At 60.7% G+C, this 57671-nt stretch carries 39 protein-coding genes (2 of these 39 running past the window's edge); 15 read left to right on the top strand and 24 right to left on the bottom strand.

The genetic code is table 11. From position 1 onward, the window contains the following. From LF252_RS03620 to lysA, 9 genes are all read left to right on the top strand, one after another. Positions 1 to 1844 carry the 3' portion of a 7TM diverse intracellular signaling domain-containing protein gene (locus LF252_RS03620; protein ID WP_226267656.1) on the top strand. 25 nt of this gene lie to the left of the window's left edge, so the window shows 1844 of its 1869 coding nt (coding positions 26–1869); its start codon lies off the left edge, out of view; the stop codon is at positions 1842 to 1844. 372 nt (positions 1845 to 2216) lie between these two features. Beyond that, positions 2217 to 3956, top strand: a complete 1740-nt coding sequence (locus LF252_RS03615; RefSeq protein WP_226267655.1) for a hypothetical protein — start codon at positions 2217 to 2219, stop codon at positions 3954 to 3956. A 221-nt stretch (positions 3957 to 4177) separates the two neighbouring features. After that, positions 4178 to 5788 carry a tail fiber domain-containing protein gene (locus tag LF252_RS03610; RefSeq protein ID WP_226267654.1) on the top strand — a complete coding sequence of 537 codons (1611 nt, stop codon included), beginning with the start codon at positions 4178 to 4180 and terminating at the stop codon, positions 5786 to 5788. Between the two features lie 51 nt (positions 5789 to 5839). After that, entirely contained in the window at positions 5840 to 7264 is a 1425-nt protein-coding gene (locus tag LF252_RS03605; protein WP_226267652.1) for a T9SS type A sorting domain-containing protein, read from the top strand. Between the two features lie 411 nt (positions 7265 to 7675). Next, the gene (locus tag LF252_RS03600; protein WP_226267650.1) at positions 7676 to 8443 is read left to right on the top strand and encodes a slipin family protein; all 768 of its coding nucleotides are present in this window, start codon (positions 7676 to 7678) and stop codon (positions 8441 to 8443) included. 140 nt (positions 8444 to 8583) lie between these two features. Then, complete coding sequence (locus LF252_RS03595) at positions 8584 to 9093, top strand: hypothetical protein (RefSeq protein ID WP_226267648.1); 510 nt, start codon at positions 8584 to 8586, stop codon at positions 9091 to 9093. A gap of 154 nt (positions 9094 to 9247) precedes the next feature. Further along, the gene (locus LF252_RS03590) at positions 9248 to 9400 is read left to right on the top strand and encodes a hypothetical protein (RefSeq protein WP_226267646.1); all 153 of its coding nucleotides are present in this window, start codon (positions 9248 to 9250) and stop codon (positions 9398 to 9400) included. Positions 9401 to 9548: 148 nt separating this feature from the next. Further along, the gene (locus LF252_RS03585; protein WP_226267644.1) at positions 9549 to 10886 is read left to right on the top strand and encodes an aspartate kinase; all 1338 of its coding nucleotides are present in this window, start codon (positions 9549 to 9551) and stop codon (positions 10884 to 10886) included. A 54-nt stretch (positions 10887 to 10940) separates the two neighbouring features. Continuing rightward, positions 10941 to 12083 (top strand): diaminopimelate decarboxylase, encoded by a 1143-nt coding sequence (gene lysA / locus LF252_RS03580; protein ID WP_226267642.1) that lies wholly within the window; start codon positions 10941 to 10943, stop codon positions 12081 to 12083. Positions 12084 to 12356: 273 nt separating this feature from the next. Here lysA and LF252_RS03575 read toward each other — a convergent pair whose 3' ends face one another. Next, on the bottom strand, positions 12357 to 14009 hold the full coding sequence (locus LF252_RS03575) for an ArnT family glycosyltransferase (protein ID WP_226267640.1): 1653 nt from the start codon (positions 14007 to 14009) through the stop codon (positions 12357 to 12359). Between the two features lie 103 nt (positions 14010 to 14112). Then, entirely contained in the window at positions 14113 to 14664 is a 552-nt protein-coding gene (locus tag LF252_RS03570) for a hypothetical protein (RefSeq protein WP_226267638.1), read from the bottom strand. Positions 14665 to 14742: 78 nt separating this feature from the next. On the opposite strand from LF252_RS03570, the gene LF252_RS03565 reads away from it, so the two are divergent. From LF252_RS03565 to LF252_RS03550, 4 genes are all read left to right on the top strand, one after another. After that, positions 14743 to 15345, top strand: coding sequence for a sce7726 family protein (locus LF252_RS03565; protein ID WP_226267636.1), 603 nt, complete (start codon positions 14743 to 14745; stop codon positions 15343 to 15345). 157 nt (positions 15346 to 15502) lie between these two features. Then, positions 15503 to 17581 (top strand): T9SS type B sorting domain-containing protein, encoded by a 2079-nt coding sequence (locus LF252_RS03560; RefSeq protein ID WP_226267634.1) that lies wholly within the window; start codon positions 15503 to 15505, stop codon positions 17579 to 17581. A gap of 92 nt (positions 17582 to 17673) precedes the next feature. After that, complete coding sequence (locus LF252_RS03555) at positions 17674 to 19188, top strand: SDR family oxidoreductase (protein ID WP_226267632.1); 1515 nt, start codon at positions 17674 to 17676, stop codon at positions 19186 to 19188. 341 nt (positions 19189 to 19529) lie between these two features. Beyond that, positions 19530 to 21380, top strand: coding sequence for a prolipoprotein diacylglyceryl transferase family protein (locus LF252_RS03550; RefSeq protein ID WP_226267630.1), 1851 nt, complete (start codon positions 19530 to 19532; stop codon positions 21378 to 21380). Between the two features lie 94 nt (positions 21381 to 21474). Here LF252_RS03550 and LF252_RS03545 read toward each other — a convergent pair whose 3' ends face one another. From LF252_RS03545 to LF252_RS03485, 13 genes are all read right to left on the bottom strand, one after another. After that, positions 21475 to 23016, bottom strand: coding sequence for an aldehyde dehydrogenase family protein (locus LF252_RS03545; protein WP_226267628.1), 1542 nt, complete (start codon positions 23014 to 23016; stop codon positions 21475 to 21477). A 121-nt stretch (positions 23017 to 23137) separates the two neighbouring features. After that, positions 23138 to 24148, bottom strand: a complete 1011-nt coding sequence (gene fbp, locus LF252_RS03540; protein WP_226267626.1) for a class 1 fructose-bisphosphatase — start codon at positions 24146 to 24148, stop codon at positions 23138 to 23140. 118 nt (positions 24149 to 24266) lie between these two features. After that, positions 24267 to 24743 carry a nuclear transport factor 2 family protein gene (locus tag LF252_RS03535; protein ID WP_226267615.1) on the bottom strand — a complete coding sequence of 159 codons (477 nt, stop codon included), beginning with the start codon at positions 24741 to 24743 and terminating at the stop codon, positions 24267 to 24269. Positions 24744 to 24772: 29 nt separating this feature from the next. Continuing rightward, positions 24773 to 26137, bottom strand: coding sequence for an MFS transporter (locus LF252_RS03530; RefSeq protein ID WP_226267613.1), 1365 nt, complete (start codon positions 26135 to 26137; stop codon positions 24773 to 24775). A gap of 84 nt (positions 26138 to 26221) precedes the next feature. Next, entirely contained in the window at positions 26222 to 26872 is a 651-nt protein-coding gene (locus LF252_RS03525; protein WP_226267611.1) for a beta/alpha barrel domain-containing protein, read from the bottom strand. Positions 26873 to 26972: 100 nt separating this feature from the next. After that, entirely contained in the window at positions 26973 to 27983 is a 1011-nt protein-coding gene (locus tag LF252_RS03520) for a sugar kinase (RefSeq protein WP_226267609.1), read from the bottom strand. A gap of 133 nt (positions 27984 to 28116) precedes the next feature. Then, positions 28117 to 29553, bottom strand: a complete 1437-nt coding sequence (gene uxaC / locus LF252_RS03515) for a glucuronate isomerase (RefSeq protein ID WP_226267607.1) — start codon at positions 29551 to 29553, stop codon at positions 28117 to 28119. Between the two features lie 230 nt (positions 29554 to 29783). Further along, positions 29784 to 31439 (bottom strand): UxaA family hydrolase, encoded by a 1656-nt coding sequence (locus tag LF252_RS03510; RefSeq protein ID WP_226267604.1) that lies wholly within the window; start codon positions 31437 to 31439, stop codon positions 29784 to 29786. A gap of 63 nt (positions 31440 to 31502) precedes the next feature. Further along, complete coding sequence (locus tag LF252_RS03505; RefSeq protein ID WP_226267602.1) at positions 31503 to 33029, bottom strand: tagaturonate reductase; 1527 nt, start codon at positions 33027 to 33029, stop codon at positions 31503 to 31505. 11 nt (positions 33030 to 33040) lie between these two features. Then, complete coding sequence (gene pelA / locus LF252_RS03500) at positions 33041 to 35218, bottom strand: pectate lyase (RefSeq protein ID WP_226267599.1); 2178 nt, start codon at positions 35216 to 35218, stop codon at positions 33041 to 33043. A gap of 24 nt (positions 35219 to 35242) precedes the next feature. Then, on the bottom strand, positions 35243 to 35551 hold the full coding sequence (locus tag LF252_RS03495; protein ID WP_226267588.1) for a cupin domain-containing protein: 309 nt from the start codon (positions 35549 to 35551) through the stop codon (positions 35243 to 35245). A gap of 198 nt (positions 35552 to 35749) precedes the next feature. Continuing rightward, positions 35750 to 37594, bottom strand: coding sequence for a RagB/SusD family nutrient uptake outer membrane protein (locus LF252_RS03490; RefSeq protein WP_226267587.1), 1845 nt, complete (start codon positions 37592 to 37594; stop codon positions 35750 to 35752). Positions 37595 to 37612: 18 nt separating this feature from the next. Next, entirely contained in the window at positions 37613 to 40864 is a 3252-nt protein-coding gene (locus LF252_RS03485) for a SusC/RagA family TonB-linked outer membrane protein (RefSeq protein ID WP_226267586.1), read from the bottom strand. A 431-nt stretch (positions 40865 to 41295) separates the two neighbouring features. Between LF252_RS03485 and LF252_RS03480 the strand changes: the two genes are divergently transcribed. Then, complete coding sequence (locus LF252_RS03480; protein ID WP_226267585.1) at positions 41296 to 42324, top strand: LacI family DNA-binding transcriptional regulator; 1029 nt, start codon at positions 41296 to 41298, stop codon at positions 42322 to 42324. A gap of 93 nt (positions 42325 to 42417) precedes the next feature. Here the strand turns inward: LF252_RS03480 and LF252_RS03475 are convergent, their stop codons facing one another. The 7 genes from LF252_RS03475 to LF252_RS03445 form a co-directional block, all read right to left on the bottom strand. Next, positions 42418 to 44346: a glycoside hydrolase family 88 protein gene (locus tag LF252_RS03475; protein WP_226267584.1), complete on the bottom strand. Its 1929-nt coding sequence runs from the start codon at positions 44344 to 44346 to the stop codon at positions 42418 to 42420. Between the two features lie 160 nt (positions 44347 to 44506). Next, a complete protein-coding gene (locus LF252_RS03470) occupies positions 44507 to 46846 on the bottom strand; it encodes a glycosyl hydrolase family 28 protein (protein WP_226267583.1) in 2340 nt (779 codons plus the stop codon). 393 nt (positions 46847 to 47239) lie between these two features. Continuing rightward, on the bottom strand, positions 47240 to 48328 hold the full coding sequence (locus LF252_RS03465) for an acyltransferase family protein (RefSeq protein WP_226267582.1): 1089 nt from the start codon (positions 48326 to 48328) through the stop codon (positions 47240 to 47242). A gap of 70 nt (positions 48329 to 48398) precedes the next feature. After that, positions 48399 to 48641, bottom strand: coding sequence for a DUF2905 domain-containing protein (locus LF252_RS03460; RefSeq protein WP_226267581.1), 243 nt, complete (start codon positions 48639 to 48641; stop codon positions 48399 to 48401). Next, the gene (locus tag LF252_RS03455; protein ID WP_226267580.1) at positions 48638 to 49531 is read right to left on the bottom strand and encodes a hypothetical protein; all 894 of its coding nucleotides are present in this window, start codon (positions 49529 to 49531) and stop codon (positions 48638 to 48640) included. Before LF252_RS03455 ends, LF252_RS03460 begins: the two co-directional genes overlap by 4 nt. A gap of 55 nt (positions 49532 to 49586) precedes the next feature. Next, on the bottom strand, positions 49587 to 52133 hold the full coding sequence (locus tag LF252_RS03450) for a type IA DNA topoisomerase (protein WP_226267579.1): 2547 nt from the start codon (positions 52131 to 52133) through the stop codon (positions 49587 to 49589). Between the two features lie 127 nt (positions 52134 to 52260). Beyond that, a complete protein-coding gene (locus LF252_RS03445) occupies positions 52261 to 53610 on the bottom strand; it encodes a M20/M25/M40 family metallo-hydrolase (RefSeq protein ID WP_226267558.1) in 1350 nt (449 codons plus the stop codon). Positions 53611 to 53709: 99 nt separating this feature from the next. On the opposite strand from LF252_RS03445, the gene LF252_RS03440 reads away from it, so the two are divergent. Further along, the gene (locus LF252_RS03440; protein ID WP_226267557.1) at positions 53710 to 54153 is read left to right on the top strand and encodes an META domain-containing protein; all 444 of its coding nucleotides are present in this window, start codon (positions 53710 to 53712) and stop codon (positions 54151 to 54153) included. An 84-nt stretch (positions 54154 to 54237) separates the two neighbouring features. On the opposite strand, the gene LF252_RS03435 is transcribed toward LF252_RS03440, so the two are convergent. Together LF252_RS03435 and LF252_RS03430 are read right to left on the bottom strand one after the other, a co-directional pair. Beyond that, a complete protein-coding gene (locus tag LF252_RS03435; RefSeq protein ID WP_226267556.1) occupies positions 54238 to 54981 on the bottom strand; it encodes a hypothetical protein in 744 nt (247 codons plus the stop codon). Between the two features lie 54 nt (positions 54982 to 55035). Continuing rightward, positions 55036 to 57671, bottom strand: partial view of a pyruvate carboxylase gene (locus LF252_RS03430; protein ID WP_226267554.1) — the 3' portion only. Its footprint extends 814 nt past the window's final position; only the last 2636 of its 3450 coding nucleotides appear in the window; its start codon lies beyond the right edge, outside the window — the gene reads right to left on this strand; its stop codon occupies positions 55036 to 55038.

The raw sequence follows: 57671 nt of genomic DNA, 5'->3' as shown, positions 1-57671 counted from the left end.
TACTACTGCTCGCTACTGGCCCGTTGCGCGCCAGGGCGCAATCCGGACCCGATAAGACAGCAGGCCAAGCCGTTACGGTGGCGGCCGTAGAAGCACTGCCCGCCCAGGGACACGCCTGGTCCCAGATTCGCACCGACCGAACCCTGCCATTCCGCACTATCGATTCTCTGCCGCTGGCCCGAGCCCGCCGCTATTGGCTGCGGGTGCAGCTGCGCAACCCCAGCAGCTACGCCCAGGCCGGCCGCCTCATTGTGCTGCCCAATCTGGATAACACCCTGCATTACGTCGATGAGGATACCCGGCGCTGGCGCACCCACCGGGCAGGCGTAGCCGTGGCCACCGACAGGCAGCCGGTAAAGGGGCCGCTGCCGCTACGGGTGCCGGGCCGGACCATCACCACCGTGTACGTGCTGTTGCGGCTGAGTCCTACGGCCCTGCTGCCGACCGCCGCGCACCTTCAGGTAAGCTGGCAGCCGGAAGCCGTAGTCCAGGCCGATGCCCTGTTCTATACTACAGCCTGGGCCGTGGCAGTGGCGGTACTGTTGCTGCTGCTTACGAACCTGCCCGCTTACCTGCGCTACCGCGACCGGACGGTGCTCTTCTACGTGTGTACCCAGATGGGAGCCTTGCTCTACGTAACGGGTTACCGGAATTACTTCCGGGTGTGGTTTCCGCGGCCCCTGTTCAATCAATTTCTGCTGCCTGATGGCCTGGGCTACGGATATACCCTCAATAATGTCATTGTACACCTAAGTGTGGTTCTGATGCTGGCGGGATTTGTGCAGCTCACCCGCGCTTACCTGAGCACTCGTGCCCATCTGCCCCGCTTGGATACGGCCCTGCGGTTCGCCCTGCGCAGCTACTGCCTATTTACGCTGGTGGTAGGCACGGTGAATCTGCTGGGCTTTCCGCTCAACCGCTATACCCTGCGCCTGGATAACCTGCTGGTGCTGCTGCTGGTGGGGCTGCTGCTGGGTATGGCCGTTGTTGCCTACCGGCGCAAGGTTCCCCTGGCTTCCGCCTACTTGCTGGCCAATGCACTGCCGATGCTTTGTGTGGGCGCAACGGCCGCATTTCACGCGTACGAGGGCATTGATAACACAGGCCGCCTGCTGCTGCCGGATTTGGCCATCCTGTCCTATGCACTTTGCTTCTCGGTGGCCCTCAACGTGCGGCTGCAGCTGCTGCAGCGCACGTTGAGGGCCAAGGAGCGGGAGGCCGACTACTTAGCTCTCGATATTCAGCGCCAAGAACTGCGGCACCGCGAAATTGTGCTAAAGAACAGCCACATCCAGGCGGCCTTGCTGGAGCTGAGGCGGCGCCAGCAAACCCACGACGAGCACGCCCGACAGCTTAGCCAAGAACACCAGCAACAGCAAGCCACCAACCTGGAGCTGCAGCAGCAGCTGGAAGCCAACCAGCGCGAGCTGGCTTCCGCTACGCTCTATATGCAGCAGAAAAACGCCCTGCTCTCGGAGCTGAAGCAGCAGATTCAGGACCTGCACCGGCAGAGCCCCGCTGACAAGCGGCCGGAGCTGGCGGGCATCCAGTTGGTACTGCAATCCAGCCAGCACCTGGATGAAGACTGGAGCCGGTTTAAACTGCACTTTGAGCAGGTGCATCCGCGCTTTTTTGAGGAGCTGCAGGCTCGCTACCCTACCCTTACGGCCCACGAGCTGCGCCTGAGCAGCTACTTCCACATCCAGCTTTCCACCAAGGAAATTGCCGTGCTGCTCAACATTGACCCCGCCAGTGTGCGCCGGGCCAAAACGCGCCTCTACAAAAAAATGGCTGCCGCCGACCACGCCGCGGGCCGCTCCACCGGGCCGCGGCCGACTGAGTAAGTGCTCTGCGCAAGCTGCGGCAACTCACTGACAGTAACGCCATAACACTGGCCAGAAGGCCTTCTTCATTTAATACCGCACTCCGGCCACGAATACGCAATTCAAAGAATTAGCTACTATCTATCAGTCAGTTACCACCTGTGTCTACACTTTGTCTACGCTGGATATTAGGAAAGGCAATGGCTACGGGACCAGCTTTGCTCCCAGTTGGGTGGTAGGCCACTGCCCGGCTCCCCGACCTGCTCGGTAACAGCCCGGCCCCGGCCGATGCTGGCGGCTCGCCCCGCCTGAGGTCAGCCCTCGGCTGGGGCGGGCGGCATGGGCGCGGCCCGGGGTTAGCACTTTGTCCGCTGTTCCTTTTCCCGCACCTGTATGCTGCCTCGTTTTCTACTCTCCTTCCTGTTGCTGGCCATTGCGCCCCTAGCCATGCTGGGCCAAACCGGCTCGGTGGGTATTGGCACTACCACTCCCGATGCCTCGGCCGCCCTCGATATCGTGAGTAGCGGCAAGGGCCTGCTGCTACCCCGCGTGGCCGCCACCGACATTGCCAGTCCGGTCCCTGGCCTGCTGGTGTACCAGACCGGCGCGCCGGCCGGCTTCTACTACAACGCTGGCACTGCCGCTCCCGGCTGGCAGCAACTGGCCACCACTGGCAGCAGCGGCAACAACCTAGGCAACCACACCGCCACCCAGAACATCAACCTGAACGGCCAGAAGCTGGTGGGCACTACGGCCCGGGCCGGACGGGGTGGCCTGGCTATCAGTGGCAACGGCCTGGCTACCTTGGGCGCCGCTCGCTCCGGCCCCGACTCCACTACCACCTACGGAGTGCGGCTGCTAGACCTCGACCAGGAGTTTGTGCTGACCTCCAAGGCCCTTAGAGGGAACCGCACAACCACCAGTGTGTCGGGCATCGGCGACCGGGTGATGTGGATATCGTACTACAGTGCTTTCCGGGCGGGTGGCATATCGGGCACCGGCACCATCAACGGGCAAGTAAGGAGAAGCCAGTGGGACTACCCCGACGTGGGCCGGTACTCGGTGGCCTTTGGCCTCGACAACCAGGCCGGCAGCGACTTCTCGACCGCCTTTGGCTCGAACCACTGGATAGTGGCCGGCGACTATACCTTCGTGACGGGCTACAACAACAAGGGGTACCTGGGCCGCTACGAATTCATAACGGGCTACGAAAACGCCTTCCGGGGCTACCTTGGGTTTATGGGCGGCTACCAGAGCAAAACACAAACCAACACCTTCGACAGCATGGTGCCGTCGTTCGCCTTTGGCTACAGTGCCCAGGCCCGCAGCAACCGGGGCAATTGCTACGCTCTGAGCTACTACACCCGCACCGGCGGGCAGAGCGGTAGCTTCGCGCTGGCCGACATGTCGCCGCTTTATAACAGAGACGAGGAGATACCCGCCGAGCGGCAGCAGGACTCGCTAAGATCCACGGCCTTCAACCAGTCCTCGGCCCGCTTTGCCGGGGGCTACCGCCTCTTCACCACCCGCGCCACCGCCGCCAACCAGGGCAACCCCGTGGGCGTGCAGTTCACTCCCGGTGGCAACGCCTGGCGGTTCATTTCCGATTCTACTAAAAAGGAGCGCGCAGTGCTGGCCGACGGTAACCAGTTTCTGGCCCGCATCAACCGCCTGCGCCTGGGCTTCTGGAACTACATCGGCCAGAGTGCCAACTCCATGCGCCACTACGGCCCCATGGCCCAGGGCTTCTTCGCCGCTTTCGGCCACGACGCAGTGGGCCGAATCGGACACAAGACCAGTATCAACCAAATCGATTTTGATGGAGTAAATCTGATTGCCATTCAGGCCCTGTACCGCCGGGTACTGCTGCTGGAAGCCGAAAACGCTCGCCAGCAGCAGCTCATCCGCCAGTTGCAGGTAACGAGCGCCCCGGCCGCTCCCGCGCCAGTCCGGCCACCGGTGGCGGAACCGGAGGAGCTGCGCCGCCAGAACGCCGCGCTACAAGCCCGCGCCGCCGCCGCCGAAACAACGGTGGCACGGGCCACGGCTACGTTGGACGCCTTCGAGGCCCGGTTGCGGCGACTGGAAGCGGCTACCGGCACACCTCTAGCCGCCACGCAAGCCGGCAAGTAGCCCCTACGGGGATGCCTGCGAGGCCGCAGGGGATGAATTCCTGGCAGACTGCCAATAAGCAAAAGATTAGCAGGAATTTATCCCTCATCGAGGGAAGTGCAGGCTTACCTTTACACCCGTACCCGGCGCGGCCCGCACCGGATACCGAGTTTCTTTTCTCAGCCCAGTCCGGTCGCGCTGACCGACTGCTTGCACTGGGTATTTTCTTTTTTTTCTTTCCTATGCACCAATTGTTTACCCCAGCCGCCCGTACCACCCACCGACTGCGCGGGGCGCTGGCCGCCGCCCTGCTACTGTTGGGTGGCTACCAAGCCCAGGCTCAAACCGGTTCGGTGGGCATCGGTACCACCAGTCCTGCTGCTTCGGCGGCGCTGGAAGTGCGCAGCACCACCCAAGGCCTGCTGCTGCCCCGTCTTACTCTTGCCCAGCGCGACGCTCTGACAGCCAGCACCACGGCCCCACCGGTACCGGGTTTGCTCATCTACCTCACCGACAGCGCCCCCGGCCTGTATGCCTACGATGGCACCACCTGGGTGCGCCTGGGGGCCGATAACCTGGGCAACCACTCCGCCACTCAGACGCTGAACCTGAATGCGCAACGCCTGTTGGGCAGCGTGGGCTCCTCCCTGGGCGACTCTACCGCCCAAGTCGAGCTGAACGCCAGTGTGGGCACGCAGAGCGCCGCGCTCATCACCCGTAGCAACTTCGGGGCGAAGTACTCGCGCGCCATCCTCTCGGGCTACGGCAAGCTACCCGAGGGCACCTCTACCTCCAACGACTATGGCATCTGGGCCACGGCCTACCGCGGCGGCGGCTGGGCGGGCTTCTTCTCGGCGGGCAGCACCACCACGCCCTTGCGCTGGGTGGGCATCTGCCAGAACCCGGGCTATAATGGCACCGGCTCGGCCATCCGCATCGTGGATGGCACGCAGGGCGCGGGCAAAGTGCTGACCTCGGATGCCAGCGGTTATGGCAAATGGCAGCCTCTCACGTCGGCCGGAGGTGACTTCAACCTGGGCCCTTACTCCTTGGTGGGCAATGGCGGCACCACGGGCATTGACATTACCAGCGCGGGCCGGGTCGGCATCAATACCGCCACGCCCTATTCGCAGCTGGCCAACACCGCCACCAACATCATTGGCAGTGAAGGCACCGGCGGTAACCCCGGCTCCCTGGCCTGGGCCGCCAATCAGGCCGGTTACGCCGGCATGTTTTACAACGCCAACACGGCCACCAACGCTACCGGCTTGGCTGTCAAGATAGCCGCCACGGGTACCACCGCCGCCTTCGACGTGAGCCAGGGCACCACCCAGGACGCGGCGGGCACTACCCTGCTGCGGGTGCAGGGCAACGGTAACGTGGGCATCGGGGTAGCCACGGCCAACTACAAGCTGGACGTGAATGGTCAGGTACGGGCCAACAACGTGGCCGTTACCTCTGACCAACGTTTCAAGACAAATGTACAGCCACTCCGTAGCGCATTGGCCTCGGTGCTGGCCCTGCGCGGGGTGCGCTACGAGTGGAACGCACTGGGCGTACGCCACGGCGGTATGGCCGGAGCCAAGCAAGTAGGCCTGCTGGCCCAGGAGGTAGAGAAAATTTACCCCGAGCTGGTGAGCACCGATGCCGAAGGCTATAAAGCAGTGAACTACGCTCAGCTTACGCCTGTGCTTATCGAGGCTCTCAAAGAGCAGCAAGCCCAGATTACATCCCTGCAAGCCCGCGCTGCCACGGCGGAGGCCGCCGCCGCCCAAGCCACGGCCACACTCGAAACCTTCGAAGCCCGGTTGCGACGGCTGGAAGCGACTACCGGCGGTCAGGCCCAACGCTAGGCCGCTTACCTTCGCCTCACTTTACATTCCCAGCGCCTATCTCCTCCCTATATGAAGTTACCTCTACCCGCTGTGCTGCTGCTGGCATTGCCTACTGTGCCGGCACTGGCCCAGGACCTGACTAACACCGGCACTACGCTTACCCTCACCGGCGGAGCAGTGCTGTCCGTGAATGGCTCGCTCACCAACGCGGCCGGCACCTTGGATATGAGCAGCGGCAGCAACCAGCTGTACGTGGGCGGCAACCTCGTAAACGCCGCCGGGGCCACCCTCACGCCCGGCACCACCAGCACCGTTATGCTCAACGGGACGGCCCCGCAGCAGCTCCATCTGCAGGGTGGACAGCTGGCCAACCTTACTATTAATAATACCAACGGCGGCGTGAACGTGCCCGCCAATAGTACCACCGAGGTAACAGGCAATCTGACCCTGACCAGCGGTATGCTAACTGTCAATCCCGCTTCTGCATTGCGCTTGCTGAACGGGGCAACTCTTACTGGTGAGCAAGCCGGGCGCTACGTGCGGGGCCCGTTGGTAGCCGTGCGCAGCTCTGTGCCCGCTGGAGCGGCCACGGCCTTCGCCAACGGCTTGACCCTGACGCCGACTGTGACACTGAGCAACCTGAGTGTGACGCGCCGAGCGGGCCTTAATTCTGCCCAGGTTAGCTACGGCACCAACGCCAGCGGCACTAATCGGGGCATCGACCGGATCTGGAACACCTCAGTGTCCGTGGCTGGTAACGTGCAACTGAGTTGGCTGCCCGATAATGACAATGGCCTGACTGATTTCAGTCAGGCTCAGGTGTGGGCCCGCACCACAGCCCCAGTGGCCGGCGCCGACTGGTTGCGCATCAGCTCCAGCCAGAATGCCGCCGGTTCACGCACGGCAACGGGCACCGTGCCCGATATAGCACCGGCCAGCTACTTCACCGTCAGCACCACCAGTTCTCCGCTGCCCGTTACGCTGGTACGCTTCACGGCCGAGCGCCAGGGCGGCGGGGCGCTGTTGCGCTGGGCAACGGCCTTGGAGATTAACAACAACCGGTTTGAAGTGGAAGCCAGCACCGACGGCCGCACATTTCGCCGCATTGGGCAGGTGGCCGGCCAAGGCACCAGCTACCAACCGCACGAGTACCAGTTGCTGGACCCTTCCCTGACTCGCTACGGAGCAACTGTGGTGTATTACCGCCTGCGTCAGGTAGACCAGGATGGAACGACCAGTTACTCGCAAGTACAAACGGTGGCCGTTGGGCTGCTCACTCTAGCCCTGTTTCCAAACCCAACCACCGGGGCTACTACCCTCACGGGCGCACAGGCTGGAGAAGCAGTAACGATGCTGGATGCCGTGGGCCGCGTGGTGCTGATAACTCAAACGAATGCCGCCGGCACAGCGGTACTGCAGTTGCCGGCCAGCCGCGCTACCGGCGTGTACGTGGTGCGCGTGGGAGCCAAAGCACTACGCCTGAAAGTAGAATAAACACAGTTTAGCCTTCCACCTCTATACCTGACATTGCTGATTATCTGAGTATCTGCCGCGGGCTTTTCCTGCAAAAGCAGTTGGCCAAATAGCCTGAAGTAGTTCCTACACCGCGCGTGCAACGGCTGTATCAGCGGTATCTGCCAGGTGAGCTGACATGGGAGGAAGTATGCGCTCCTCGCGACGCCCCGCAACTCCTGCCGTATGTACCATTTCGAAATAACATGCTTACCCTACCGAAATGGTAGGGTACAGGATGGGCGTACACGTACCTTGTTTTTCCAGTACAGCTGAAAACAGCCTCTACAGGTAATTCTTGTCCGGAATATAAAGCAATTATGTCAGTTGGCATGGCCTGTGTAACGGTAGCGGCAACTGTTTCACTTGTTGCGGCCGGAGGCCACTGTTATCATGACGACGCTGTATGTTTTGCTGGGGCTTGGATTGATTTTGCTCTTTATGGGCCTGTGCGTGGCGCAGGAGTATGAGCGGGCCCTTGTGTTTCGGCTGGGGCGCTACGCCGGGCGGCGCGGGCCGGGGCTGTACTGGATTATCCCGTTCATTGAGCGCCGCACAACCGTGGACATCCGCACCAAGACCGTGGATCTGGAGCAGCAGGAAACCATTACCAAGGACTCGGTAACCATTAAGGTAAACGCCGTGCTCTGGTTTCGGGTGGTAAATCCCGAGGACGCCATCATCAAAGTGGCCAACTTCAACCAGGCCGTGTACCAGCTCTCCGTCACGGCCCTGCGCAACATCATCGGTCAGCACCAGCTGGATGAGGTGCTGAAGGAGCGCCAGCAAATCAACGCCACCCTGCAGCAACTGGTAGATGCCGCTACCGAAACCTGGGGGGTGAAGATTGAGATGGTGGAAATCAAGGACGTGGAAATTCCGGAATCCATGCAGCGCGCCATGGCCCGGGAGGCCGAGGCTATCCGCGAGAAACGGGCCCGCATCATCAAGGCCGAAGCCGAGCTGGAAGCCTCCAAAAAGCTCACCCAGGGGGCCCGCCAGATGGAGGAAAGCCCCATGGCCCTGGAGCTGCGCCGCATGCAGATGCTCTCCGAAATCGGTATCGACAACAACACGACTACCGTGGTGCTCATCCCCTCGGAATTCACCAATCTGGCCCGCGGCTTCGCCCAAGGGCAGTCGGCCACTACGGTATCGTAAGCGGCGGCGAGTTCTGCTGAGCAGCCCGGGGCAACCATAGCGTTGTCCCGGGCTTTTTTGTGCACGCCTTGGCTAACAACGAGCTACTTTTTTCGATAGGTTTAGCAAAGCCTTCATACTACTCTATCCCGTTGACTTTCATGAAAAAACTTCTTCTATTCATTGTCCTACTCCTCCTCGCAACAGCCTCCGTTACCCAGGCCCAAACCAGCTACCAGCCACCTACCAACTACACCTTCCAAACGCCCGACGACTACGCCGAGTATGAGCCCCAGGTTATTGCCACGGTGAACTGGTTGGAGAAAACCCCATTTGGTCAGCAACCCGAAGTCCGCAAGCAAGCCGACCAGTTTTTGTTTCAGTGGATCAGCGGCAGCTCCTCGGTATCGGTGCAACTGCAGAAGTACGTGGCCGACCTGGCGGGCCGGGAATCGGAGCTACTGATTCTGTTTATGGGCGGCTGGGCCCGCTACCAGCTGCAGCACCCCGAGGTAAAAGATGCAACCGCCCTGAACACGGAGGGCGTCCGCACAATGCTGCGTGCCTATCAAGCGGGTGGCTTCAAAAAGAACAAACAGCTGGATGAACTGCTGAAAATGGATGCGGCTGGTACGTTGCCCGCCTGGGTGAAAAAGCAACTGGCGGGCTAACTTGCCGGGCATAAAGTCCACCTCTACTGAATAACTCCAAGCACGAAAATTGGACTTACCAAAGTAGCTGCGCTTGGAATATTGTTTTCTGCATCCGTACTTGCGGCCGCAAAACGGCGGAATATTTTCTTTTCCGCCATTGCTCTCATCTGCTATGCTCGTTTCGGCTGTTTCGTATGCTTCTTCTGCTTCACTGGCTTGGGCCGGTGCGGAGATGGTGTGCCACATGCCGAAGGGTGGCAAACGGGCTGGCCTGACCCTGGGCCTGCTGATGAGCAAGAAATCGAAGAAACGCAACCCGACCTGACCGTCGCAACCGTTCGTCGTACCTCTACCACTGAACTTCCAAGCGCCGGTCCTGCCAAGGGTCGGCGCTTCTTTTTTGACCTGATGTTTCACGTTGCCCGCAACCTAGCGGGCGCATTTCCCGACTCTCCGATTCGGTTTCCAGCACTATGAAAGTTCTCAAGTTTGGCGGTACGTCCGTCGGGTCGGCGCAACGGATGCGCGAAGTAGCCGAGCTTATTCACGCCCCCCACCTGCAGCGGCGCATCGTGGTGCTGTCGGCCATGAGCGGCACTACCAATGCGCTGGTGGAAATCAGCCAGCTGCTGTACGCCGACGACGCGGCCACCGCCACGGCCCGCATCGAGGCCCTGCGCCAACGCTACCACGAAGTAGCCCGCGAGCTACTGCCCGAGCCAGCCGTAGCCGAGCAGGCTATCCAGGACCTCAACCAGAACTTTGACACCCTGCAGGGCCTAACGGCGGCCCCCCTGTCCGGCGACGGAGAACGAGTGATTCTGGCCCAGGGCGAGCTGCTGAGCACCCTGCTGGTGCACCGCTACGTAACCCAGGTGCTGGGCCGCCCGGCCGTGCTGCTACCCGCCCTCGATTTTATGCGCCTCGACGTGGACGAAGAACCCGACGCGGACTACATTCAGGAGCACCTGGCCGCCACGCTGGCCCCACACGCCGCCCAACAGCTATTCATCACCCAGGGTTACATCTGCCGGAGCGCCCAGGGCTCTATTGACAACCTCAAGCGCGGGGGTTCCGATTACTCCGCCTCGCTGATTGGAGCCGCCGTGCGGGCTGAGGAAATTCAGATCTGGACCGATATTGACGGGCTGCACAACAACGACCCGCGGGTGGTAAAGGGTACTTACCCTATCCGGGAATTATCGTTCGATGAGGCGGCGGAGCTGGCCTATTTCGGGGCGAAGATTCTGCACCCCAGCTCTATTCTGCCGGCGGCCAAGCACGGCATTCCGGTGCGCCTGCTCAACACCATGCAGCCCGAAGCACCCGGCACCATCATTTCCAGCCGCACCGGAGCCGAGGCCATCAAGGCCGTGGCCGCCAAGGATGGTATTACGGCCATCAACGTGAAATCCAGCCGCATGCTGCTGGCCCACGGCTTCCTGCGCAGCCTGTTTGAGATTTTCGAGCGGTACCGCACCTCCATCGACATGATTACCACCTCCGAGGTAGCCGTGTCCCTGACCATCGACGACGCCACCCGCCTCCCGCAGATTCTGGCGGAGCTAGGCCGCTTCGGCTCAGTAGCCGTGGATGAAAACCAGAGCATTATCTGCTTGGTGGGTAACCTGGAGCAGGATTCGCACGGGGCCGCCAACCGCGCCTTTGCCGCTCTCAAGGACATTCCGGTGCGCATGATCAGCTACGGCGGCTCGCCCAACAACATCAGCATTCTGGTGAGCACCGACGACAAAACCCGCGCCCTCCAGGCCCTGAACGAAGGCCTGTTTACTTCAGCTAATAACCAATAGCTGTTGGCTATTAACTTTCGTTCAACCCATTAGCAGCCAACCGCTTTCCAATTCATGTCTTTTCAACTTCCGGCCGAGCTTGCCCAGCAGCCGACACCTTTTTACTACTACGACCTGCAGCTGCTGGACCAGACGCTGGCGGCCCTGACGGCAGCGGCCCGGCCCGGCAACTTTCAGGTGCATTACGCCCTCAAGGCCAACTCCAATCTGCCCATTTTGCAGCGCATTCAGGCCGCCGGGCTGGGGGCCGACTGCGTGAGCGGGGGCGAAGTACAACGAGCCCTCGAAGCCGGGTTTGCCGCCGACCACGTGGTGTTTGCCGGCGTGGGCAAGTCGGATGCGGAGATTAACCGGGCCCTGGCCGCCGATATTTTCTGCTTCAATGCTGAATCAGTACCAGAGCTGCGGGTGCTGAACGAGCTGGCTGGGGCCCAGGGCCGCACGGCCCGGGTGGCGTTGCGCATCAACCCCAACGTGGATGCCCATACCCACGCCTACATCACCACCGGCCTGGAAGCCAATAAGTTCGGTATCAGCCTGCAGGATCTGGGTGGCGTTATCGACAGCCTCGACAGCCTGCCGCACGTGGAGCTGATTGGATTGCACGCCCATATCGGCTCCCAGATCACCAACCTGACGGTGTTTGCCGACCTCAGCCGCAAACTCAACGAGCTGCAAACCTGGCTGGAAGGCCGGGGCCACCACCTGCCCCACCTCAACGTGGGCGGCGGCCTGGGCATCAACTACCAGGACCCCGACGGGCACTTGGTGCCGGATTTTGCAACCTACTTCGGCATGTTTGAGCAGCACCTGCAGCGGCGGCCGGGGCAGCAAGTACACGTGGAGCTGGGCCGGGCCGTGGTGGCGCAGTGCGGTACCCTGGTGAGCCGGGTGCTGTATGTGAAGGAAAGCCAGCAGGTGCGCTTCGCCATTCTGGATGCGGGCATGACGGAGCTAATCCGACCCGCGCTGTACGGCAGCCACCACCACATCCAGAACCTGAGCAGCCAGGGCGAGTTCCGGCCCTACGACGTGGTAGGCCCCATCTGCGAGTCGTCGGACACCTTTGCCAAGGGCGTGCTGCTACCCGAAACCCAGCGCGGCGACCTGGTGGCTATCCGCTCGGCGGGGGCGTACGGGGAGGTAATGGCTTCGGGCTACAACCTGCGCGAGAAGGCGGCGGCCGTGTACCGGTAAGCAGCACGTATCCTTCACCGGTTGAAAAGCCGCATTGGCTTGGCAGAAGTACCCGTTGGGCAAAACTTCCGGCACGGCAGCAGGCGGCTCCCCTATCTTTGTTTCAATATCATACGGCGCTGGAAAGATGAATTGGAAAGGAACATCTTTCGCAGTGAAGCGTTGCGGTTGACGCAGGAGTAGGGTGGATATTATAAAGATTGCGCACCGCAACCCCGTTGAGAAAAAGCCGCTGCCTCTGGCAGCGGCTTTTCTGTTTTCAGTCCCGGCTGGTTACCACCAAATGGTCCACTTACCCAGCTGCCGCTGCTGCCGGAAATACCGCAGCATCCAGCGCCGCTCGGGCTTTAGCTCGCCTTTGGCCAGCAGCACCGGGTGTTGCAGCAACAGTGCCCCCAGCGTGGACTCCTGCGTGGAGTCCTGCAGGTAAATAAGCTGCCGCCGCCAGGCATCGTTGGGTTGAAACTGCGTTTCCCGGTTCAGGCTGGCATTACCATCATTCAGAGAAACCGGCAGCTGGCCCAGTTCAAAGGCCAATGAGGGCAGCAACTCATTGTACACCAGCACTGGCCGGCCCGTGAGGTGCTGACTCCGGATGAACTCGGCCAGCGGGCGGCTGCCGTTGAAGGCCAGCTCATTCTGCTGCATGATGGGCTTGGCCGAGAGCAGCAGAAACGCCGTAAACAACGCGGTAGCCACCAGCAGCCGCGGCGCAATGCGCACCTGGTTCCAGAGCGTGAGCGTGAGCACCAGCGTAATTACCCCGGCCGCCGGCCAAATGGCCGTGAGCGGCTTCACCTCAATACCCAACGGCAGCACCGTGGCGAAAATGGGCAGCAGGCACAATGCGCCCAGCAACAGCCCATAAAATGCCACCATGCCCACGTACCAACGGTGCAGCACGGCCTCGGTGCAGCGGCCCAGGTAGTACACTGAGAGCAGCACTACGCCCGGGAAAATGGGCAGCACGTACAGCAGCAGCTTGGATTTGGACAGGGAGAAGAACAGCAGCGGCACCAGCACCCAGAAAACAAGCACGTTGCGCCACTCCCGCGGCACCGAGTTCCAGGGCGTGCGCACGGCCCGCACCACCAACGCCACGGCCCAGGGCAGACTGGTAGCCGGGGCCAGCACCAGGTAAAACCACCACGGCTTGCTGCGGTTGAAGGTAGCCGCGTTGGCAAACCGCTCTACGGTGTGCTCCACCAGGAAATACCGCACGAAGGCGGGGTTTTCGGCCATCAGGTACAGGTACCAGCTCAGGCCTACCAGCACAAACAGCCCAAAGCCCAGCCAATGATGCACCGTGAACGGCCGGCGCGGCTGGCCCTGCCGGAAGTAGTGGCCGATAACCGCCATCAGCGGCAAAATGAACCCCACCGGCCCCTTCGTCAGGAAGGCCAGCCCCAGCCCCACCCAGAACAGGTACAGCCACCGCGCCCCGCCCTGGTGATAATAGCGCAGAATGCCGTAGGTAGCCGCCAGTTCCAGGGTGGCCAGGTACGCATCGGTCGTAACATTCAGGGCCGAAATGAGTATCACCGGCAGCGTGCCGTAGATGACCGCCGCCGCCAGGGCCCGGGCCTGATCCTGCCGGAACAGCAGCAGCCCCAGCCCATACACCAGCACCACCTGCAGCAGCACCGCCAGTACCGGCAGCACCCGCACGCCCAGCGTATTCTCGCCGAAAAGACCCAGCCCGGCCGCTGTGAGCCAGTATGTGAGGGGCGGCTTGTGGAAGTGGTAGATGCCCAGCAGCTGCGGATGCAGCCAGTCCTGGCCGGTGAGCATTTCCCGCCCGATTTCGGAGTAGCGGGCCTCGCTGCTTTCCAACGGGCCCCAACTGCCCAGCTGCGTTAGGAAGGCGGCGCCCAGCACCAGTACAAATATCCAGAGCCAGCGGCGCGAGGTCATGGGAAACGGCATAGCAGCAAAATTCAGCGGCAACGAGGTAAGCTGCCGCGAAGGTAGCCACAAAGCCCAGCTAGTCCGTCTCGGCGGGACTGGCGGGTTGTATACATGCTATGCCTTACTTCAACGCAACGCTTTCTATGACATCCCAACCCAAAAACCCTCGTTTCACCTTCAATACAGTAAATTTCTTTTTCGCAACTTCATCTAAACTATAATCATATACTAATAAATTCTTTTTGCAACCACGGTTATTTATCAAAACAGCTGGTAATGACTTCGTTTTAGCCACTGTTATCATATACACCTTGTGTATTTTAAAGACTTTCATGTGATGCGTATTATCTACTAGCAAATAATTCATCAGTAGCAACACACCCAACACAATGAAATAGAACGGAATACCTATAAAACCTAAAATCAGTCTATTTTCAGCTAAATGACAGACATAATTTACACACAAACCCAATATAAATACCACCAATGGATTAATTGCATAAAGCATTAAACCACTCCCAAACAACCAATCTAAAATATCATAATCAAAATCAAGCAAAGTTCTTTTCTCAATTGAATTTACGCCAAGCACCAGCACGCATACCAACATGTATAATGCATATTGCACCAGCTTACGATTATTTGCATAATACGAATCAATCCAGTTTTCCATAACCCAAAGTAGCGCATAAATATGTGTTGTTTTTAGAGTTCCTGAACTTTACACCAGCATTTTTGGCTATCTGAGTGCATGAACGACCCCGAAATTCGAACCTTACTGTACCCGCTGCTGCAGGGCGGCGTGTACGTGGATGAGCTGCCCACTGGCACCACCCGCGCCGATGTGGTGCACATTACGGAGCAGTTCATGCACGGCTACGAGCTGAAAGGCGACGCAGACACCCTGCAGCGCGTGGCCCGGCAGCTGCCCTGCTACAGCCAGGCCTATGATTTCGTCACGTTCGTCGTCACTGAAAAGCACTTGCCCAAGCTGCTTATCCAAGTGCCCGAGTGGGTAGGCGTGCTGGTAGCCTCGCCGGGAAACCTGCATCTGCACCGCCCAGCCCTCTACAACGCCACTGTGGAGCGGCCCGCCGTGGCGGCCCTGCTGCGGGTGGAAGAAATAAAGCAATACCTGCTGGCCCGGGGCCTGCCCGGCGTGAGCACCCTACGCCGCCGCGACATCCTGAGCTTTCTGCGTACTACCCGCCTGGTACCCCTCTCCGATCTGGCCCACTTTGTACGCCGCCAATTGATGGGCCGCATGGACGAGCGGCTCCTCATGCGGGCCGAGCGCAAAGCCGAGCGGGAACGGCGGGCCCGGGTGCGCCGAAAAAAACGCCCCCGCAAGTAATCAACAGATGGCTACAGCGCTAGCTCGCCACGGTGCATGTGTGCTTATTTACGTCCCGGAATTTGTATCACTACTCAATACTCCGGGCCCGACTTTTGCACGAAGCGCGCCCGGCGAAGTCTCGCCCTGCCCTTCCTGTATTTAGCTAGCTGTATTTGTGAGAAAACTACTATCCGCCGTTGCGGCCGGCCTATTGGTCAGCGTGCTTTTATTGGGCATAACGACTAGGGTATCGGCCCAGCCAGAAGCTTACAACTGGAAATTCGGGGAGCAGTCGGGCCTTCAGTTTCCGGCGGGTGCGGCCCCGGTTATGTCGCCGGGGGCAATGGTCACCTACGAGGGTTGTGCCAGCATCTCCGACGCCGAGGGAGTGCTGCAATGCTACGCCAACACGGAAACCGTGTGGGACCGAAACGGAGCCGTTATGCCCAACGGCCGCCTCACGGGTAGCCATTCCTCCACTACCCAAGGCGTACTACTAGTGCGGGGCCCGGGGCAGGCCAGGTGGTACTACCTGTTTACGGTGGACGCGCTGGAAAACAACCTAAGCGGCGGGCTACGCTATTCCGTTGTGGATATGAGCCTGCGCGGAGGCTTGGGCGACGTACAAGCCACCAATTCCCGACCGTTGCCGGTGCCGGGCAACGGGCTGGTTGCCGAGAAGCTCACCGCCATCCGCCACGCCAACAACCGTGACTACTGGATTGTGGTGCATGGCTGGAATAATAATTTCTTTTACGCCTATTTACTTAACGGCCAAGGCATTTCTACTACCCCGGTTGTCTCGGCTATTGGCTCGGTACACAGCCTGGTGGGTGGGCCGCTTAGCGCCCTGGGCTACCTGCGGGCCTCACCCAACAGCCGGCGGCTGGCCTCGGCCCAGATGCGGCCGGGCGGTGTTGAGCTGTTTGATTTTAACCCAGCTACTGGACAGGTAGTGGCTACGCGCAACCTACCGCCTGTGGGAGTAAGTCCCTATGGCTTGGAATTTTCGGCGGATAATAGCAAACTATACATTGGGGACGACCGTCTGATTCATCAGGTAGACATTACCAACAATCTGTTCATCAGCACCCTGCCTATACCAAGCAATCGGGTTTACGCCCTGCAGCGGGGCCCCGACGGCCGCATCTACGTGGCATTGGCTGGCACGCCACTGCTGGGGGTTATTCAGCAGCCCAACACGGCCGGCCCGGCCTGCACGCTGGATGCCCAGGGGTTTACGCTCAGCACGGGACGTGTTACGGGTGGTTTACCCAACTTTCCCAATGCGTTTGCCCCGGCTTTGCTTATCAATCCGGTTACGGCGGGTTGCCCCGGCAGCGTGGTCGAATTTAGTACCTCTGCTGTGCCTCCAGCCGGGGGCGTTTTTACCTGGATATTCGATGATCCAGCCTCGGGGGCGGCCAACAACGCCACCGGGCCCACGGCTACGCACCGCTATACCAAAGGCGGCACCTACACCATTACGCTGACGCTCACAGCCCCGGGACCGATATTTGAATCAACCCAACGCACCATTACAGTGCCGGATGCGCCTGGTTTTAGTCTGGGCCCACGCCAGCAGTTGCTGTGCCAGGGCCAGGCCCTGACACTGAGTGCGGGCACGGTACCGGCAGGCACTATCTTTCGCTGGCAGGATGGTAGCGCCTCGCCCACTTATGTAGTGCACACTCCGGGCCGGTATAGCCTGCAGCTTACTTTGCCCCAAGGGTGCTCCACCCGCGACTCGGTAGAGGTACTGGCAGCCGATGTTCCGGTGGTCCGGCTCGGCCGCGACACCACGCTCTGCGGTGGCTGGCAGTCAGTAGGGCTGCGTGCCAACCCTCAACCCAGTGGCAGCACCTATCAGTGGCAGGATGGGGCTACTACTGCTGAGTATACTGCCCGACAGCCGGGTGTGTACTGGTTGGAAGTACGCAACCAAGCCGGCTGCACCACCCGCGACACGGTAATTATCAGCAGCGCTGCCACCGGAAACTGCCCTACGGTCACTATTCCCAACGTCATCACTCCTAACAACGACCAGCGCAACGATTTTTTTGTACTGCAGGGGCTTACGGCCTCGGAGTGGGACATCACCATTTACTCCCGATGGGGGCAGCCCGTTTATCAGCAAACGAGTTACACCAACTCTTGGGCAGCACTTGGGCAGCCGGCCGGAACATATTTCTATTTGCTACGCAACCCTGTCACCCACCAACAGCTACGGGGCTGGATTGAAGTAATTCGGTAAAATTAGCAGCCTCTCACCGTAACCTAAGGCAGCCAGTACAACCTCCTTGCTACCTGAGCAGTTAGACAAAAGTACACTGTCTGGAAGCTGCCATGAAGATTCTGCTCACCGGGGCCAATGGCTACATTGGCCAGCGCCTGCTACCGCTGCTGGTGGAGGCCGGCCACCACGTTACCTGCCTCGTGCGCGACGCCCGCCGCTTCGAGCTACCCGAAAGCCTGCGCAGCCGCATCACGGTGGCTGAGGGCGACCTGCTCAAGCCCGATTCACTGGTTGATTTGCCCTTGGATATTGACGCCGCGTATTACTTGGTGCATTCCATGAGCGGGCACAATAAGGATTTCTTCCGACTGGAGCAGCAGTCAGCCCGCAATTTCACGGCCTACATCAACCGCACTGGCTGCCGGCAGATTATTTACCTCTCGGGTATTGCCAACGACCGGGCCCTGAGTGTACACCTTCGCTCCCGTAAAGCCGTGGAAAAAGCGCTACGCAAAGCCACCTCTGCCCAGCTCACGGTACTGCGGGCCAGCATTATCATTGGGTCGGGCTCGGCCTCGTTTGAGATTATCCGAGACCTAGTGGAGAAGCTGCCCGTGATGATTACGCCGCGCTGGCTGAACTCCCGGTGCCAGCCCATTGGCATTCGCGACGTGATGCACTACCTCACCCACGTGCTCGATAACCCAGCCTGCCTGGGCCAGTCGTTTGATATTGGCGGGCCCGATGTATTGACCTACCGTGAAATGCTGCTGAAGCTGGCCGCCGCGCGTGGGCTCAAGCGGTACATCATCACGGTACCGGTGCTCACGCCCCGGCTGTCGTCATGGTGGCTGTATCTGGTTACCAGCACCACGTTTTCCCTGGCCCAGAGTCTGGTGGAAAGCCTACGCAACGATACTGTGGCTGACCCGCGCCGCAGCATTGCCGAGGCTGTGCCGCACGCCTGCATGCCCTACCGCGCCGCCGTGGAGCTGGCTTTCCAGCGCATTGAGCAAAACGAGGTGGTTAGCAGTTGGAGCGACGCACTGAGCAGCGGCGTGATGCCGCGCAACTACATGGACCACATCCAGATTCCACAGCACGGCTTGCTTACCGACCGCCAGACGTTGCGCTTTACCCGACCGCCCCGGGAGGTGCTGCAGAACATCTGGAGCATTGGCGGGGACCGGGGCTGGTATAAGGTGGATTGGCTCTGGCGGATTCGGGGGCTACTGGACAAGTTGGTGGGCGGCGTGGGTTTGCGCCGGGGCCGCCGCTCCCCCACCGACCTGCGCACCGGCGACCCGCTGGATTTCTGGCGGGTGCTGGTAGCGGACCGCGCCAGCCGCCGTCTGTTGCTCTACGCCGAAATGAAATTACCCGGTGAGGCCTGGCTGCAGTTCCGCATCTTACCCAATGAAGATGGTACCCATACCCTGGAACAGCTGGCCGCCTTCCGGCCTCATGGCCTCGCGGGGCGGCTGTATTGGTACTCGTTGGTTCCCTTTCACTTTATCATCTTCAAAGGCATGATTGAGAATATTGTGCAGTATGGCACTGCGGCGAATCCGCAGCCCGCTACCAGTACGCCCGCAACGCACGTACGGGGTACTGCTGCACCATAGTAGGCTACTTACAGTGCAGATTATCATCAAAATCACACAATTTCAAAATCATATTTTACTTATATCAACGCTATGATTTTCAACAGCATATATATGTATTTTTCTCTCTGCAAAGTCTGAAGTAGCTGTAAGTTCGTTGTCGTTTGGCAGTGGGTGAAAACTACCTTTCAACCAGTTATTCACCCTCTCTATTGCTGTGCCGGGTCACACCGCCCTCCTTTAGCCGACTGGTTGTTACCTCTGTATCCAGCCGCTCCTGCATACCTGCTTATGGTAGATGGGAGCGGCTTTTTTACTGACATTTCCAGTCCAGAAGCGGCCTTTCATTTACCAACTACGCAATGAATTTTCTATCCGCTTATCCCGCCTTGCAATGGGCTGTGCCGGCCTCCGCTCACGCCCATTATTACACCACGTTTTATGTGCTGGCCTTTGGCCTGAACCTTCTACTGTTGCTGCGGGAAGGCTGGCGGCGCGGATATGCCATGCGCTCCTGGCTGGTAGTGCTGGCCTCCTCCACCCTAGCCTTCATTCTCGGAACCAAGCTGCTCGCCTTTTCCGGGGCTGAGTGGCAACAGCTACTGACTACTGGACAATGGCCCGCGGCGGGGGCCCGCACCGTGCTGGGTGGGGCCATCAGTGGCACGCTCGTGCTGCTGGCGTTGCGCAAGCCGTTTGGATTTAGCTGGCACATGTTCGATGCGTTTGCCCTGCCCATGTGCGTGGCCCTGACTATTCAGTGCGTGGGCTGTGTGCTGACGGGGTGCTGCTTTGGGGAACTGACCGATGGCAGCTGGGGCCTGACCTACGGGCCAGGCACCTGGCCGTACGTGGCGCAGGCCATGCGCGGCGCTATTCCACTGGACGCTACTCATTCGTTACCGGTGCACCCTACCCAGCTGTACACCTTGCTATTGTGTGCTGGCGTAGGCATTTTGTTGGTGTTCACGCGCCATAAGCTCTGGCCGGGCGGCAGCCGCAACCTGCTGCACCTGGGGCTGCTGCTGGCTGGGCGCTGGCTTATTGAGTTTTGGCGCGACCCGGCCAGCGAGCCGGTGGGCGGAGCCCTGCACGAGCACGCCGGCCTGGTAATGAACCAGCTGCAATGGGTGCTGTTGATGGTAACGCCGCTGGTGTTGGGTTTCTGGCTGTGGCGGGTCCGGCAGCGGCCAACTACTGGCAACCAGTACGAGAATCTGCCCTCCACGAAGCCCACGCTCAACCTGTTGTTGGTGGCCTTGCTGCTGCTGATTACGGCATGGCTTGGCGGCACTGCGCTGGCCCGCCCCGAAGTACTGGTAATGAAAGCCCTGCTGCTAGCGTTGTTGACGCTGGAAGCCGGAGCCGCTCTGCAGGGCTCAGCCCGGCAGCTGCAACCTGGCCGTGTGGCTTTGCCGCTGGTGCTGGCCAGCGGCGTGTTTCTGCTCACCAGCCAGGTGCCGCTTGATTCTACTACCACCACGCTGGAAATTACGGCCGGAGCCGGTAACGGCACCTATTTTGAGGACGTGGAAGAAGGCGGCGGCGGATGCTCCGGCCCCGTCACCCGCACTACCTACGACCACCGATACGTCGTGCGGGGCGGCACCGTGGAACTGCACAAGGATAACGCCCATCATACCACTTTCGGGGTGGGCGTGTGGCGAGGCCAGGACAAAATTCACTACCAGGCTATTGACCCCATTACGGGCACATTGCTGAGTGAGACGGACAGCACCCACCGGCTGTTCAGCATCAACCCATATGCTGAGTGGAGCACCGAAGTGCACCCTGGGAAGTTTGGCCTCGGCTACCGGGCGGGGCTGCATGTGGGGCGCTTGCGCCATCAGGGCCAGCAGAGTGACATCAAAAACACTGATTTTCGGAACGTGACTCTCGACTTAGGTGCATGGATTGGGGTTCGGGAAAAGCTCTACCTGCAGGCTGACGTGAACCGGGGCGGCCTGGGCGTAGGCAACCCAACCGCCCGACTGGGCTTAGGCTCGGGCCTGGGCAGGCTGGATGGCCGTCATGTGCTGATGGGAATGGCCTTTGCTAAAAATCAGCCTGACGCTGGTATGGGCTTCGTCAGCGCCGACTTACGGCTGGGCCGGACCGGATTCACGCTCTACCCCTACGCCGCCACCAACTTTGCCCGTCTGCACCAACTGAACCTACGCGTGGGCTACCGGATTCCGCTGAAGAAAAAGTAAGGTTTATTCCGCCCGAAACAACAGTATAAAACCACAGCTCCCCGCTAAACCATGTTTAGCGGAGAGCTGTGGATATTTAACAAAAGAAGTCCGCTTAGATTTTCTCAGGCAGCAGGGTAGCCTCGGGGAAGTTGCCCAGCACCGGTTTGTCGCCCTCGGTTACGGCTTCTACCAACAGGTTGCCACCCACGAAGGCCCCTTTCCACGATTCACCCAGGCCCCCAAATACCTCTTCCCGGTCGCCGCGGGAGCGGAGCTTGTTGATGCCCATTTTGAAGGCGCGCACTTCTTTGGCGGTGCGAGCCGCCCACTTCTCATCATCCGACGCTAGGGCCCCTACCAGAGCCCCGTTGCTGATGTTCATTTCGCCCACCAGTTCCTCCACTCGGTCCACCAGCACAATGCTGTCGATGGGGCCGAAGGGCTCTTTGAAGTACAGCTCACTTTGGCGCGGCAGGTTCACCAAGGCCCGGGGGGCGCGGTAGGCCGAGCGGTCCTGACCGGGCAGGAACAGGCTATCATCCAGCTTGCCTTCGTAGATGGGCGTGGCACCGGTTTTCAGCGCGTCGGCGTAGAGGCGGTCCAGGTCTTCGGCCTGGGCTTTGTTGATAACGGGGCCAAACGCCAGGTCGGGCAGCTTATCATCAGCGGAATCAACCAGCGTGGGGTTACCAATTTTGAGGCCTTTGATGGTGTTCCAGTAGGTTTCCACAAACTGCGGGAACAAGCGCCGCTCCACCACGAAGCGCACGTAGGCAGTGCAACGCTGCTTGCCGTAGTCGTAGCCCTTTTTAAGTTGGTCAGAGAGGCCGTCCCAGTCACTGAAGTTCCAGATGCCGTAGGTGTTCACGCCTTCCATTTCCAGCATGTAGCGTTTGTGCTCCTGCGAGAGGGCATCGGCAATGTTGCGGCCGTTGTAGCGGCCGCCCACGAATGAGAGGCAATCCACGGCCTCATTTTTCACCAGCACGTCGCTCAGCTCCCCACCCGAGCCGCTCACCAGCGTAACGGGCAGGCCGCAACGGCGGGCAATGGCGAAGGTCAGGCTGAGGGAAATAAACCCGCCATCGGTGGGCGTTTTGGCAATAACGGCGTTGCCGCACAGCACCTGCACCAGCACCGCGTGCAGCAGCACCGACATGGGGTAGTTCCAGGAGGCAATGTTGCTCACCAAGCCCAGGGGCTTGCGCTGGCCCAGCATGCCTTCAATGTTGTCCACGTACCACTGTACGCCCTCAATGGCGCGGTCAATGTCGGTGAAGCCCAGCTTGTAGGTCTTGCCGATTTCCCACATTAGCAGCTTGCCAATCAGCTCCACGTTGTCGCGCAGCTGGTTGAGGCAGTCCTGCACCCGGCGCTTACGCTCATCCAGGTCCACGCGGGCCCAGTCGGCGGCTTCCTTTTTGGCGGCCTGCACGGCGCGCAGGGCCACTTCGCGGCTAAGCATGGGCAGGCTGCCGATTTCGGAGCCATCAATGGGTGAGGTGAACGGGCGGGGCGTGCCGGGCTCCTGCCAGCGGCCTTCTAGCAAATTCAGGTAGCCGTTGCCGTCGGCCGTGAAGATTTCGGGCGTGACGTTTTTGGTTTGTTGCAGCAGGAAGCCAAACTCAACCTGCGGAGAAACAATTTTTGCCATGAGGGAAGAGGTGTTGGGTTGCACAGGCTCCGGCCATAACCGGAGCATTGCGCGTCAAGGTACACGGTTCGGGCAATCTGCCTAAACCACATGCTTAAACTAGCTGGAATTTCTACGGGTTTTAGGCTGCTGGTTCCGCAGCAGCCAACAGCTTGGCTACCAGTTCCGGAGAACCCACAAATAATGGACTGCGTTGGTGAAAGTCAGTTGGCTCAATATCCAGCACCGGCCCGGTGCCGGTTTCGGCCCGGCCCCCGGCCTGCTCAATCAGGTAGGCCAGCGGGAAGGCTTCGTAGAGGATGCGCAGCTTGCCCTGGGGGTTCTTGCCGGTGGGCGGATACAGGTAAATGCCACCCGTGAGCAGGTTGCGGTGGTAATCGGCCACCAGGGAACCCACGTAGCGCCCGCTCTGGCCCTGGCGCTTGCACTCCGTGAGGTAATGGCGCACGTATTCGGGGTAATCAAACCAGTAGCCTTCGTTGCAGCTGAACACGTTGCCGCTGGCCGGGATGGTGATGCTGGGGTGCGAGAGGAAAAACTCCCCCAACGACTGCTCGTAGGTGAAGCCCGCCACGCCGTGGCCGGTGGTGTACACCAGCATAGTGCTGGAGCCGTACAGAATATAGCCCGCGGCCACCTGCCGCCGCCCACCCTGCAGAAAATCGGCGGCAGTGGCGGGCTCCCCCACCGGCGTTACGCGGCGGTAAATGCTGAAAATGGTGCCGATGCTGATGTTGACGTCGATGTTGCTGGAGCCGTCGAGCGGGTCGATGGCCACCACGTACTTGCCCTGGCAGTTGCCGGTGTGGATGATGTCGTCCTCCTCCTCGCTGAGCACGGCGCAGGCCTCGCCCCCATTGGTAAGAGCCCGGATGAAGCGGATATTGGCTTCCACATCCAGCTTCTGCTGGGCCTCGCCCTGCACGTTCTGTTGGCCCATGGCCCCGATGATGCTGGTGAGGCCCGCCCGGTTCACTTCCCGGTTCACGATTTTGCCGGCCAACGCAATGTCACGCAGCAACTGGCTCAACTCGCCGGTGGCAAACGGAAACTCGGCCTGTTTGCGCATGATATAGCGCTCCAGGGTAGTGCCCACCGGCTGGGCAATGCGGTTTTCAACAGACAAATTCATAGCACGAATAGGGACAGAGGAGCCCGCAGAATGCGCGCGGGTGCATTCCGGGTGGAGGGTAATTGAATGAGTGAGTTGCTTGCGCCGGACTGCGGCCCCAAACGCTACGGGTACGTTTTTAGCTTTTGGCGTCGGGCTGTTTTTGGCTTTGCCAGAGCACCACCTGCCAGCCTTTTTTGGCGTCTTTCACCTGTACCACCACGTACTTGAGGTGGGCTAGGTTGGGAGTGCCATCGGGTTTGTTGGGGAGGGTGATGGTGATGGTGCCGTTGACCACGGCCGTGCGGCCGTCGTTGTAGGCGCGCACATTCAGGGCTTCCACCTCAATCTTGTCGTACTGGCTTTTACCGTCCCGGATGCTCTGGATGTACTCCTGCTTGTTGTTCTGCTTGCCGTTGGAGTGGGTGTACACCAGGTCGTCGGCAAACACCCGTTCCAGCACGGCGTAGTCCTTTTTCACCTGGGCCTCGAAGCGCTGGCGCTCCAGCAGTTCCACCTCTTTGGCGGCGGTTTGGTCTTTCTTGGAAGCCTGCGCAACGGCACGCAGCGGCCCGGCCAGCCCCAGCAGGACCAGCAGTATCAGCAAGTTTTTCATGGTTGAGAGTCTGCTTACAGCCGCCTCGTTTACTTGGCGGCGGGTTCGTCGAAGCGAATCATTTGCATGCGGGGGGCAAACACCTGCATCAGCACCCAGGCCAACAGGTAGGCGCCCCCGCAAATCAGGAACATGATGAAGTAGGCCTTGTTCAGCTGCCCGATGCTTTCGTAGTACACAAACATGCGCTTCTGCACCAGGGCCGTGAGCAGAATACCACCCAGGCCGCCGGCCATGCCGCCCAGGCCAGTTACGGAGGCCACGGCCCGCTTCGGGAACATATCGGAGGCGGTGGAGAAGATGTTGGCGCTCCAGGCCTGGTGAGCAGCAGCGGCAACGCCAATTACCAGCACGGCCAGCCACATATTCAGCTGCCCCAGGTACTGGGCAAACACGATGGGCAGCACGCACAGGGCAATAATCAGCATCGAAATCTTACGGGCCTGGAAAGCGGGCATGCCACCTTTGATGAGGCGCAGCGGAATCCAGCCCCCGCCTATGCTGCCCACGCTGGACAGGATGTACACCAGCGCCACGGGCAGGGCCACGGCGGTGTTCTGCAGGCCGTATTGCTTATTCAGGAAGTCGGGCAGCCAGAACAGGTAGAACCACCAGATGGGGTCGGTCAGGAATTTGCCGAAGATGAAGGCATAGGTCTGGCGCACCCGCAGCAGCTGGCCCCAGGAAATCTTAGGCTGGGTTTCCACAGCTACGGCCGCCATATCGTCCACGTCGCTGTGGATGTAGTCGAACTCGGCTTTGGTAAGGCGGGCGTGGCGGGCGGGCACCTCGTAGTACACATACCACAGCACAAGCCAGATAAAGCCCAGCCCCCCGGTAATCAGGAAGGCCCACTTCCAGCCGTTGGTGCTGGCGGCGGCAATAAACGGCACCGTGAGCGGAGCCAGGATAGCGCCCACGTTGGAGCCCGAGTTGAAAATACCGGTAGCCAGGGCCCGCTCCCGCTGCGGAAACCACTCGGCCGTGGTTTTGATGGCCGCCGGGAAGTTGCCGGCTTCCGTAACGCCCAGAAATGCCCGCGCCACCGAGAAACCCACCGTGCTGCTCACCAGGGCGTGGCCCATGGCCGCCAGGCTCCACAGCAGCGTAGAAAGAGCATAGCCGGTTTTGGTGCCCAGCTTATCAATTACGCGGCCCACCCCCATCATACCCACGGCGTAGGCTACTTTAAAGGCCAACTCGATGTTGGCGTAGTCGCCGGCATTCCAGCTGAACACCTTTTCCAGGGTGGGCTTGAGCAGGGAAATAACGGCCCGGTCGAGGTAGTTGATGGTGGTGGCGAAGAACACCAGCGCACAAATCGTCCAGCGGTACCGGCCAACCGCCGTGGCGGCCGGAGCGGCAGTGGCAGGAGCAGTGGGAGTTTGTATCATCGAGTTCGGGAATTCAGTGGGAAGTACTCAGATGGAAAGGCCACCCGGAGGCGGCAAGCGAAAAGCAGCCGGTGGGCGGCGCTTTTACCGGGTAGCGGTGAAGGCCAGCAGCCGGGCAATGAGTTGCTGCAGGGCTTCGGAATCGTCGGCATTCTTGAAGAGTTGGGAGCCCATGCCCACCACGTTCACGCCCGCGTCAAACCATTCGCGCAGGCTTTCCTCGGTGGGCTCTACCCCACCGGTTACCATTAAGGGCACGGTAGGCATGGGTCCGCGCAGACTTTTGATGAAGCCCGGCCCCAGCACATTGCCGGGGAAGATCTTCACCACGGCCGCGCCCAGGCGGGTAGCGTGGTACACCTCCGAAACCGTCATGGTGCCGGGCAGCCAGGGCGTACCGCTGCGGCGGCACACGCCAGCCACTTCTTCCGTGAGGCAGGGCTGCACCACAAAATCAGCGCCGGCCTCAATAAACCGCTCGGCATCCTCTGCGGTGTAAATGGTGCCGATACCTAGCACCATATCGGGGCAGTTGGCCTGCACGTGGGCTACCAGCTCTGTAAATACTTCAAAAGCATTGGCCCCGCGGTTGGTGAATTCAAACACCCGCAGTCCGCCGGCGTAGCATACCTCCAGAATCCGCTTGGCATAGGCCGCATCGGCGTGGAAGAACACCGGCACCACCGGGTAGCGCAGCACGGTTTTGAGTATATGGTCGGAGGTGAAGCGGGGCATTTCTTATTGAGTTTCTAGTTGCTGGTTTCTGGTTGCTGGTTTCTGGTTGCTGGTTTCTGGTTTACCTAACAACTAGCAACCAGAAACCAGCAACTAGAAACTACCTGAGTAAGCGGCCGGTGGTGTTGCCGGCTACAATGTGCTCCACCTCGGCAGCGGTTACTAAGTTGATGTCGCCGGGGATGGTGTGCTTGAGGGCCGAGGCGGCGGTGGCAAACGTGAGGGCCTGCGGCACCGTGGGGTAGGTCAGCTGGCCGTAGATGAAACCGGAAATGAAGGAGTCGCCGCCGCCAATGCGGTCCACCACGGGGTTGATGTCAAAGTCCTCGGTTTCAAAATACTCGCCTCCGCTGTAGGCAATACCCCGGATTCGCTCGTGGGAGGCGCTTTGAGTATTGCGGCGGGTGGCAATAACCTGCTTGATCTGCGGAAACCGCGCCATCAGTTGCTGGCTCATGGATACGAAGCTGTTTTCGGCCCCGGCTTCGGGCTTGATACCGAACAGGTCCTCGGCGTCGCCTTCGGTGCACACCACCAAGTCGCAACCGGCTACCAGTTCGGGCATCACATCCTGGGCGCGCTGCCCGTACTGCCACAGGTTGCGGCGGTAGTTTACATCAGCCGACACGGTGAGCCCCAGGCGGCGGGCGGCGGCAATGGCTTGTTTTGTAGCCTGGGCCGCCGTGGCTGAAATAGCGGGCGTGATGCCCGTCCAGTGCAGCCATTGCGCATTCTTGAACACCGTGTCCCAGTTAAACCACTCCGGCTGCAGGTTGGCAAAGGCCGAGTCGTACCGGTCGTACACGATGCGGCTGGCCCGCAGTGAAGCGCCTACTTCCAGGAAATACAGCCCCAGCCGCTGCCCCCGAAATACGCAGTGGCTCATGTCTACTCCGTGGTGCTGGAAATGCTGCGCCGCAGCGTGGCCCACGGCGTTATCGGGGAAGCACCCAGCGTGGGCCGCTGGTACGCCCAAGTAGGCTAGCCCGGCCGCCACGTTGGCATCTCCCCCACCATAGGTCACGTCCAGCGAGGCAGCCTGCGACAACCGCTGATACTGCGGGGGCGACAACCGCATCATAATCTCACCAAAGGTGACAACTTGCTTCATGTTGGGCGACTTCCGTTGATTGTGCGAGGCAGTTGGCGTGAAAATTAGCCTTTATTTACACAATCGATTGTGGTGAGTTGGTAAAGATGCTTGGACTTTAGGTAGCAGCCCAGTTTTCGGGCTGCTTTTTTACTTACACCGCCACCGACGCCGCTTCTGCCGCTACTTTCTCGAAGCCAAAATACGCCTTGGCGTTGTGGTAGCAAATGTTCTGCACGATGCTGCCCAGCAGCTCCATATCGGCAGGCAGCTCGCCGTTTTCCACGTCGGTGCCGAACAAGTTGCAGAGCACCCGGCGGAAATACTCGTGGCGGGGGTATGAGAGGAAGCTGCGCGAATCGGTGAGCATGCCTACGAAGCGGCTCAGCAGGCCCATGTTGCTTAGGGCGTTGATTTGCTTTTCCATCCCGTCCTTCTGGTCCAGGAACCACCAGCCGGAACCAAACTGCACCTTGCCGGCCACCGAGCCGTCGTTGAAGTTGCCCACCATGGTGGCCATCAGCTCGTTGTCGGCGGGATTGAGGTTGTAGAGGATAGTTTTGGCCAGCTTGTCCTGCGAATCGAGGCGGTTGAGGAAGCTGGACAGCGCCCGGGCCTGCGAGAAGTCGCCGATGGAGTCCCAGCCGGTATCGGGGCCGAGTTGGCGCAGCATGCGAGAGTTGTTGTTGCGCAATGCGCCCAGGTGAAACTGCTGGGTCCAGCCTTTCTCCCAGTCCATTTCGGCCAGCAGCACCAGCATAGCCGATTTAAACTGCAGCACTTCGGCCGGGCTCAGCTCCTCCCCTCCCCGAATCTTCAAAAAGATGTCGTTGATTTCCGCGTCGGTGTAGTCGGCGGCGTACATCTGCTCCAGGCCATGGTCGGAAAGACGGCAGCCCAGGGCCGCGAAGTAGTCGTGGCGCAGGCGCAGGGCGGTTTGCAGGTCGTGGTAGGTTTGAATATCCACGGCCGCCGACTGGCCCAGTTTATCCAAGTAGGCGTTGTAGCTGGCAGCATCTTCCACGGCCATAGCCTTATCGGGGCGGAACGTGGGCAGCACCTGAATTTCGAAGCCACTGGCCTGCAGGGCACGGTGATGCTCCAGGGAGTCGGCCGGGTCGTCAGTGGTGCAGAGGGCCTCTACATTCATCTTGCGCAGCAGATTGCGTACCGAGTACTCGGGGGCTTGCAGCAGGGCATTACACTGGTCGTAGATGCGTCGGGCTGAGGCCGTGCTCAGCAGCTCCGTGATGCCGAAGTAACGCTGCAGCTCCAAGTGCGTCCAGTGGTAGAGGGGGTTGCGCACGGTTTGGGGCACGGTTTCGGCCCACTTCTCAAACTTCTCCCAGTCGGAAGCGTCGCCAGTGATGTAGCGCTCCGGGACGCCGTTGGTCCGCATGGCCCGCCACTTATAATGGTCGCCGTAGAGCCACACCTGGGTGATATTCACAAACTGCTTGTCCTCGGCAATCTGTCCGGGTAGCAGGTGGTTGTGGTAGTCGATGATGGGCATCTGCTGAGCATACTCGCGGTAGAGCGTGCGGGCCGTTTCGGTTTGCAGCAGAAAATCGTCGTTGAGGAAGGGCTTCATAGTCAGCTAAGAAAATGGGGCGGGAGCCTCAGAAGCAAAAGAGTAGGTGGAGGGTAAAGGTACCGGCCTCAGGAAGGCCAAGCGCCTTTTGAAAGGACTAAAACCGTTTTTTTCTACGCAAACGATTCCGGTATCCGGAGGTGATTGGTTAGTGGTTTCTAGTTGCTGGTTTCTGGTTGCTAGTTTGGGGCTCCTGCTGCTATTCTCAACCAGAAACCAGCAAATAGAAACTATAAAGAGACACCCCGTTTCCAGGGAATAAAGTCGGTTTGGCCGTGGCGCACGGCGGCAACCTCCTCCCCGCTGGCCACGCGCACCACGTAGTCAAGGATACGGGCGCCGGCCTGCTCAATGGTTTCTTCCCCGTCGATGACAGTGCCGGTGTTCAGGTCGATGATATCGGGCATGCGCTGGGCCAAAGCCGTGTTGCTGCTGATTTTGACTACCGGGGCAATGGGGTTGCCGGTGGGCGTGCCCAGCCCGGTAGTAAACAGCACCACCGTCGCGCCCGAGCCCACTTCGGCCGTGGTGGATTCCACGTCGTTGCCGGGAGTGCAGAGCAGGTTGAGGCCGGGCTTGGTCACGGACTCGGGGTAGTCGAGCACGGCCACTACCGGGGAGGAACCACCCTTGCGGGCCGCCCCAGCCGATTTCATGGCGTCGGTAATCAGCCCGTCCCGGATGTTGCCAGGCGAGGGATTCATGTCGAAGCCCGAGCCCACTGCCACGGCGGAGTCGCCGTAGGCTTTCATGAGGGAGCTGAACCGCTCGGCCGTGGCTGTATCCACGCTACGGTCCACCAATTCCTGCTCCACCCCGCAGAGTTCGGGGAATTCGGCCAGAATAACGGAGCCACCCAGGGCCACCAACAAATCGGAGACGTGGCCCACGGCGGGGTTGGCCGAAATGCCGGAGAAGCCATCAGAGCCGCCGCACTCCAGCCCAATGCACAGCTTGTTGAGCGGGGCCGGCTGGCGGGTTTGCTGGTTGGCCAGCATCAGGCCGGCAAACGTCTGGCGCAGGGCCGTGCTGACCAAGGCTTCCTCGGTGCCAATTTTCTGCTGCTCCAGAATGTAGAGGGGCTTCTGGAAACCGTGGGGGCTGCGCTTGTTGATTTCATCCTGCAGCATGCTCACCTGCGCGTTCTGGCAACCCAGGCTGAGTACCGTAGCGCCGGCCACGTTGGGGTGGGTGATGTAACCGGCCAATAGCCCGCACAAGGTTTGGGCATCTTGCCGGATACCGCCGCAGCCGCCCTCGTGCGTGAGGAACCGGATACCATCCACGTTGGGGAACAGGCGAGGTTTGTGCTGGCCGTTTTCGGCGGAGTGCAGGTCGGTGGCCAGAATTTCCTCCACCGATTTGCCGGCCTGCATCAACGAAATCAACTCCTGGGTTTGGGGCTGGTAGCTTTTGCGACGGGCGTACCCCAGGTCATTCACCAAAGCTTCTTCCAATACCTGAATGTTGCGGTTCTCGCAAAACACCAGCGGAATAACCAGCCAGTAGTTGGCCGTACCCACGCTGCCATCGGCGCGGTGGTAGCCCATGAAAGTGCGCTCCTGCCACTGGCTTACGTCGGGCATGGGCCACTCCTGGCGGCGCTGCTGGTGCTCGTCGTAGCTGTCGGTGGCGTGGCGGATGTTGCTGGTGGTAAGCAGCCCGCCGGTTTCAATGGCGGCGGCGGCTTTGCCTACCAGCACCCCGTACATGTGCACCGGGTCGCCGGGGGCGAGAAATTGCAGGGCCAGCTTGTGCTTGGCGGGTATGCGGGCGGTAGTGGTAACGGTGGTGCCTTCCCAGGTGACGGGCGTGCCGATGGGCAAATCCTGGAGGGCAACCAGCACATTATCGTCGGGGTGAATTTTAGCTACCAGGTGCTTCATATTGGGGCTAACAGCAGGCGGCTGTTAGTATTTTAAGTCATGAGTTCAGAGCAGTTTCAGCTGTTAGCCAGCTACCACCGTCTTTCGGTTGAGGGCCTGGGCCACGGTGGCGCGGGCGCCCTGGTCCAACAGCTGCTCCAAGTAACGGGTTACACAGTCGGCAAAGCCGGGCAGGGCTAGCAGGTCGTGGCCCCAAAGGGCTTGGTTGTGCAGCACGGTGCGCGTCAGCTCGGCAGGCTCCAGACGTTGCCAGAGGCCGGCGTAGTAGCTGGCTTTTTCGTCCTGAATGGGGTATTCCTGGCCGTTTACTTCGCCGTACCATACGCCTTGCTCTTCCCGCTCGGCGCGCATGAAGCGCAGGTAGGCGGCAACACCCAAAGCCATGTAGTGCGGCACGGCGCGCAGCTGCCGGTAGTAGTGCAGCAGCGTAGGCACGCAGCGCATCTGCAGCTTGGCCGTGTAGTTCATGCTGATGGACAGCCAGCGGTGCTCAATAGCCGGGTTGCGGAACCGGTCCAGCACCTGCATGCCGAAGCGCTGCCCGGTTTTGGCATCCACCGCGTATGGGATGCCCGGCAGTAGGTCGCCCAGCATCAGGTTGTGAATGAAGCTCGCCACGTCGGCATCGTCCATAGCCTCACGCACCGTGGGGAAACCGGCCAGGAAAGCCAGCCCGCAGCTGAGCGTGTGGGTACCGTTGAGCAGGCGCAGCTTCAACTCCCGGAACAGGTTGATGTCGGGCTGCACTACTACGCCGGCGTCGGCCTGCTCAAAGCTCAGCACGCTTTTCACGCGCGCATCGCCCTCAATGGCCCACAGCGTGTACACCTCCGACATGGTCAGCAGCTCATCCTCGTAGCCTAGCTCGGCTTCCAACGCGGCCTGCGTGGCGGCATCGGGGCGGCCGGGCACAATGCGGTCTACCAGGGAATTGCACACTTGGTTGGCGGTTTCCAGCCAGTCGATAAACTCGGCACTGAGGCCGTTGCGGTGAGCTTGTTCCAGCAGAATGCTTTCCAGCTTGGTACCGTTATCCGGAATCAGCTCGGTGGGCACAATCACCAAGCCTTTGGATTTGTCGCCCGAAAACGCGCGGTAGCGGGCCAGCAGAAACGCCAGCAGCTTACCCGGAAACGACTGGGGCGGCCATTGGGTGATGTCGTCAGATACCAGTTGAATACCCACTTCCGTGGTGTTGGAAATGACTACCATCAGTTCGGGGTTGGCGGCACAAGCCAGAATGTCGGCCCACTGGCTTTTGGCCGACAGCACCCGGCTGATGGCCGAGCACACCACGTTTTCGGATACCTCACGGCCATCTTCAATGCCCCGGATGCCGAGCGTGTACAAGCCGTCCTGGCGGCGGAACGCGTCGATGTCGCCGCCGTCGGTGCTTTTCACTACCACAATACGGCCGTTGAAGATGCCTTGGCGGTTGGCTTTGTCGATGAGGTAATCGGGCAAGCCGCGCAGCAGCACGCCGGTGCCAAATTGCAGCACCTTTTCGGGCAGGGCCAGCAGGCTGGCCGGGGGGAGTTGCACGTTCCCGGTGGGCGCCTGGGAGAGTAGCTGGGTGGATAGTTGCGGCATGAGAAAAACCGTTATTGCTTAGGCGCAGCCGGGGCCGCAGTATTCCATTTTTGTTGCCAGCGCGGATAGTCGCGGCTGAGCAGTTTTTCGGGCCAGGTACCGGCGTAAGCGTAGCCGGTGCGGCGCTCAACCTCGATATCCGACAGGGCCGCGTGCGGCTTTGAGTCACGGCCCACGTAGATAGGCTGGTTGGTGGTGAGGTCGTAGAAGCGGGCCCAGATGGTGGAGCCGGCTTCGGGCACAATCACCCGGTCGTAGCCCTTCGGCAGCTTGGGGTCGGGTACATCTTTAATAGCGTAGCCGGTGAGCTTCACGGCCTGCAGCCAGGCCACCGCCGCTTCGATCGACTTCTTGATGGCGGGCGTGGGGCTTTCAGTGTCCATCAGAAACCGCACGATGTTCACGGTTTCCATGCCGGTGAGCGAGGCCAGCTCGAAGGCGCGGGCCTTGGCGGGCAGCAGGGTTTTCTCATCGTGCTGGGCGCACCACGCCGTGAGCTGGCCGTTCTGCACGTACTGGGTTTTCAGGATGCAGTCGATACCCCGGTCCACAGCCTTTTTGGCGGGTTCTACCAGGGCCCCATCTACCACCGAGAAGCCGTTGGCCCCCCGGGCCACGTCGCGTAGCACCAGCAGGGCCCGCACCATAGCGTCGTCGTTGTAGGTAATCTGGTGGCGGTAGCTGCTCAGGTCGGGGTAGTACTGCGGGAAGCCGCCGTTGGGGTACTGCATCTGCAGCAGGTAGCGGATGCCTTTTTCAGCACCGGCTTTGTAAGCCAGGTTCTGAGTGCTGCGGAAGGTGGCCACCAGGTAGCGGATTTCGCGGGTGGTGGCCTCGTTGTCGATGGTGGCGTCGTTACGGCCGGCGTCGTCGCGGGTGGCAGCCCGTTCAGCGGCCGTGAGTGGGTGGTCGTACTTCACTTTCACATCGTTCACCATTTTAGGCCAGCCGCCCACCGTGCGCTGGTACACCAGCATGCGGTCGGCCACCGAGTCCCGCACGGGCGTAGCGGGCGCTACCGAGCCCGCCGGCACGGCCGGTAAAGCAGCAGCCCTGCTGGTTTCGGCCGAGACAATGGTTTGGCGAGGCAGGGCCGTAAACATGTCCCGGTTGAGGTTAGACGGCTTCAGGGCCACCGTGGCGGGCTTCTTCGATTTCGGATACCAGCGGCCCCCAAACGTCCAGTCGGCGGTGATTTGCTTGGCTTTCGGGCTGCCTTTGGCGGTGTTCAGGTTGTCCTGGTGCCAGGCGTAGTCGCCCCCGTCGCGGTGGCAGTTCTGGTAATACACGCGGCGGCCCCACTGCTGGGCTCCGGGCCCCGACTGGGCCCAGTAGATGTCGGCATCGGCCATTTCCTTGGCGAAGCGGCAGTTGATGAGGTAGAACTGGGATTCGCGGTGGAAGCGGCCCAGCTTGAAGTTCGGGTCGCCCTCGAAGCGGCAGTTTTTCAGCACCGTTTTCTGGTCTATTTCCCCGGTGCCATCATGCCAGATGGCGGCGTTGGGGTTGTGGCAGATGAAGCGGCAGTTTTCGGCGTAGGCCCAGCCTCGGGGGCAATAGAAATCCACCCCGCCTTCCATAGTGCAGTCCTCAAACAGGTACAGGCCGGCGTCCACGTCCCAGGGGCTTACGGTGTCGCCGCCCAAGGCCCGGAAGGTGCAGTGCTTCACGGTGAGGCGGGTGGTACCAGGCATGGCGCGCAGGGCAAACTGGTGGCCGGTTTTGCTCACCTTGCGCTGCCCGCTGGCTTCCTGCGGGCAGGGAATCAGCACGTCGCCGGCAGCCTCAAAGCCGTAAGGGTTCAGCACCGTCAGGTTTTCCAGCGTGATGTCCGGCGAGTTGCGCATGTTCAGCGTGGCCGCGCCCCAGTCGTCGGTACTGCCGGCCGGGTCGCAGCGCCAGGCGTCACGGGCCTGGCTGTAGGTCAGCACCACGCCCTTTTCGCTCTGACCTTTCAGGGTCAGGTTCTGCTTGTTATCCAGGTACACCTTTTCGTGGTAGGTGCCGTTTTTGATGTAGATGGTGCGGGGCTTGCTGGCCTCGTCGGGGAGGCTGCTGATGGCCGCCTGGATGGTCCGGAACTCGCCCGAACCATCCGCGGCCACCGTTACCTGCTGGGCTTGGGCCGATAAGATTCCCATTTCCCCAACCCCCACCAGCAGGAACAGCAAAGTCAGTAGTCGTTTCATACTCAGGTGCGCCAAACGCCGCAGTTACACAAAATCTTCCCGCATCGGGCTAAAGGAATCCAGCAGTACGCCGGCTTCCAGGCACTCCACGCCGTGCCACACCAAAGGCGCAGCGTAAAATGTTTCGCCGGCCCGCAGCACCACTTCCTCCTCCCCCACCGTGCACCGGAACACCCCGCTTTCCACGTAGGTAATCTGGCTGTGCACGTGCTGATGGCGCGTGCCAACACCACCGGCCGCAAAGCGCACTTTCACCAGCATCAGGTCCGGCCCGTAGGTCAGCACCTGCCGCTGCACGCCCTCCCCCACGGTTTGCCAGGTTTTGTTGTTCATGGTGAATTGGGGTGATAAGGTGAATAGTGACAGGAAGGAACGTCATGCAGAGGCGCAGCCGAAGCATCTCGCGTGCTGAGGTTGCAGTGGTAATCCTACCGTCAGCCGCTCCGTAGCCCAGGGTTTAAACCCTGGGCTAGTGAAGCAACGTCAGCACGCGAGATTCCTCGCGCTGCTCGGAATGACGTTCTGGTGTGTTTAGTAGCCGAAATTCTGCTTCAGGGCCGGGTCGGCGGCCAGGGTGCTTTGTGGGATGGGCAGGAGTTCCTTACCCATGCCGGGCACGTACTCGGCGGCGAGGCCGGTACCGGTGCTGGCGGCCGTGGTGGTGCCCACGGTGGCCGACGTACCGGTGGGCCGGGTGTTGGCAATGTAGGCGGCATCAATGGCCTGACGCCAGTTTACGCGGGTAGTGCCAGCGGGCGTGGCGGCGGGTGAAGGCCGGTAGAACGACCGGGCCCACTGAATGGTACCAATGGCCGTGGGCGTTTTGAAGTACATGTACTGGGGCACCGTCTGGTACGGGGCCTGGTTCAGGGCCAGCTTCAGCAGATTGGCCTTGGCCTCGGTCAGCTTGGTCTCAAACAGGTTCCAGCGTAGCAAATCGTACTTGCGGATGCCTTCGCCCCCAAACTCCAGGTACCGCTCATTTACAATAGCGTTGAAGAAGCTGGCTTTCGAGGTCAGATCGAGGCCCAGCAGCGCGCGGGTGCGGTTGCCGCCGAAGCCGCGGGTGCGTACTTCCAGCAGGGCATTCTGGGCGGCCGTGGTGGGACCGTTCAGCTCGTTTTCGGCTTCGGCAAACATCAGCAGCACATCGGCGAAGCGGATGAGGGGCCAGTTGTAGCCCAGGTAGTTGCCGGTGCCCGGAATGGCGGGATTGTGCCAGTCGCGGCGGAACTTGCCGTCGGTAATGGCGCCCAGGGCCACACCGGTCTGGAAGTTGGTAGCCGGGATGCTGTACGTGGTGATTGTCACGTCGCGGCGGGCATCCAGCGAGTCGAAGGCGTAGAAGTAGGTAGGCACTACCGTTACCGCGCCCTGCGTGGAACCATAGATGGGCGAGGCGTTCAAACGAGGCCCGTTGTAGTAGCCCAGCTTGCTATCCGACACTGCCGTGGAGCCGCCCATGCCCACCTGGAACATGATTTCGTTGGCCGACTCGGAGCGTTGCTCGTTGATGCTCTTGAACACCTCCAGGAAGCTGGCGTTCAGGGTGTGCTCCGCGCGGTTGGCCAGCAGCGAGGCGCACTCGTCGCGGGCAATGCGGTAGTAATCGAGGTAGTCGGCGGGGCGCGTCATCTGAGCGTCCTTCAGCGAGTAGCCACCCCGATACAGGGCCAGGCGGGCCCGCAGAGCCTTCACCGCGCCCTTCGTGATTCGCTCACTGGCGGCCCCGGCTTTGGTGCGCCAGGGTACCAGCTTCTCGGCCTGCAGTAAATCGGCAATCAGCTTGGTGAGCGTGGCGTTGCGGTCGGCGTTGGGCAGGTTGAAATCCTGGCCCGATACCGAGGGCGTGAACTGCGCCGGCACGTCGCCCCAGTTCCGAATCAGCTCAAAGTAGTACTGGGCCCGCAGCGTGAGGGCCTCGCCGTGCAGGCGGTGCAGGGCGGCCGTATCGGCGGCAGCGCCGCTGGTATACAGCTCCATCTGCGGAATCTGCTGGATGCAGATGTTGCTGCGCTCCACGCCCTGGTACAGCGTGTTCCAGGGGTTGGTGATTTCCGTGTTGGTGGGCAGCGACTTGTAGCGCGCAATGCTGCGCCGGGCCCCGTCGGCCGCCCCCGCCGAGCCAATCATCTCGTCGGAGTCGTAGGGGAAGTACATGCTCACGCGGGTGCCGTAGCTCTGGTCGCCCGAGAGCGGGTCGTAGGCCCCGATGACGGCGGCCGTAGCCCCGGCCACGGTGCTGAAGGTGTAGGCCGTGGTGTTCAGGGCCACGGGCTCCACATCGAGGTAATCTTTGCAGGAAACCAATGCTCCGACGCTGCCCGCCAAGGCCAGCCCAGCCAGTGCGGCCCGAAAAGTGAATGCGGATTTCATATCAACTGGGAGTGGGAATTAGAGGGACAGGTTCAGGCCGAACAGGAAGGCGCGGCTGCGCGGGTAAGCGGCGTAATCGACGCCCGGCGTGAGCGGGGTGGCGCGGCGCGTGTTCACCTCCGGGTCGTAGCCCGAGTACCGAGTGAAGGTGTACAGGTTATTGAGCGTCACGTAGAAGCGCAGCTGCTGCACGTGGGCGCGGGTGGTGAGGGCCTTGGGCAGGGTGTAGCCGAAGGTCACGTTGTTCACGCGCAGGAACGAACCGTCCTCCACGGCCCAAGAGTGCAGGAAATAGTTGCGGGTGGGCGTCCAGATTTTCGCGTTCTGGTTGAGCTGGTTCAGCGCATTTATATCCGTCACCAGTACTCCTTCCGAGTTCACCAGCCGGTACCGGTCGCTCATCACATCCAGCACGTTGCTGAACACGGTGTTGGCCGTGTTGGAGGTGAACTCAATCTTGTTGGCGTTGTAGATGTCGTTGCCCAGCACGAAGTTCAGGAACACGCTGGCGTCGAAATTCTTGAAGGTAAACTGCTGGTTCAGGCCACCCGCAATTTTGGGGTTGGCGTTGCCGATAACCGTCTGGTCCTGGTCGTTAATCACCCCGTCGCCGTTCAGGTCCTTCAGCTTGATGAGGCCGGGGCGGAAGGCCGTTTCGCCGATGATGCCCAGGTCGTTTACCAGGCCGGCTTTGGGCGTCCAGGTTTGGGTGGTGGCGTTGTAGCTCTCGAAGTCGTTGGCCGTTAGGAAGCCATCCGTAACGTAGCCGTACATCTGGCCCACCGGCTGACCCACGCGGGCCACATAGTCCCGGTTGAGGGCGGTGCCGGCCCAGCCCGAGGCAATACCCGGAATTTCCGTCAGGCCCGAGCCTAGGCTTTCAATTTTGCCGCGGTTGAGCGAGGCGTTGGCCGTGGCCGTCCAGGTGAAGTTAGGCTTGTTGAAGATGGTACCCGTCAGCTGCAGCTCCAGGCCCTTGTTGGAGGTTTTGCCGATGTTGCGCAGCTGGGACGTGTAGCCCAAAAACGGTGGAATGGGCTGGTTGATGAGCAGGTCGGAGGTGGTGTTGTAGTACACGTCACCGGTAAACTGCACCCGGTTATCCCACAGCGAGAGGTCCACGCCAAAGTCCCGGGAGGTGGTCACTTCCCACTTCAGATCGGGGTTGGGCAAGGTGGTAGCGGCGGCCCCCAACACCTGCAAGTGGTTGAGGTAGTAGGGCGCGCTGCCGGCCGAGTACAGCTGGTCGTAGAGGAAGTCGTTGATGCGGTTGTTGCCGGCCTGGCCGTAGCTCAAACGCAGCTTCAGGTCCGACACGGCCGGTACGCCCTTGAAGAATTCCTCCTTGGAAATGCGCCAGGCCACCGAAGCCCCGGGGAAGTAGCCCCAGCGGTTGCCGCGCCGGAATTTGGAGGAACCGTCGCCCCGGAAGGTACCCGTGAACAGGTACTTGTCGTCGAACGAATACGTGAGGCGGCCGAAGCCCGAAAGCAAACGGTAATCGGTGGGGATGCTGGTGCCGGGCAGCACGGGTTGGGCCGTTACGCCGGTGGGCAGCACGCCCTGGTTGATGTTGGCCAGAGCCCGCTCGGCGGTAATATCCAGGGGCAGAAAGTTGGTCTGGATGTACTGCTGCTTGGTTTGCTGCTGGTAGATTTCCTCCCCAATCAGCGCCCCCACCTGGTGCTTGCCCTTCTCCCAGTTGTAGCTCAGCGTATTGGAGTTATTGAGGGTGCTCTGGGTGGCCGTGGTGATGGAGGCGAAGGGCAGACTCAGATAACCACCGGCGGCCTGCCGGATGGTAGGCGAGTACCGCCCGTTGAAGGTACCCAGCTCCGAGTTGGTAATATCAAAACCAGCCGTGGAGCTCAACGTGAGGCCCTTGGCCAGCGTGAGGGCCGCGTTGGCGCCTACGTTAAAGGTGCGGCGCTTGTCGCGGCGGTACTCATTGTCGATGGTGAGCACCGGGTTTACCAGCGAGGAGTTGGTGAAGAACTCGTCGTCGAAGGTGTTGGGGTCCAGCACCTGGCCCGAGGCGTTGGGCACCATCAGGGGCATGTACTGGATGGTATTGCGCAGGCGGGAGGTTACGTTGGAGCCCGAGGTGGAGGTACCCGCCCCGTTCACCGTCTGGTCGTTGAAGCGCATGTTCATGCCCACCCGCAGGCGGTCCATGGGCTTGGTGTCGAAGCGGAAGTTGATGAGGTTCCGGGTGAAATCGGAGCCGCGCTGGATACCGTCCTCGTCGTTGCGCGTCAGGCTCAGCGAGTAGGTAGTGCCCTTCACCCCACCCGACACCGAGAGGTTGTGCGTCTGCTGGAAGGCGTCGCGCCCGAACACCTCGTCCTGCCAGTCCACAAACGGGGCCTGGCGGGCGCGGCTGAGCGTGTCGCTGAGGTAGTTACGCGAGCCAAACAGCTTGCCGAAGGCGGTCAAACCGCCCTGTCCGGTGGCCCCGGCCAGCTGAGCCCGCTCGTACTGGTAGTTCAGGTAGTCATCGGGCCCCAGCACGCCCAGCTTCTTGCTGATGCGACGGAAACCGGCAAAGCCGTTGTAGCTGATAACGGTTTTACCCTCGATGCCTTTTTTGGTGGTGATGATAACTACCCCGTTGGCACCCCGGGCCCCGTAAATAGCCGTAGCCGAGGCGTCCTTGAGCACGTCCACGGAGGCAATATCCTGGGGCGCAATAACGCTCAGCGCGTTTTCAATCTGGATACCGTCCACTACGTACAGCGGGGAGTTGTCCTGGGTTACCGAGCCACCGCCCCGCACCCGTACCCGCACATCCAAGTTGCCGGGCGTGCCTTCGGAGGAAGTGAGCTGCACCCCGGCCAAGCGGCCGGTGAGGGCCTCGGCGGCGGAGTTTACCGGAATATCCTTGATCTGCTGGGCATTCACCGAGGACACGGAGCCCGTTACGTCGCGGCGCTGCACGGCCTGGTAGCCGATAATTACCACGTCGTCCAGGGTTTTGCTATCTTCCTTCAACGCCACCGTGAGGTCGGTTTTGCTGCCCACGGCCACCTCATACGGCAGAAAGCCAATGTAGCTGAAGCGCAGCGTGGCGTTGTCGGGCACGGCCAGGCTGAAGCGGCCTTCGCCATCGGTAGTGGCCCCGGTGTTGGTGCCTTTCACTACCACGGTTACGCCGGGCAGGGCCTCGCCCTTGTCCGACTTAACCACCCCCTGCACGCGGCGTTGCTGCGCCCAGGCGGGGGCAACTGCCACAGCCAGCAACGGGGCCAGCAACAGTAACTTTCTTTTCATGATGGTTGGTGTGGGAATTGAAGTGGGAAGCTGAATGGGGCCCGGTAGTACTGCCCGGGCGGGGTTCAGCAAGTGGTTCGTGGAGGGGGCGCGTCCGTCGGTGGGGCCGCTCCTGCGGGAGCGTTCTATACTTTTCGGAGAAGTTGACTGCTCTGGGAAAACAGCCCGCTGCTATTCGGCTTGGTTAAGGTTAAAGTAACCCTCCGCGAAAAGGAAGAAATTGACCTGATTAATTTGTGCAAACGATGTCGGGAACGTGACCAATCAGTCACCCCGGCAGTTTTTCGGGGGCGTAATTCCGGTTATTCGCCAAGGATGCCTATTTTTCGGGCAGTTAGGCACCTTTCCGGTAGCAGGTGCATTCTTGTACTTTAGTAAGTACCCACTCCCCTTCTGCCTTTCCTCTCTATCACCTAGCGACGCTTCTTCTCGTGGAAACCTACACTATCAAAGACATTGCCCGGGAGCTGGGCATTTCCACCTCCACGGTGTCGAGGGCCCTGCGGGGCAGCTACGAAATCAACGCCGAAACCAAGCGCCGGGTGATGGAGTGCGCCGAGCGTCTTAACTACCGTCCCAACCCCATTGCTCTGAGCCTGAAAGGCAGCGCCAGCCGCGCCATCGGCGTCATTCTGCCCCAGATTGCCAACTACTTCTTCTCCCAGGCCATCAACGGTATTGAGGCCATTGCCTACAACCGGGGCTACCACGTTATCATCTTTCAGAGTCAGGAAAGCTACGAGCGGGAAGTAGCCAACGTGCAGCAGGCCATGTCACGGAAAGTAGATGGGCTGTTGATGTCACTTTCCAGCGAAACTTCCGACGTGGAGCACCTGCAGGAAGTGCTGGACAAGAACGTGCCGCTGGTGCTGTTCGACCGGGTTTCGGCCGATTTGAACGTCACGAAAGTGGTGGCCGACAACTTCGGCGGGGCCTTTGCCGCCACCGAGCATCTGCTGCAGGAAGGCCGCCGCCGCATTGCCCACCTTACCATTCAGCCCTGGCTCAGCATCACGCAGGAGCGCCTGGCCGGTTACCGCGCAGCCCTGGAAAAGCACGGCGTGGAGTTCGACGAAAACCTGGTGCGCTACGGCACCTTCGGCCCCGATGAAGTAGGGCCCATGATTGACGAACTGATGCACCTGGATACGCCGCCCGACGCGTTTTTCACGGCTTCCGACCGGCTGGCCGTAGGCTGCCTGCAGGCCCTGCGCCAGCGCAACCTGCACATTCCCGAGGACGTGTCACTCATCGGGTTTACCAACCTCAACGTGGCCGATTTGCTGAACCCGGCCCTCAGCACCGTAGTACAGCCCGCCCAGGAAATCGGCCAGGTAGCTGCCGAGCGCCTCATCGACCAGATTGAGCGCAAGCACCGCGCCCTGCCCATCGAAACCGTGCGTATTCCTACGGAGCTTATCGTGCGCAGTTCCACCCGCACGGAGGTGGTAAACCAGTAGCGCGAAGCTCTGCTTCGCGTATCGTTGCTGACGGCCGTGCTACCTGCGCCGGAATTGTTCAACGATACGCGAAGCAGAGCTTCGCGCTACTGGCTAGCGGCCCGACTGTTGCAGCAGCCAGGTTGCCAGGTCGCGGCCGGCGGCGAAATTCTCGAACGAGGCGGGAATCTTGCGGCCATCCACGTACTCGTTGTACAGCCACGGGTCACCCACGGCAAGCACGGTACCTTTGCCCACTTTGGCCGTGGCAATGATGGTGTACTCGCCCATCTTCACCAGCGGCGTGGCCGGCGCTTTCACGTCCAGCGGGGCCAGCTCCTTGATGTAAGCCGATTTTGCGGTTTTGAATACCGGGCCACCGGCCGACAGGTTCACGCGGCCCTGCTCAAACTCGCTGCCTTTCACCATGTTCAGGTTGAGGGGTTTGAACTGCATCCCGAAGGCCGCAGCCAGGGTATTGAAGCGCGGAATTTCGCAGTTGCTGGTGTCGTTGGCCATCAGCATCAGCGTGCCGCCCTCCTTCACCCACTTGGTAAGGGCATGCACGTCGGCGGGTTGCACGAAATTGGGCTGCGGGGTTTCCTTCTTGGTGTCGGGGTCCACGATGATGAACACGTCTACCCCCTTTAGTGCGGCGGCCGTGGGCGCGGTGCTGATGGTAGCGGTTTTGGCGCCCAGGTCGCGGAACTGCTGGCCCCAGAAGTAGAAGCCGCCGTGGGTCCGGTCGTCCCAGGTGTAGTGCCAGGTTTCGGGCTGGCCGCTGAGCTTGCTTTGGCGGATTTCGTGGTTAAAGTAGTTGTCCAAGGCCACGGTTTTGCCCTTGGCAACGGAGCTGGCGGCGGCCACTTCCATTTCAATGCTGGCCAAGATGAACGGGCCCACCCCTTTCAGATCGTTTTTGCGCAGGGGCTCACTGAGGTAGTACTCGTAGCTGCCGTCACGGTAAGGGTTACCGCCGAGGCCGCCCACGCTCACGGTGCCGTTGAAGGCCAAGGCCCCGCTTTCTTCGGCCACGAACTGCTTCAGCAAGCCCTCGTAGCCTTTGCGGGCTACCTCGGCGTACTTCTTATCGAGGTAGCCCATGCGCACGCCCTTTTGCAAGGCGTACACAAACATGCTGCTCCCGGAAGCCTCGGCATAGTTGCCCTTGCGCGTGCCCTGGTCCATCACCAACGACCAGGTACCGGTTTTGGCATCCTGGTACTTGGCCAGCACCGGGGCGAGGCGCTGCACGTCTTTGATGAGCTGCTGGCGTTGAGGGTGGTTCTGGGGGAAATAGTCGAGCACATCTACCAGCGCCATGGCATACCAGCCCATGCCCCGGTCCCAGAAATTGGGCGACTGGCCAGTGGTTTTATTGGCCCATTTTTGCTCCCGGCTTTCGTCGTAGCCGTGGTAGAGCAGGCCGGTTTTGGGGTCCACGAGGTTCTGCTCAATCAGCGCGAATTGCTTGGCCACGTCATCGAAGCCCGCCGGCTGATTGAATACCTGGCTGTACTCGGCGTAGAAGGGCTCGGCCATATACAGCCCATCCAGCCACATCTGATTGGTGTAGATTTTCTTGTGCCAGAAACCTCCGGCTTTGGTGCGCGGCTGGGCCTCCAGCTGCTTACGCAGCAGTTGGGCCGCTTTCTGGTACTTCTCCACCTGCGGTACCGACATCTGGCTGAGCGTGAGCAGCACGTGGCCGGTGGTCAGGTTGTCGAGGTTATAATCTTCCAGCTTGTAGGTGCGGATGCTGCCATCGGGGCGCACAAACTGGTCGAGGTCCTTCTGGATGTAGGTGAAGTAGCGGGCGTCGCCGGTGCGCTGCCACACCCGCTCCAGGGCCTTCAGCATCAGCCCCTGCTCGTAGTCCCAGCGGGCCGTTTTGCGGTTGCCGATGACGATGGAATCCGGGTGCCAGCTGATAAACGCATCGGCCATGCGCTGCGACATAGGCCGCGCCGCCGGGGTGGTTTGCGCCTGGATGGTAAGCGAGGCAGCCAGTAAACCGGCAAGCAGGAAAGGGCGAAAGGACATGAATGGGAGTCGTTGGAATGGGCGGGCATTTCGTTCCAGCGGTGTACCCCACCCCCTGGCCCCCTCCCCTCCAAGAGAGGGGGAGCCAGCTGCAAGTTTGAACAAATCGTTGAACGCACCCCCTCTCCCGGAGGGGAGGGGGCCGGGGGGTGGGGTGCAGTTACAGCTTCGAAACAGTCACCGTTTTCTTGGCCACCTTCTCCCCCATTTCCACGCCTTTTTTGGCGGCTCTGGTATCGGTGTTGCGCAGGGTTACGGCTTTGCTGCGGGCCCCGGTTACGCGCAGGAGCAGGTCGGCACCGGGTGCGTAACGCAGGTTATCGAAGCTGATGTTGCGGCTGTTCTGCACTTCCAGCACGGGGCTGGTCTGATGGGAGAGCAGGGTCACGTTCTTGAGGCGGATGCCGTCGGCTTCCTGGCACACCAAGCCTTTGTTGCACTCCAGCACCGTGTTTTCGATTTCCACGTTTTGCACCGCCATTTCGGGCAGGCCCCGCACCAGAATGCCGGTGTTAGCACCTTTGCAGGTGACGTTGGTGATACGGAAGTTCTTGAACTGCGGGGTGCCTTCGCCCAGTGGCTCAGCCTTAATTTCGGGAATACCAAACGCTTCGCCGTTTACCTGTACGGGGTCCTTGGCGGCATAGTACATATCAAACAGGATGGCCTCACCGGCAATGTCGGTCATGTCCACCCCGTCCACGAAGATGTTCTCCACAACCCCACCCCGGCCCCGGGCCGTTTTAAAGCGCAGACCCACATCGGTGCCCATGAAGGTGCAGTTGCTCACAAACAGGTTACGCGCCCCGCCCGACATTTCCGAGCCAATCACGAAGCCGCCGTGGGCATGGTACACTTTGGTGTCCCGAATGATGAAGTTCTCAGTCGGCACGCCTCGCTTGCGCCCTTCCGCGTCCCGGCCCGATTTGATGCAGATGCCGTCGTCGCCCACGTCAAAGGTGCAGCCTTCCACCAAGCCGGTGCGGCAGGATTCCAGGTCGAGGGCGTCGGTGTTCTGGCCGTACCAGGGGTTGCGGGCCGTTACGTTGCGCAGGGTAATATTGTCGCAGAGCAGCGGATGGATGGTCCAGGCCGGGGAGTTTTGGATGGTGAAGTCTTCCAGCAGAATCTGCTTGCAGCGCTGGAGGCTGAGCATGTTGGGCCTCAGGAAATCTTTGATTTCAGCGTATTTATTGAAATCGGGCTCCTGGCCGGCCGGAATGGTCCAGGGCTTGTTGAGGGTGGAGCCTCTCAGGGAGCCGGCCGAGGGGTACCACGTCGTGCCTTTCTCATCCACTACCCCACCCGATTTTATGAGGCGTTGCCACTGGCCGGCGTTGAGTTTTTCCTTTTTCACCATGCGCCAGGCGTCGCCGGCCCCGTCGAAAGTACCTTCGCCGGTAATGGCAATGTTTTCGAGGTCGTAGCCGGAAATGGGCGACTGGTTACGCACGGCGTCCTCCCCTTCCCAGTTGGTTTTGATAAGCTGATAATTGGAGAGCTTGTTGCTAAACTGCACCAGCGCCCCTTTGGCCACGTGCAGGTTCACGTTGCTTTTCAGCTGAATGGGCCCAGTGAGCCAGAGGCCGCGCGGCACCAGCACCACCCCGCCCTGCTGGCTACAGGCTTCAATGGCTTTGCGGAAAGCTTCGGTATTGAGCGTTTGCCCGTCGGCCACGGCACCATACTTGGTGATGTTGAAGGTATCCTTGCGGAAAGTGGGCTGCAGTACAACCGGTAGCTCATAAGCATACTTGCCGGCGAAGGCCAAGGGCTTGAGGTGGCTGGCAATACCTAGGCTCTGCTTCTTCAAATCCTGGGCTACCAACTGGGCCACCCGCTCAGCGCCGTAGGCGGAGAAGTGGGTGTTATCGAGTTTGGTGTTGTTGGCCCCGTTCTGGTAGCTCCAGAACAGCGGCTTGGTGCCCACGTCGCTGAGCTGGGTGTACATCGTCCAGCTCAGCTCATGCAAATCAATCAGCGGCACTTTCTGCGCTTTGGCTACTTCCTTCACCACACCAGGGTACTCGCCGTGGTCATCCTTGCGCTTGCCGGCCTCATCGAAGTAGCGCCGGCCCACGGGCGTGAGTAGTACCGGGTTGGCCCCCTTGGCGCGGGCCTCCTGCACGTAGCGGGTCAGGTTCTGGCGGTAGGCGGTTTGGGGCGCGGCGTAGCGGGCGGTGTCCTCCTGTTTGCTGTCGTTATGGCCGAACTGGATGAATACCCAGTCGCCGGGCCGGAGCTGCTCCAGCACCTTGGCCCAGCGGCCCTCGTGGCGGAAGTTGCGGGTGCTGCGGCCGTTCATGGCGTGATTCTGCAGCGTTACGCCCTCATCAAAATACTGGCGGAAGTACATACCCCAGCCCCGCTCGGCTTTATCCAGCGGTTTATCCGACATGGTAGAATCCCCCACCAGGAAAATAGTGGGTTTTCGGTCGTCGGCGGCCGGGCGGAAGGCCAGCAGCAGCACGGCCAGCAGCAGAGCACAGAGTTGCTTCATATCGGGCGGGAATGGGAAGGAGCGTAGAACGAAAGGCAGCGCACAAACAGTAGTTTTCCGGGAAGCCGGGCTGGTGAGTGAGTGCTGAATAGTCGTTAAGGTTAGCGGAATAGTTGGCCCCGTCTGCTCCTTAGCCGGCTATTTTTTGCGCAAACGTTATCGGGCACGTTGCCGGAAATGGCAACTTAGGTACTCACCCCGGTTCCAAAGGCTGGGCGCAGCCGCCTTAGTGCCCAGTATTTGCATCTGCTGATGATGAAGGCATTTGCATTATGAGCATCAGTAGAACTCTGTTCCAGACCCGGTACTTTATGTATGCATGTTGCGCGCACTGTATCCATCCTATACGGATAGCTCACCTACCGAGCAATTTGCTCTACCATCGGCTACCCATCAGACAACCGCATTACGGGCGCTCAGAAAGCGCCGCAACGGGGCATCCACAGTGACCAATATAACCCGGGCCAGCCCTACCAAAACCAGTGTAGAAACCGGCACCAGCCAGGCCAGCGTGCTCATGGGGGGCTTCTCGGCAGCCATGTAGCTCAGGAACACCCACACAAAGGGATAGTGCACCATGTACAGCGGGTAGGAAAGCTCCCCGAACCACCGGCACGTTGAGGCCAAGCGAGGTGCCACCTGCGTACCGGCCCCTAGTGCCACCAGCAGCGGAAAATACCCGAGCACCAGCACCATATCCGTCAGCCCGGCCACCTCTTTACGGTAGGGAAACATCAGACCAGCGGCCAGCAATAGGCCTACCCCAACGAACCCGAGACGGTTGGGAATGATCCAGCGGGAGCGGTACAGCACCATCCCCATCAGAAACGAGAAGCTGACGCGGGCAGCCCCGCCCCAGAACGTGTTGGCATCCCAGCCAATGCTCAGGTTGGGGTTGTGGGTGGCCTGATACACGAGCCAGCCAGCCGCTACCAGCGTGAGCAGGCGCAACACGCCGGGGCGCAGCCGTACCAGCAGCACGGCATAGGCCACGTTGGCGAGGTACTCCCAAAACAAGGACCAGGTAGGCGCGTTGAGCGGAAACAGGTTGAACGTGCGCTCGGGCATCACCGGAAACGGAATCAGCAGGCAGGACGCCAGAAACAGCTGCCACACCCGCGACGCGTACGTGGTGAACACCGCGCTGAACGGGTCGAGCCAGAACGTGAGCAGTCCCAGCACCGACCCCACCACTACCAGCGGGTGCAGCCGAATCAGCCGCCGCCGCAAAAACGCCAGGATGCCGAGACTGGCTAAGCGCGTATCGTAAGCGCAGGCCATCACGAAGCCGGAAAGGCAGAAGAAAAAGTCTACCGCCAGGTAGGCGTGGGCAATGAACAGCTGGTCGTAGTCGGGCACCACAATTTCCATAAAATGGTACACCACCACGGCCAGAGCAGCAATGCCGCGCAGGCCATCCAGCACGGCAAAGTGGGGTACAGGGGAATTTATGGCGGGAGTCGGCCTGTCGGTTGAGGTCATGGGTGTGGGGTGAAATGAGTAGCGGCGGCGTAATTTACTGCCCGCTGGCCGGTTCAATCCTCCCAGGCTGCTACCCGCCCAGCTTCCGCACCAGCCACAGCAACGCGCTCAGCCCCGCACTCACCAGCAGCATCGACGCCCAGGGCACGTACAGCCGGAAGCCCGGCCGCTCCACCCGCACATCGCCCGGCAGCCGCCCGAACCAGCCCAGCAGGCTACCGCCGCCCAGCCACAGCAGCGCCCCCAGCACCATCAGGCCCAGGCCGAGCAGGAACAAGGTTTTACCAAGGTGGGGAGGCACGGGAATCATCATTTCTTGGGTGGTTCCCAGTTCTGTGTTTTGCGCAGAGACTCCAGTAGCGTGTATAGACGAGTTAACCCAAATGAGGCTATGCCGCCATTATCATCTGCTTGCAAACGGCGTCCATCAGCATACTTAACACGTAGCACAATGTATGGCACATGGTTGTGGCCAATTCGATAGGTGCTTTTCAGCTTATCTGGTTGCAGATAATTTACCAACTCACTCAACTGTTGTTGTGCGGGGCTATTGAGCTTAGCGGTGAGATTCTCACACTTCTGCTTAGCCTCATCCAATACCGGGTACTCGCAGGAATGATAGGTGACACTATCCTGAGGTCCAATGCCAATTGCTATTTCCTCAACCTCATGGTAGGCAAAGTGAGAGGTATACAGCAGACTATCCATTTTGGTGCACGTGGGAGTAGAATTATACTCAACTAATCCTCCAAAACGATAGGTCAGCAGGAATTGCTGACGGCCATCTTCCTCTAATGGTTCCGTGATTAGAAAGGGCTTATCATAGTCCGCATACACAATCAGCGGCTGGGCACCTTGGTAAACAATGCGCGCTACCGGACAATATCGGTAAAACTGTCGGCCAAAATCTTCTAGTACCAGACTGTCACCCATGTCCAACACGCAGATAACTTTGCTTTCATCATCGTAGTGGGTGCCGGTTATCAGCAGATCAATCAAGCCATTTCCATCAACATCTGCTTTCTCCCACGCCTTGATTTTCTCTCGTTGATAGATTTTTCGTACCCGCTTATCCTCGAACCGAAGGTGGAAATCTACTTTGAAATTCTTATAGTAATCATCCAGCGACCTTACTACTTGCTGCACGGCAGCATCGGAGTTTAATTTGGCTAATTTCCCTTGGACCTGAGCTAAAACAGTCACACTAGAAACCAGTAGTAGTATAAATACGCAGCACGTTTTCAGCATAGCATAAGGCTTACCCCTTATTATCAAACACTGGCTCAATGCGTCCATCGGCCCCAACTTGTAGGGCGGCTTCGTAGCGGTTGCCGGTTTTGCTGGAGATGAAGCCGCGGATGACGCCGGTTTTGCCTTTGCGCAGGAGCTGGTTCATCTGGGCGTCGGTGAGGGTTTTGCCGCCCCACTCGAACGGGGCCCGGAACTGGCAGTCCTCGCGGAAGCGGGAGCAGCCCCAGGCGCTTTTGCCCTTCAGCATCTGGCCCAGGCGGCATACCGGGCAGGGTATCTGGCCGGGGTCCTGCGGGGTAGTGGGCTTGCTTTCGGCGGCGCGCACCAGTTCCAGCGTCCGGGCGGGCGTGAGCCGGATGGCAGCCCCGAACTTGTTGCCGGCATCATCCAGGAAGCCCTGCATTACCTGCGTGCGACCTTTCTTGAGCAGGTCGCCCACCTGCTTATCGGTGAACTTCTTACCTTCAAACTCTACTGGCATCCGAAACTGGCATCCCTCCTTCCAGCGGGAGCAGCCAAATGCTGATTTTCCGCGCAACACGTGCCCACCACCGCAGGCCGGACATGGGCCCAAGGCTCCTGGCATGGCCGACGTAGCGGCAACGGCCGGGGTTGGGCGAGCAGATGCCGATTTACCAGCGGCAGGCACTGTCTGCCCGGCATTGGCCACTGTTACGGCGCGGCCAGAGCCGTCGTGCTTTACTTCCAGCACCATCTCGCGCACCAGCTGCTTCAGCTCGCCCAGAAACTGCTCCTGGTCGAGCTGGCCGCCTTCAATCTGGCGCAGTTTCCGCTCCCACTGCCCCGTCAGCTCCGCCGACTTCAGCGTGGGGTTGCGGATGAGCCCAATCAGTTCCACGCCGGTGGGTGTGGGCACAATCTTCTTCCGGTCGCGGCGGATGTAGCCGCGCTTGAACAGGGTTTCGATGATGGCGGCGCGGGTGGAGGGGCGGCCGATGCCGTTTTCCTTCATAGCCTGGCGCAGCTCCTCATCGTCCACGTTGCGGCCGGCGGTTTCCATGCCCCGCAGCAGCATCGCCTCCGAGTATTCGCGCGGGGGCTGGGTTTGCTTGGCGTCGAGGCGGGGTTTGTGAGGGCCGGTTTCGTCCTTCTGGAAGCTGGGCAGCACGGTGCTCACCACGTCGTCGTCGCCTTCACCGGCAGCTTTGGGAGCCGAAGGAGCCTGCTGCTTCTCCGGGTCGCCGTACACTTCGCGCCAGCCGGGGCTCAGAATCTGCCGGCCCCGCACCCGGAACGTGCGCCCGGCCACGTCGGCCGTCACGGTGGTGTTCGACACCTCGCAATCGGGGTAAAATGCGGCCAGGAAGCGGCGCACAATGATGTCGTACACCTGCTGCTCGGTGCCGTGCAGGCTGCCCGCGCTGGCCCCGGTGGGGATGATGGCATGGTGGTCCGTCACCTTCTGGTTGTTGAATACCTTGGTGCTCTTGCGGATTTTGCCGCCCGCCAGCAGCGGGGCCGCCAGGGCCGCGTGCACGCCGCCCAACCCGCGCAGAATGGCGGGAATTTTGGGGTACTGGTCGTCGGGCAGGAAGGTGGTATCCACGCGGGGGTAGCTCACCACTTTCTTCTCGTAAAGGCCCTGCACGGTTTTGAGCGTGTCCTCGGCCGAGAGGCCCAGCTGGTTGTTGCACTGCACCTGCAGGGAGGTGAGGTCGAACAGCGCGGGCGGACTCTCCAGCGCCTTCTTGATTTCCACGTTCGTTACCGTGAGGGGCTGGCCAGTTACCTGGGCCAGGGCGGCGTCGGCTTCTTCCTGGGTCACGAAGTAGCCGCGGGCTTTCAGGCGGGCCTTTTCGTCGGGCTCGTCGTCGTCCTTGCCTTTTTTCACCACGGCCACGTGGCTGAACATCGTGCCCCGGTACTCGGTGCGCAGCACCCAGTACGGCTCGGGCCGGAAGTTCTGAATTTCGTGGTAGCGGTCCACCAACAGCGCCAGCGTGGGCGTTTGCACCCGCCCGATGCTGAGCACCTGCCGCTGCCCGGGCGCGTACTTGAGCGTGAACAACCGGGTAGCGTTCAGGCCCAGCAGCCAGTCGCCCACGGCGCGGCTCTTGCCGGCCTGGTACAGCGAGTCGAACTCCGAACCTTCGCGCAGGTTCTGGAAGCCCTGGCGGATGGCTTCTTCGGTGAGCGAGGAAATCCAGAGGCGCTTGGTGGGCTTGCGGTATTTGGCCTCCAGCAGCACCCAGCGCTGAATCACCTCCCCTTCCTGCCCGGCGTCGCCGCAGTTGATGACTTCCTCGGCGGAGGCCAGCAGGTTTTTAATCACGTTGAACTGCCGCACCACGCCGTCGTCGCGGCGCATGAGCTTGATGCCAAACTGCTCGGGCAGCATGGGCAAATCGTGAATGCTCCAGCGCTTCCACTCGGGGCGGTAGTCCTCGGGCTCGCGCAGCTGGCAGAAGTGGCCGAACGTCCAGGTTACCTGGTAGCCGTTGCCCTCGAAGTAGCCGTCCATTTTGCGGTTGGCCCCCAGCACCTGGGCAATTTCGCGGGCCACGCTGGGCTTTTCGGCAATGCAAACTTTCACTCGTAGCGGATTGGTTGAAATACACTGGCCGGGGCCAGCAGGGAATCAACAAAGATAACGGGGAGAAAAGTCCGGTGCACTGGACTCTTCTCCCCGTTTTTGAGCACCAAGGCCCGTTTGAGCCGCGCTACTGCTTCACCGTTTCCGGCGCAATGCGGGTGGGCGTCTGCTGGCCGCTGATGATGCCGCCGGCGGCCCGACCAATGGCGGTAATAACGGCCGTCATGTTGGGCAGGTCCAGGCTTTCCACCTCGTCGTCCACCGAGTGGTACTTCTTATCGGTCGGAATCTGGTCGGTGCTGATGGTGTGGGCCGGTACGCCCAGGCGGGCCAGGGTGGCGTTGTCGGAGCGGTAGAACAGGTTTTGCTCGGGGTACGGGTCGGGCTCGAAGCGGAACACCGTGCCTTTAGCGTTATCCTGCAGCATCTTGCCGAAGTCGGACCGGTCGAAGCCGGTGATGAAGGCGGTGTTGGGGCCGAACTTGGCCTGCTTACCAATCATTTCGATGTTGAACATGGCCACCACGTTCTTGGGGTCGAGCTGCTTGGAGAAGTAACGCGCTCCGAAACCACCAATTTCTTCGGCCGTGAAAGCCACGAACACCAGCGGGCGGGCGTTGTCGTTTTTCTTCTTGAAGTACTCGGCCAAAGCCACCACGGCGGTAGTGCCGCTGGCGTCATCGTCGGCCCCGTTGGCAATGGAGTCGCCGGCCACGGCAGGCAGGAAACCCAGGTGGTCGTAGTGGCCACTGAACACTACCTGCTCCGAGGCGCGGCCGGCATCCTTACCGGGCAGCACGCCCACCACGTTGCGCAGCTCCACGGTGCGGATGGTGGTAGTAGCCGCCACCTGAAACTTCAGGGGCGTGGCGGCTGGCGGGGCCAGAATCAGCAGGGTAGTAAACGGCGCGGGTTTTTCGGCCCGTAGGCCACCGTGCTTCACGTAGCCGGCTACCCGGTTGAAAGCCGCTGCCTGCACGGGGTCGATGAATACAATGGTGTTTTCCTTGGGGTCCAGCAGCGGGCGGATTTCCTTCATCAGGTTATCCTGCGGGCCCACGGTTACCACCCGGGCTGCTGGCTCATCGGCCTCCGTCCAGTTGAGGTGGGGCTGACCCGAAATTAGCACCATTTTATCAGAGGCTACTTTTGCGCCGTTGATAGTGACGAAAGCGGCGGCCGTGCGGGCTTCGTAGGCCGGAAACGTCTGCATGAAACTCTGCAAACCGGGCAACGCCTCCAGGCCGATACGCTGGAATTCGGCCGCCAGAAACTCAGCGGCTTTTACGCTGCCGGGCTTGCCGGTAGCGCGGCCCTGCATATCGTCGGCAGCCAGGGTACGGATGATGCGCTCCACGGTGGCTTGGGGCACGCTGGCATCGGCGGGAGGCGTTACCGGCTTTTTCGGAGTTTTCTGGGCAAGAACCTGAGTAGCAAACAGAGCGAGGAACAGAACGAAGGGGGGAATTTTTCGCATACCGCAAAATAACCATTTTGTTCTTTACCCGGTACAATTTGTTTGCCACAAAAAAGTCAACATTTTTTGTCCTCTTATCACCCGCCTGCACCCTTGCTTATGCTTCGTTACAGCCCGTTTTTCTTTTTGCTACTGACTGCCTGCCAAACTACCGCGCCAGCCACGGAAACTACCACCTCAGCACAAGCTGCACCAACCACGGAACTGCGCGGTACCAAGTGGGTTTTGCACTCCCTTGCCGGGCAGCCGGTACAGCCAACTTCTACCAAAGAGCTCTACCTACTCATCAGCCCAGACCAGCCGCAGGCGGAAGGCCAAGCCTCCTGCAACCGGTTCAGAGGACCGGTGGAACTGCCCGCCGCGCAGCAGCTGCGGTTTGGCGCGCTGATGTCGACGCGCATGGCCTGCCCGGATCTGGCCATTGAAACCAGCTTCACCAATGCGCTTACCAACACGCGCACGTACCAAATCAGCCGGGATACGCTGCGCCTATACGGTGAGCCAGCAGCCGGCCCGCTGGCTGAGCTACACCAAGGCCGCTAAAAACCCAGTAAAAACCACATCCGGCCCCGGCTGCCTTCAGTTAGGCTAGCCGGGGCCGGACGTGGTTTTTATAAGTATCTGCGCCTATTTTGTATCAGCGGCTTTTGTATCAACGGCGGCCAATACGGCTACCCATTCGGCTTCCGTTTTGGCCTGGCTGGCGCCGGGAGCACCCTTCAGCTTGAGCTCCGGGGCTGCAGCTTGTAGTTCCTTCAGGCTCAGCTTAACGGGCTCCAGTTTCTTGTCGGGACGCAGCAGAAAGTAGGTCACTTTATCATCAATACGGTCATACCGCTCGCCGGCATTGTAGGCGCCTTGGTAGTTGGCCTTTTGCAGGGATTTGTGCAGGCGCTTCAGCAGCGTGTAGTTGCCGCTGTAGAGCACCTCCACATATTCGCCCCGTTGAGTTGGCTCAGGAGCTTCCAGAAAACGCCGGAACGTACGCTGCCGGGCCGGCTGCCCACCCTTGGCCGGCACTGTCAGCTCGAAGCTGGCTAGTCTCCGGTCATCCAGTACCAGGGAGTCGCGGCGGTTCAGCGGCTGCATCAGCAAACGATGGTTGAGCACATCGTACTTCAGCGGTACGGGAGCCAAAGGAATGCCGGTTGTCATGCGCAGGCGTGCGGACAGCCACCGGTTGTCCACGTAGGGCGTACCAATAGTACCATAGGCATCACCCCGTGGCACCACGGCAGCCCCACCGCTTACCAACGCGTCCAGATTTGCCTGCGCAGCGGTACCAACCTGCCCGATGGGAATTTGCTGTGCATACGCCGCCGAGGCTAAGACCAACATGGAGGCCACCAAAGAAAACCGAATAGATAGCATAGTAAAGCGCTTTAATTTCTACCCAAGCTAGTGGTTTTCGCGGCAGCAAACACGCTACCCCAGCGTCAGCACCAAATCGTCGGCGTTTACCAGGCTGCCCTCGTGCAGATTTACGGCCTGCACCGTGGTATCATCAGGGGCGGTGATGGTGGTTTCCATCTTCATGGCTTCGATGATGAACAAGGGCGTGTTCTTGCGCACGGGCTGGCCGCTTTCCACCAGTACTTTGCTTAGCAAGCCCTGCAGCGGCGCGCCCAGCTGGCGGGGGTTGCCCTTATCGGCCTTGGGGTTCTGCACGCGCTTCACTTCCACCGAGGTGTCCCGGATTTCGAGGTTGCGCGTCTGGCCGTTGAGGGTGAAGAAGATGGTGCGGCAGCCGTCCTCATTTACCGGCCCGATGCTCTGCAGGCCCACAATAATGCTTTTGCCCCGGGCAATGTCGATGATGGTTTCCTCGCCGGGCTGCAGGCCGTAGTAGAATACCCGCGTGGGTACTACGGCCACGTCGCCGTACTCCTCGCGGTGCTGCCAGTATTGCTCAAACACCTTCGGGTACAACAGCCACGACAGCACATCGGTGAACTTACCGCGGCGGCCGAATTTCTCGGCGAACCGGGCTTCCTCGGCCCCGAAATCAATGGGGGCCAGGTGCTCGTTGGGGCGGTCGGTGAAGGGCTGCTCGTCTTTGAGAATCACCTGCTGCACCTCGCGGGGCCAGCCGCCCTCGGGCTGCCCGATGTCGCCCCGGAACAGGTCGCGCACCGACTCGGGGAAGTTGAGGGTGTGGCCTTTCTCCAGCACGTCGCGGGTGGTGAGGTTGTTGCTGACCAGGAACAGGGCCATGTCGCCGACTACCTTCGAGGAGGGCGTCACCTTCACAATATCCCCAAACAGCTGGTTCACTTCTGCAAAGGTGGTTTTCACGGTTTCGAACTTATCCAGCAAGCCCAGCGAAGCCGCCTGGGGCCGCAGGTTGGAGTACTGCCCGCCCGGAATCTCGTGCTGGAACACCTCCGAGGTGCCCGCCTTCAGCCCCGACTCGAAGGGGTAGTAATACTCGCGCACGGTTTCCCAGTAGTTGCTGAACTCGTTGAGCGACTCCTGGTTGAACTCCCGGTGGCGCTCCTGGCCGCGCAGCATCTCCACCACGGCGTTGAAGTTGGGCTGCGAGGTCAGGCCCGACAGCGCGCCCAGGGCCACGTCAATCACGTCTACGCCGGCTTCCACGGCCTTCAGGTAGGTGGCGGGCTGCAGGGAGCTGGTGTCGTGGGTGTGCAGGTGAATGGGCAGGCTCACGGTGTCGCGCAGGGCCGTAATCAGCTCAGTGGCGGCATAGGGCTTCAGCAGCCCGGCCATGTCCTTGATGCACAGGATATGAGCCCCGGCGTCCTCAATCTGCCGGGCCAGGCGCAGGTAGTACTCCAGGTTGTACTTCTGGTTGCGCTGGGGGTCCAGAATGTCGCCGGTGTAGCAGATGCAGGCCTCGGCCAGCCGGTCGGTGCGGTTGCGCACGAAACCGATGCAGGCCTCCATCCCCTTCATCCAGTTAAGCGAGTCGAAGATGCGGAACACGTCGATGCCGGTTTCGGCGGCCTGCTCCACAAATCGCTCCGTCAGGTTGTCGGGGTAGGCTTTGTAGCCCACACCGTTGGCCCCGCGGATGAGCATCTGCAGCAGGATGTTGGGCACGGCGGCGCGCAGCTTGGCCAGCCGCTCCCAGGGGTCTTCGTGCAGGAAGCGCAGGGCCACATCGAACGTAGCTCCGCCCCAGCATTCCAGGGAGAAGGTTTGCGGGTGCTGGCGGGCGTAGCGCTCAGCCACCTTCAGCATGTCGAAGGTGCGCATGCGGGTAGCCAGCAGGCTCTGGTGGGCGTCGCGCAGGGTGGTGTCGGTGTAGTGGATCTGGCGTTCGGCCCGCAGCCACTTGGCAAACTCGTCGGGGCCCAGCTCGGTGAGCTTGTCCTTGGTACCGGGCTGCAGCGGGGCGGTGGGGTCGTAGTGCGGCAGACGGGGCTTGCGCAGGTCGCGCTTGGGGTCCACGAGGCCGCGCACATCGGGGTTGCCGTTCACAATCACGTCGCCGAGGAAGCTGAGCACCTTGGTGGCGCGGTCCTGGCGGGGCTTGAACTTGAACAGTTCCTGGTGGTCTTTGATGAAGTCCACGTTGGCCTCGCCCGCCATGAACACGGGGTGGGCAATGATGTTCTGCAGAAACTGAATGTTGGTGCTCACCCCCCGCACCCGGAACTCGTCGAGAGAACGGGCCATCTTCTGGGCCGCACCTTCCAGCGTGGGCGCGTGGGCCGACACCTTCACCAGCAACGAGTCAAAGAACGGCGACACCTTCACGCCCTGGTACACCGAGCCCTGGTCGAGGCGGATACCGAAGCCGCCCGCCGAGCGGTAGGCCGTGATGGTGCCGTAGTCGGGCTTGAAATCCTGCTCGGGGTCCTCGGTGGTGATGCGGCACTGAATGGCGTAGCCCATCTTCAGGGGCGTAATGTCCGGCCCCAGCCCGATTTCGGCGTCGGTGAGGCGGCGGCCGTCGGCAATGTAGAGCTGGGTTTTGATGAGGTCTACGCCGGTTATCATTTCCGTCACGGTGTGCTCCACCTGAATGCGCGGGTTCACCTCGATGAAGTAGATGCGGTCCTGCTCGGGGTTCACCAGGAATTCCACGGTACCCACGT

Origin of the sequence: Hymenobacter pini (assembly GCF_020421205.1) — a bacterium.
GTDB lineage: Bacteria > Bacteroidota > Bacteroidia > Cytophagales > Hymenobacteraceae > Hymenobacter > Hymenobacter pini.
The sequence above is the reverse complement of the archived record's forward strand: the minus strand, read 5'-3'. Positions and strand labels throughout refer to the sequence as shown.

Excerpts from the sequence above, each read along its gene's own strand:
- LF252_RS03615 (WP_226267655.1), top strand. The coding sequence starts at position 2,217 with ATGCTGCCTCGTTTTCTACTCTCCTTCCTGTTGCTGGCCATTGCGCCC.
- LF252_RS03610 (WP_226267654.1), top strand. The coding sequence starts at position 4,178 with ATGCACCAATTGTTTACCCCAGCCGCCCGTACCACCCACCGACTGCGC.
- LF252_RS03605 (WP_226267652.1), top strand. The coding sequence starts at position 5,840 with ATGAAGTTACCTCTACCCGCTGTGCTGCTGCTGGCATTGCCTACTGTG.
- LF252_RS03600 (WP_226267650.1), top strand. The coding sequence starts at position 7,676 with ATGACGACGCTGTATGTTTTGCTGGGGCTTGGATTGATTTTGCTCTTT.
- LF252_RS03595 (WP_226267648.1), top strand. The coding sequence starts at position 8,584 with ATGAAAAAACTTCTTCTATTCATTGTCCTACTCCTCCTCGCAACAGCC.
- LF252_RS03590 (WP_226267646.1), top strand. The coding sequence starts at position 9,248 with ATGCTCGTTTCGGCTGTTTCGTATGCTTCTTCTGCTTCACTGGCTTGG.
- LF252_RS03585 (WP_226267644.1), top strand. The coding sequence starts at position 9,549 with ATGAAAGTTCTCAAGTTTGGCGGTACGTCCGTCGGGTCGGCGCAACGG.
- lysA (WP_226267642.1), top strand. The coding sequence starts at position 10,941 with ATGTCTTTTCAACTTCCGGCCGAGCTTGCCCAGCAGCCGACACCTTTT.
- LF252_RS03575 (WP_226267640.1), bottom strand. The coding sequence starts at position 14,009 with ATGCCGTTTCCCATGACCTCGCGCCGCTGGCTCTGGATATTTGTACTG.
- LF252_RS03570 (WP_226267638.1), bottom strand. The coding sequence starts at position 14,664 with ATGGAAAACTGGATTGATTCGTATTATGCAAATAATCGTAAGCTGGTG.
- LF252_RS03565 (WP_226267636.1), top strand. The coding sequence starts at position 14,743 with ATGAACGACCCCGAAATTCGAACCTTACTGTACCCGCTGCTGCAGGGC.
- LF252_RS03555 (WP_226267632.1), top strand. The coding sequence starts at position 17,674 with ATGAAGATTCTGCTCACCGGGGCCAATGGCTACATTGGCCAGCGCCTG.
- LF252_RS03550 (WP_226267630.1), top strand. The coding sequence starts at position 19,530 with ATGAATTTTCTATCCGCTTATCCCGCCTTGCAATGGGCTGTGCCGGCC.
- LF252_RS03545 (WP_226267628.1), bottom strand. The coding sequence starts at position 23,016 with ATGGCAAAAATTGTTTCTCCGCAGGTTGAGTTTGGCTTCCTGCTGCAA.
- fbp (WP_226267626.1), bottom strand. The coding sequence starts at position 24,148 with ATGAATTTGTCTGTTGAAAACCGCATTGCCCAGCCGGTGGGCACTACC.
- LF252_RS03535 (WP_226267615.1), bottom strand. The coding sequence starts at position 24,743 with ATGAAAAACTTGCTGATACTGCTGGTCCTGCTGGGGCTGGCCGGGCCG.
- LF252_RS03530 (WP_226267613.1), bottom strand. The coding sequence starts at position 26,137 with ATGATACAAACTCCCACTGCTCCTGCCACTGCCGCTCCGGCCGCCACG.
- LF252_RS03525 (WP_226267611.1), bottom strand. The coding sequence starts at position 26,872 with ATGCCCCGCTTCACCTCCGACCATATACTCAAAACCGTGCTGCGCTAC.
- LF252_RS03520 (WP_226267609.1), bottom strand. The coding sequence starts at position 27,983 with ATGAAGCAAGTTGTCACCTTTGGTGAGATTATGATGCGGTTGTCGCCC.
- uxaC (WP_226267607.1), bottom strand. The coding sequence starts at position 29,553 with ATGAAGCCCTTCCTCAACGACGATTTTCTGCTGCAAACCGAAACGGCC.
- LF252_RS03510 (WP_226267604.1), bottom strand. The coding sequence starts at position 31,439 with ATGAAGCACCTGGTAGCTAAAATTCACCCCGACGATAATGTGCTGGTT.
- LF252_RS03505 (WP_226267602.1), bottom strand. The coding sequence starts at position 33,029 with ATGCCGCAACTATCCACCCAGCTACTCTCCCAGGCGCCCACCGGGAAC.
- pelA (WP_226267599.1), bottom strand. The coding sequence starts at position 35,218 with ATGAAACGACTACTGACTTTGCTGTTCCTGCTGGTGGGGGTTGGGGAA.
- LF252_RS03495 (WP_226267588.1), bottom strand. The coding sequence starts at position 35,551 with ATGAACAACAAAACCTGGCAAACCGTGGGGGAGGGCGTGCAGCGGCAG.
- LF252_RS03490 (WP_226267587.1), bottom strand. The coding sequence starts at position 37,594 with ATGAAATCCGCATTCACTTTTCGGGCCGCACTGGCTGGGCTGGCCTTG.
- LF252_RS03485 (WP_226267586.1), bottom strand. The coding sequence starts at position 40,864 with ATGAAAAGAAAGTTACTGTTGCTGGCCCCGTTGCTGGCTGTGGCAGTT.
- LF252_RS03475 (WP_226267584.1), bottom strand. The coding sequence starts at position 44,346 with ATGTCCTTTCGCCCTTTCCTGCTTGCCGGTTTACTGGCTGCCTCGCTT.
- LF252_RS03470 (WP_226267583.1), bottom strand. The coding sequence starts at position 46,846 with ATGAAGCAACTCTGTGCTCTGCTGCTGGCCGTGCTGCTGCTGGCCTTC.
- LF252_RS03465 (WP_226267582.1), bottom strand. The coding sequence starts at position 48,328 with ATGACCTCAACCGACAGGCCGACTCCCGCCATAAATTCCCCTGTACCC.
- LF252_RS03460 (WP_226267581.1), bottom strand. The coding sequence starts at position 48,641 with ATGATGATTCCCGTGCCTCCCCACCTTGGTAAAACCTTGTTCCTGCTC.
- LF252_RS03445 (WP_226267558.1), bottom strand. The coding sequence starts at position 53,610 with ATGCGAAAAATTCCCCCCTTCGTTCTGTTCCTCGCTCTGTTTGCTACT.
- LF252_RS03440 (WP_226267557.1), top strand. The coding sequence starts at position 53,710 with ATGCTTCGTTACAGCCCGTTTTTCTTTTTGCTACTGACTGCCTGCCAA.
- LF252_RS03435 (WP_226267556.1), bottom strand. The coding sequence starts at position 54,981 with ATGCTATCTATTCGGTTTTCTTTGGTGGCCTCCATGTTGGTCTTAGCC.